Genomic DNA, 57671 nt, shown 5'->3' with positions numbered 1-57671 from the left:
CACGTATGCAAACGCCAGAAACAACAACGGCTCCCGCGGGAGCCGTTGTTGTTTCTGCGCCGAGTGTCAGAGCGGCAGATCGTTTACCGTCACCGCGCCCTTCTCCAGCTTCAGCTCGGAGGTCAGCGCTTGCTTGTCGGCCTTCAGATAACCCATTAGGGTCAGCTGATCGAGCATGGGGGCCAGTTGCGGCACCGCCTTGCCCAACTTGTCGCTGAGGCTGGCATGCAGCACGCCGGAGAGAGCCTGCATCCCCGCGTCGCTGTTGAACAGCTGCTCCAGCGAGGTAGAGGCCAGCTTCACGTCCCCCTTCATGGCCACCGCCTCACCGTTGAGCTTGGCGCTGAGATCGGCCAGCTCCAGGGTCGCACCACGTTTGAGCATCTTGTCCAGCGCCTGCTGGATGGCGGCATCTTCAACTCCCTTGCCACCGGCTGCCTGCAGCCCCTGATACCCTTCCAGATCCAGACCGTTGAGGTTGAGCGCCAACTTGCTGTCGGTCACCGCCAGGGTGTCAGTCTCGTTCTCCAGATCCAGCTTGGCAATTTTCATCTGATAGCTGCTGGAGAGGGTCTGGGCATCATCACCGGTCAGCTGAGTCTCGGTGGTCATCCCCTGCAGGGCGACCTTGACGCTGTCAGGCAGTTGTACCGTGAGGGCCGAGAGGGTCATCTCGCTCTGGGGCGAGAGGAGCACACCGCTGATCTCGGCAATGTCGGCACTCCCTTTCAGATCGGCCAGCACCAAGTCCATCTTGCTCTGCTCTTCATGGACCGTCATCCCCTGCCAGGTCATAGTGAGGTGACCATTCCCCTCCAGATTGCCGTGGAACTCGCCGCTCAGGGGCAGGAAGCTGAACTCGTCCAACCCCTGTTTGATCTTGAATTCATTGGCCCAAAAACGGCTGCTGTTACCCTGGGTCCAGAGACTGGTGACCGACTCCAGACCGAGTTCCCACTGCTCCATGCCCAGTGCGGTGAAAACCGGCGCTAGCGTGCCATTATGGGTATCGAGCAGGAAGTGGCTCTTGATGTAGAGCGGCAGGATCTGGCTCTTGACCACCAGTTGCAACTCGATGGGCTGACTGCCCTCCAGCTCGCTGTCGATGGCAGCCAGCTCCTCCGGTGTCACCACGACCTTCAGGATCCCGTCACGGGTGAAGAGGTTGCTGCTGCCCGGCTGCCACTGCATGTCGAGCCCGCTCTCTTTCTCCACCTTGGCGATCTGTTCCGCCATGATGTTGTCGAAGCTGTTGCCCGTGTACCAGCACGCAGCCAGACCACCACCTACCAGTGCCGCACCCACGGCGAGGGCCACTATCTTTTTCATATATCCATGTGTCTCCAGAGAGTTGTCACTGCACTCTACGGGGCGGACTCGGGGCTAGGCAAGTCCAATCAGATGGCGAGTCCACTTTCTTGCGGCTCGCCACAACATCACAGCAAGGGGCTGAAGAGATAGAAGATGTTCTCCATCGCCTTCTTGTACCAGGGGCGGGCCTGCCATTGGGCCAGGGTCATCGGGGTGGCTTCCGCCATATAGCCCTGTACCAGCCGGGTCATCTGGGCCACGAACGAGGGGTTGTCCACCAGCAGGGTCACCTCGAAGTTGAGCCAGAGGCTGCGCCGATCCAGATTGACCGTCCCCACCAGCGCGAAGTCATCATCCACCAGCACGCTCTTGGTATGGAGCAGACCGGCATCGTAGCGGTAGATCTCCACCCCGGCCGCCAGCAGCTCCTCCATAAAGGCGTTGCAGGCGTAATTGGCCATGATGGAGTCATTGCGTGCCGGCAACACCAGCTGCACCTGCACTCCGCGCGCCGCTGCCGAACTGAGTGCGGCCGCCAGCGGATCGTCGGGCACAAAGTAAGGGGTCGTAAGCACCAGATGGCTGCGCGCCTGATAGATGGCCAGCAGCAGGCTCTGCTGGATGCAGTCGCCGCCGACGAAGGGGCCGGACGGGATCAGCTGGGCGCGGTAGTTGGTCTGGGGCCAGGCTTCCGGCTCATGCTGCAGACTGTCGAGCAGCCGCTCGCCGGTCTCCATCTCCCAGTCCCAGACGAAGATCGACCACATCAGCGGCACCATGGGCCCCTGCACCCGGATCATGATGTCGACCCACTGGCCGACCCCGGCATCCTGTTTGAAGAAACGGGGATCCACCATGTTCATGGAGCCGGTGTAACCCACCCTGTCATCAATCACCACCAGCTTGCGGTGCATCCGCAGATCCTGACGCTGGAACAGAATGCGCCAGGCGCCGACCGGCAGCACCTCCACCAGCTTGACCCCCGCCTTGCGCAGCTTTTTGGGCCAATGGGAGCGGAAGAACTGCTTACTGCCCACCGAATCGAGCAGCAAGCGACAATCCACGCCGCGTTGCGCCACTTCAATCAGCGCCTCGCACACCTCGTCGGCATCGCCGCCCGGATGCCAGATATAGAACTCCAGATAGCAGGAGAGCGTCGAGCGACGGATATCCTGGGCAATCTCGCGCAAGATCCAGTCCGGCTTGTTGAGCAAGGTCATGCGGTTGCCGGAGAGCATCGGCATGGCGAGCCTTCCCTGGATCAGATCGTGCAGCGGCTGTGCCTTGGCGCCCACTTCGCAGCAGTGCTGCGGGAACAGACGGGCCAGTTGCCGGATCCAGATGGCATAAGGGCGATACATGGCCTGGGCGCGCTCGGCACGGCGCCGCCCCAGCTTTATTTCACCAAACAGCACATAGAAGCCCACCCCGGCAAACGGAATGGCATAAATCAGCGCCAGCCAGGCCAGCGACACTCCGATGGGACGGCGTTTCATCACAACCCGAAACGACACACCGGTGACAATCACGGTATGAAAAAGCAGTAGCAGCCAACCCAGAAAACGGGAAAACAGCAGTTGAAGATCGTGTTCCAGACCGTTAAACAACGGGGACTCCTTCTAATCGACAAACAGCGCGGTGGGCAGACCCCAACCGGCCGGGATGGTATGCTGTAAGGCAAATCCATTCTATCAGGTCGCACGCATGATCCTGCAATCTATGCTGCTCAGCCTGGCCATGCTAGGCCAAGGCTCATATGACATCAATGAGCAACAGATAAACCAGTACCTGCAATCTCAGGTGCAAGTCGACAAACAGCTGGAGCTGCCGGGCATCATCAAGGCCCATGTGACGCTTGAGCAGAGCGACGTCCAGATCGGTCGCCAACGCCCCGATACCGCCCGGGTCTATGGCAAGGGCAAGCTCAAAATCGCCCTGCCAGACAATACTGAATATGACGCACGCCTGCAGATGACCTATGAGGCGAGACCCCGCTATGACAAGAGCCAGAGCGCGCTGTTTCTCGATAACATGAAGCTGGTGGAGTACAAGCTGGAGCCGGATGCGGCCGAGAAGAAGTTCGGGCTGATGCTCAACATGCTACTGCAGAGCACGGAGAAGCGGCTCGAGACCAAACCGGTCTACAAACTCAATGACAAGGATCCGGATCAGGCCTGGCTGAAAGAGAATCTGCTGGGGCTGGAGCTGTCACCGGGCAAGATCCACCTGCTGACCAAACCCCGCTAAACCGCTCAATTCAGGAGGGGCTGGGTGGTATCCCGTACCAGCAGCTCCACCTGATAACCCTGCTGCTGCTGCCGCTCGTAGAGGGAGAAAAGCGACCCGCTCAATTGATTGAGGGGCATATCGGCAAACCCGGCTTTGAGATAGAAAGGCTTCTCGAAGGGCAGCGCCTGACAGACCACAGGTTTGTCCAACAGACCGTGACAGGCGTGCTGCAGCAGCCGTGACCCCAATCCCAGCGACTGGTAGTGGGGCAACAGGCGAAAGCCACACAGATGGTAAAACTCCTCCTCGTCCCGCAACCGTACCGCCCCCACCAGCCAGTGAGCATCACGCACGACAAAGATCCGCTCGGCCAGATCCGGCACATAGTGGGAAAACGTCGTCTCGTAATAGTCCCTGATAAGGGAGAGGTCGGCGTCGCAGTACTCTTCGAAAGTGAGTTCCATCGCCAGCTTGCTTGTCACAGACAAATCCTTTGATAATCAGTTATTAGTGCCAGATACGGTGCGCTAATCCGACCACATGACGCCAGCACGATAGCATGCCTTTCGTCAACAAAAAAGCGGACGTCGTGGGCAGCTTGCTTACCCGGTGGAAGAGGCCATGACCCACCGCCCGACTGCCAAAACTGTGCTTTATGATGACAATCCTTTATTGCGGCGGATACTTTGATCCCGGTCACCGAATCGGATCATTTGCCCCCTGTTGGCCGCTTGTTCTGCCCTCGTCATGATGCTTTACTCAACATGGTCATCACAAGAAGGAGTATCAGGGTTGAAAGCATGGATGCTGGCAGGCCATATGTTGTTGATCCCCCTGAGCGGATGGAGTCAGACTCCCCCTCCCGCGGAGGTGATCTTCCTGACCGCAGCTCCCTCCCCCTTGCGTCCGAGCAAAGATGCCACACCAGTCCCACAACCCGACACCGCTCAAACGACAGCAGTCGCCACCAACGGCAAGAAGCAGATCCAGGTCTATAAATCGGTGCAACAGAACGGGGTGGTTCGCTACTCCGACATGGCGCCCGAACAGGGCCATTACGAGCTGCTGCTGTTCAACGACTGCTTCGCCTGCGATCCCAAATCCAGCGTCAACTGGCAAACCACAGGGCTGTTTCTCTATGACTATGCCAGCACCATCAAGGCGGCCGCCAAAACCTATCAAGTTGAGCCGGCGCTGATCCGGGCGCTGATCCATGCGGAATCGGCTTTCAATCCGCTGGCGGTCTCCCGCAAGGGGGCGATGGGGCTGACCCAGCTGATGCCCGCCACGGCGCGGGAGTTGGGGGTCGGCAATGCCTTGCTGGCGGAGCAGAATATCTTCGGCGGGGTGAAATACCTGGCGGGACTGCTCAAGCAGTATGATGGCAACGTGGCGCTGGCGACCGCGGCCTACAACGCCGGCGCGGGCGCCGTACAAAAACATGGCGGCATCCCGCCCTATGCGGAAACCCGTGCCTATGTGGAGCGCGTCCAGCTCCTCCACCTGCGCTACAAAGAGATGCTGCAGGCCAAAGGGCTCTGAGGTTAGCCTCGGTTAATGCTCTTTTCTCGCCCCTCCAGAAACAAAAAACACGCCCGCAGGCGTGTCGATACCACACTTTGTTTCGCAAATGATTACTTCTGCTCAGTCGCCACCAGGCGATAAGCCAGCGCACCCAGAATGGCACCGACAATCGGGGCAACCCAGAACAGCCACAGCTGGCTGATAGCCCAGTCACCGACAAACAGCGCAACACCGGTACTGCGAGCCGGGTTGACCGAGGTATTGGTCACCGGAATGCTGACGAGGTGGATCAGGGTCAGGCACAGACCGATGGCGATCGGCGCGAAACCGACAGGCGCACGGCTATCGGTGGCGCCCATGATGACGAACAGGAAGAAACCGGTCATCACCATTTCGCATACGAGTGCGGCAGTCAGACTGTAACCACCCGGAGAGTGCTCACCGTAGCCGTTGGAAGCAAAACCGGCAGAGAGATCAAACCCGGCCTGACCGCTGGCAATCACGTAAAGCACGGCAGCAGCGGCAATGCCACCCAACACTTGCGCCACGATATAAGGCAGTACACCGGATGCCGGAAAACGACCACCCGCCCACAGACCGACGGTCACGGCCGGATTGAGGTGGCAACCGGAGATATGGCCGATGGCAAACGCCATGGTCAGCACGGTCAGACCGAAAGCCAGCGAGACCCCCAGCAGACCAATCCCGACGTGAGGGAAGGCAGCAGCCAGCACGGCACTGCCGCACCCGCCCAATACCAGCCAGAAAGTGCCCATAAACTCAGCAGCAACAGGTTTCACATTATTTCTCCCATTTGAGATAACACCGAACAAGACCCGAGAAGGGCCCATGCTTGAACAAGCGCAGCATTATGGGAGTGTGAGTCCAGATTGCGAACCCGGCAGGCAGAGCTCACTGAATGTGATGTTCGTCACAATTAGTTGATTAGATAAGGGATTTATCATTAAGACAGCTGGCTGCACATCTCATACCCAAGGGCGTCATGCGACAACTTGTGACACCGTTTAGCTCGAGTGCTCATCCCTTGAACGATATAAACGGAGGCGTGGTCAGTCTCCTGCTGGGGCAAAACGGCTGACAACCTGCCCCTGATGCTCAATCCATTCCATAAACATGGCGACGGGGCGGGCATAGACCTGACCATCCTGCTCGGATTGATAAATGACCAGCTGCTCCTGGGTTTCAGTGTGCAGAGCCAGGGCAAGCACTTGATAGTAACCCCCCTTGAAGTGGCGATAGCGGCCAGGAACGGGTGCTTGCATGGGAAAACCTCGCAGAAGTGAACGCCGATGAGCGAACCACATAAAGATGACACCATGAGTGTCATTCAACTCATCGAAAAGGGGGATGAAGACGATTTTTTGCACAAGCCAATCGTGCCACAGGATCCGGATATTGCAACACAGTCAGGCAGCTTTGTTAATTGGTTCCCCATGTTTCACTAGTTAACCTTGGTTAGCACCAAAGATCGTGCTGAATTTAACGTTCTAGCAACCCTGTTTTAGGGCTAAAAATCAGGGAATTCTTCTAAAAAGAGGATTGTTCTAGCATTCAATTCTGTGAAGAATAGGGGAAAAGAAATTTGATACTAAAAATCGCCTTTTTCGCCAACGCGTCCCTGTGGGGAAGGAATCACACTCACCATGTTCACAATCGACAAGTCGCACAAGCTCGACGATGTCTGCTATGACATCCGCGGCCCGGTGCATAAAGAGGCTCGCCGTCTCGAAGACGAAGGCCACCGCATTCTCAAGCTCAACATCGGCAACCCGGCCCCGTTCGGCTTTGATGCGCCGGAAGAGATCATCAAGGATGTGATCCTCAACATGCCGCTGAGCCAGGGCTACTGCGACTCCAAGGGGCTCTTCTCTGCCCGTAAAGCGGTGATGCAGTACTACCAGCAAAAAGGGATGCGCAAGGTCGATATCGACGACATCTACATTGGCAATGGCGCCAGCGAGCTGATCGTGATGGCGATGCAGGCGCTGCTCAACAATGGCGACGAGATGCTGGTACCCTCCCCCGACTACCCGCTCTGGACCGCCGCCGTCACTCTCTCCGGTGGCCATGCGGTGCACTACCGCTGCGATGAAGGAGCTGACTGGTATCCGGATCTCGACGACATCCGCGCTCGCATCACCCCGCGCACTCGCGGCCTGGTGCTGATCAACCCCAACAATCCGACCGGAGCCGTCTACGGCAGCGAGTTCCTGCTGGAGGTGATCGAGATTGCCCGCCAGCACAACCTCATCATCTTCGCCGACGAGATCTACGACAAGATCCTCTACGACGATATCTCCCACACCAGCGTCTGCACCCTGTGTGACGATGTGATGGTGGTGACCTTCAACGGCCTCTCCAAGGCCTACCGTGCCTGCGGCTTCCGTCAGGGCTGGATGGTCATCACCGGTCCAAAAGGCCGTGCCCGCGGTTACATTGAAGGGCTGGAGATGCTGGCCTCCATGCGACTGTGCGCCAACGTGCCGATGCAGCACGCCATCCAGACTGCGCTTGGCGGCTACCAGAGCATCAACGAGCTGATCCTGCCGGGCGGCCGCCTGCGCAAGCAGCGGGATAAGGCGTGGGAGCTCTTGAACGAGATCCCCGGGGTTTACTGCGTCAAACCCAAGGGAGCGCTCTACATGTTCCCGCGCCTCGACCCCAAGGTGTATGACATCCGCGACGATCAGAAGATGGTGTTCGACCTGCTGCAGCAGGAGAAGCTGCTGCTGGTGCAAGGCACCGGTTTCAACTGGCCGGCGCCGGATCACTTCCGGCTGGTGTTCCTGCCCCGCGAAGAGGAGCTGGAAGATGCCATCGGCCGCCTCGCCCGCTTCCTCAAGGGCTACAAGCAGTAAGCAAAGCTCATGAAAAAGGCTCCCGCGGGAGCCTTTTTGTTATCTGTGGTTTTATCCGTGCCATCAGCCGTGCAGCAGGGCACCGGCTACCAGCACCGCCATGGTGATGAGGGCTACGCCGATGATAAAGGGCAGCACCCAGCGCACGAAGCGATCGTAGGGGATCTTGGCGAGGGCCAGACCTGCCACCAGATGGGCGGCGGTAGGGGCGAACAGGTTGATCCAGCCGGAGGCGGACTGATAGGCGGTGATCACCAGATCCCGGGAGATGCCGGAGAAGTCCGCCAGCGGCCCCATCAGCGGCATGGAGACGGTCGCCAGCCCCGAGGTGGAGGGGATGAAGAAGCTCAGGATGATGTGCACCAGATAGGCCATCAGGATGAAGACCGACGAGGAGAGTCCGCTCACCAGCCCTTCAGCCCAGTGCAAAATGGTGTCGATGATGACGCCCTGCTCCATCACCACATAGATGCCGCGCGCCACCGCCACCACCAGCGCCACCCCGATAAGATCCCGAGCGCCGCTCAGGAAGGTGGCCACATAGTTGGATTCCGGCATCCGGTTGATTAGCGCGATCAGAATGGAGGCGCTGAAGAACAGGGTGGATAGCTCGTCAAACCACCAGCCAAAGGTGGGCAGCACGTTGATCCCCAAATCGGACCAGGGCACCACCGCATAGATCATCAGCAGGAAGGTGCCGAAGAAGACCAGCATGGTGAGCTTCTGCTTGCCGGTGAAGGCGAGGTTGCCGCTCTTCATCTGGGAGAACTCGTCGTCATAGACGATATCGGCCAGCACGGAGCGAGACTTGTCCTGTTGCACCTGCTTGGCGTAGCGCATCACGAACCAGGAGGCAAAGATCACCAGCAGCAGCCACTGGATGACCCTAAGGCCAATCCCCTCACCGATGGGAATGCCGGCAAAACCGGAGGCGATACCGGTAGCAAACGGGTTGACGGTTGAGGCGAGCACCCCGACCCCGGAGCCGAGCAGGATGATCCCCGCCGCCACCATGCGATCGAAGCCGGCCGCCATCATCACCGGCACGATCAGCGCCCAGAAGGCCACCGTCTCCTCCGCCATGCCGAAAGTGGAGCCGCCGAGGGCAAACAGGGCGATCAACACAGGAATTAGCAGCCGCTCACGGCCGGCAAAGCCGCGCACAATGGCCCCCACCCCGGCATCGAGCGCACCGCTTTGCATGGTCACCGCGAGAAAACCACCGATGATGAGCACGAATAGCGCCACGTCGGCCGCCTTGTGAAAGCCCTGAATGGGGGCCTTGAGCACCTCGAATACCCCTTGCGGGTGGGCGGGTAACTCGGTGTAGCTGCCGGGTACAGGCAACAGCCGCTCGTCGCCGCTGTAATCGGCCACGGCCGCTGCCGCAACCGGCTGCTGGGTCTTGGCGGTGACATAGTCATATTTGCCCGCTGGCAGCACCCAGGTCAGGGCGGCCATCAGGGCGATGATAATAAAAAGCAGGGTATAGACAGTGGGAAGTTGGCGCTTCTTGGGCGCCTCGTTTGGAGTGGTCATAGCTTCCGTTCCTCGGCAATGCCGTCTGTGATCCGATCAGCGCAAGACTAGCGGGTTTGATATGGGGAAAAGGTGATCGCTGATAATAAAATTCCGCAAATTAGCGGGATTTTTGCCAAAAAAACAGGGCCCCGCGGGGCCCTGTTTTCACTTGAGTCAGACTCAGAGCTCGACCACGTCGAATTTCACATCCGGATTCACATCCGCATCGTAATCGACCTCGTCCAGACCAAAACCGAACAGGCGCAGGAACTCCTGCTTGTAACCGGTGTAATCAGTCAATTCGGAGAGGTTTTCGCTGGTGATGGATGGCCACAGGTCGCGGCAGGTCTGCTGCACATCTTCACGCAGTTCCCAGTCATCCATGCGGATGCGAGCCTGCTCGTCCAGCGCCATGTCAGACGCGTAGAGACGGGTGCGCATCATGCGATCTACCTGCTCCATGCAGCCCTCGTGAATGCCCTTCTCCTTCATGATCTTGAAAGCCATGGAGATATAGAGCGGCATCACCGGAATGGCGGAAGAGGCCTGGGTCACCACGGATTTGAGCACGGCCACGTGAGCGGTGCCGCCGTTGGCAGCCAGATCGCTACGGATGGCGGCGGCGGCGCGGTCCAGATCTTCCTTGGCGCGGCCCAGAGTGCCATGCCAGTAGATTGGCCAGGTCAGATCGGTACCGATGTAGGAGTAGGCCACGGACTTGGCGCCGTCAGCCAGCACACCGGCATCACGCAGGGCAGCCATCCACAGCTCCCAATCCTGACCGCCCATCACTGTGATGGTGTTCTGGATCTCTTCCTCGTTCGCCGGCTCGACGGTGGCGGTGATGATCTGGTCCTTATTGGTATCGATGGCGGTGGTGGTGTAGACCTCGCCGATCGGTTTGAGGGCAGAGCGCACAACTTCGCCGGTTTCCGGCATCTTGCGCACCGGAGAGGCCAGGGAGTAGACAACCAGATCAATCTGACCCAGATCCTGCTTGATAAGCTCGATCACCTTGGCGCGGCACTCGTTGGAGAAGGCATCGCCGTTGACGCTCTTGGCGTAGAGACCCGCCTCTTTGGCGGCCTTGTCGAAGGCGGCAGAGTTGTACCAGCCAGCGGTACCGGTCTTGGACTCGGTGCCCGCTTTTTCAAAGAAGACGCCGAGGGTGGCGGCGCCGCTACCGAAGGCAGCCGCAATCCGGGAGGCCAGGCCATAACCGGTGGAAGCGCCGATCACCAGCACCTTCTTGGGACCATTCTCGATGGTGCCCTTGGCCTTGGTATAAGCGATCTGGCGACGAACATTGGCTTCACAACCGACCGGATGAGTGGTGGTGCAGATAAAGCCGCGAACCTTGGGTTTGATGATCATATGGGGTCTCGGATCCGTTTAATGGATGAAATCGGGGCATAAGATACCTCATCTTGCCGCGATAAGGTGCTCTGATGTGTTGAACTGCGGCAAAAATGGGCATCCGAAGGTGGCAATCATGGTCCATGCCATGGTGCCACCTCACGGCAATTAGCAGGCAATGCGGGTGATGTGGCCATCCTGCAGCTTATAGAAGGCATCTTGGGGCAACTCCTGTGACCAGGTCGCCTCATAGTCGAGATCGGCATAGACGCCACGCAGCATGGCACCGAGCAGGCCGTGGGAGATAACGATGGCCCGCTCGGCGATGGCTGGATCCTGCAACCACTGGTGTGCCCGGCGCTGAATGCTCTCGAAGCTCTCGGCCCCCGGTGCCTGCAGATACCAGTCCCCTTTGCCGGTATCGAGTTCGGGGTGGGCAAGACGCAGCGCCGGGATCTGGCAGCTCTCCCACTCCCCCATCCCCAGCTCCATTAACCGGTCGTCCCAGACGATGCGCTCTGCCGCCAACCCCAGTTGCTCGCACACCAGCAGTGCAGTCTGACGGGCACGGCCAAGCGGGCTGGCATAGACGATCCAGCGGGCGGGATCCGCCAGTTCGCCAGCAAGCCGCCGCCCCATGGCGATGGCTTGCGCCTCACCCTTGTCGGTCAGCTCGGAGTTGCAACGCCCCTGCAGACGCTGCTCGGCATTGAAGCGGGTCTGGCCGTGGCGCAGCAGATAGATGAGTCGGGACATGGTTTCTCCAGCACGTTCAGAGAGATAGAAAAATGAAGGGGACGATGATAGCAGATGAGCCTGGGGGATGGCCCAAACAGAGAGGCCAAAACGGGCGTAAAAAACGGGTCAGGGCTGACCCGTTTGCTGCCAATTTGGCCAGATTAAACCGGCTCAGCCCTTCTTGATCTCCCGCAGATAGCGGTAGATGGAGTGGACCGAGATGCCGAGCTGGCGCGCGGCGATCTGGGCACTGTCCTTTAACTCGAAGATCCCCATGTCGTGCAGCTGGTTGACGATGACCCGGGTCTTCTGGGACGGGGGCACCGCCTCGTTGCCACGCACCTCGGCACTGACGGTGTCGATGGTGCTGTTGAGCGCTTCGTCGATGTTGCGGGCGAACACCTCCGGGGTGGCATGACTCTCGTGGGGATGCATGCACTCCGGCATCATGGTGCGCAGCACGGATTGCAACGGGGCATCCATGTCGCTGTTGATACAGAGCAACCCGATGGCTCTGTGCTCCCCGTTGCGGATCACGGTAGTGATGGAGCGCAGGGTCTTGCCGGTGGCACACTTGGTCATGTAGGGGCTGGAGATATCCTGCCCGCTCTTGAGCTTCATCATCGCCAGGTTGGTGATGGGGGCGCCGACACTGCGGCCGGTGATATGGCCGTTGGCAATCTTGACGATCGAGGGATTGCGCGCATCCAGACTGTGGAGCAGCACTTCAGTGTGCTGACCATACATGGCGGCGATGCCATCCACTATGTTCTCCATCGACTTGAGGATCTCAAAATCGCTCGGACTCAACTCTTGCAGCTTCACAATGGGACCTTCTTGCAAGGGTTGCTGCCGGACAATGGGCGCCGGGCAGCAACCGACAGGGACATCAGGCGGACATGATATCAATAATGGTGCTGTCTGTGGCAGACATGCCCTCCTTCACCATCTGACCGACGTTGCGGATGGTCTGATCCACGTCGCCGGCGACAATCCCCTGCCCCGACACCGAGTGGCTGTTGAGGGCCATCAGGAAACCGCGCACCGCCGCGCCGGAGGAGGTACTCACCTTCATGGCGCAGGAGGCTTTCGCCCCGTCACACACCATACCGGCACTGTCGCTCAGCACGTTCTGGATGGCGAAGCAGGATTGCTCGAAGCTGCCGCCCGCCAGATAGACCATGGCCATAGAGGCGGCCGCGCTGGTCACGGTATTGCCACAGAAGGCCGACAGCGGCGGATAGTGGGACTTGATATAGATGGCGCCCAGATGGCTCATGATGAGGGCGCGAGCCAGCTGCTCTTCGCTGGCCGCAAAGCGCTCGGCAATCACCATCACCGGAATGGTGGCGGCAATGCCCTGGTTGCCGCTGCCAAAGTTGCTCATGGCTGGCAGGGTCGCGCCCCCCATACGGGCATCGGAGGCAGCCGCCGTCATCATCACGATGCGGTTCATCACATCCTCACCGATGAGACCGGCATTGATGTTCTGCTGCATGGTGCGGCCGATCTCGAGACCGTAGGGGTTGTTCATCCCCTCGGCAGAGAGCTTGCCGTTGAGCTCCGAGGCTTTGAGAATGAACCTGATCTGCTCGAACTCCACCTGGGTGGCGAACTCGTAGATGGCGGCGATGCTGATATCGACGCCGTCGCAGATGGAACCGGTGGCACCGCCCTGGCTCTGATCGGCGGTGAAGGTCACCTCGCCATCGCGGCGCTGCTCGACGATGCGGGTATGACCGCCGCAGAGGGTCACTTCGGCGCTGTGTTCTTCACCCTTGTCATCAGTGCCATAAACGGTCACGCGGCAGAAGATAAACTCGGGGGCGGCGGTGCGGCTCACCTGCACCTTGCCGGCATCGATCAGCTGCTGGGCACGATCCACCTGTGCTGGCTGGATCGCGGCCAGCACCTCCAGCCCGGCATCGGCGTTGCCGCCGATGGCACCGGCCGCGGCCGCAATGGCCAGACCGATCTTGCCGGTGCCCGGCACATAAACACCCATCGAGTTTTTATAGAGGTTGTCCGACACCGCAACCTCGAGGCGACCGGGCTCACAGCCCAGTTGCCGGGTGGCGACAGCCGCGGCATAGGCGGCGGCGATTGGCTCGGTACAACCCAGCGCTGGTTTGACAACCTGTTGAATAATTTGCAGATACTGCTGCCACGCTTGTTTCATCACTTGAACCTTTTTATCAGCATTAACGAGCGATATGGGCGATCGCTTCCACTTCAACCTTGACGCCCATCGGCAGATCCTTCACTGCGAAGCAGCTGCGCGCCGGACAATCTTTCTGGAAATAGGCTTTATAGACCTCGTTGAACGCGGCAAAATCGCTGATCTCGGCGAGGTAGCAGGTGGTTTTGAGCACGGTATCCAGCGAGCCGCCAGCGGCTTCCAGCACGGATTTCAGGTTTTCCAGTGACTGGCGGGTCTGGGCGGCAATGCCCCCTTCCACCACACCACCCTGCTGCTTGCAGACAGGCAACTGACCGGAGGTAAAGATAAGGTCGCCATAGGCAGTGCCATGGCTGTAGGGACCGATAGCGTCAGGTGCCGCTGCTGCCGTGATGATGCGTTTCATATAGCCACTCCTGTTTGTGCAATTTTTTTTGCAATCATGAATCTCATTTCGTTCAACATTATTTGCTTTTTATTTTATCCATTCAACAAAAAGATACAAAAATGGCGTTTAAAGGCACCTTTTGGCCTCAATATAAACCGTGATCACCATCCTGATTTGAACAAAAGTACTCTTATGGGCATTGTTTATGACAGTTTCATTCAACTATATTTGCGCCATTTTCCCACATCCCTACAAAAAAGAAGGTTTTAATGGACGCGCATAGCACTACACTCGCCAGCCCCGTGATGGGCACGCTGGAATGGAAAGAAGCGGTTCGCTTCGACAGCACCGATTGGGGCTGGATCATCATGAGCATCGGCATGGCCATCGGCGCGGGGATCGTCTTCCTGCCGGTACAGGTGGGTCTGATGGGTTTGTGGGTCTTTCTGCTCTCGGCAGTGATCGGCTACCCCGCCATGTACATGTTCCAGCGCCTCTTTATCAACACCCTGGCCACTTCGCCGGAGTGCAAGGATTACCCCAGCGTCATCACCGGCTACCTTGGCAAGAACTGGGGTGTGCTGCTCGGCGCGCTCTACTTCGTGATGCTGGTGATCTGGGTCTTCGTCTACTCCACCGCCATCACCAATGACAGCGCCTCCTTCCTGCAGAGCTTCGGCGTCACCGACGGCCTGCTCTCCGAAAACCCGCTCTACGGTCTGGTGCTGATCTGCGGTCTGGTGGCACTGGCCTCGCGCGGCGAAAACCTGCTGTTCAAGATCTCCACCTTTATGGTGCTGACCAAGATCAGCGTGGTGGCAGTGCTCGGCCTAATGATGGTGGACAAGTGGGATGCGGCCAACATCACCGCCATGCCAGCTGCCGGTGACTGGATGAAGGATGCCATCATCATGCTGCCCTTTACCCTCACCTCCATCCTCTTTATCCAGAGCCTGAGCCCCATGGTGATCTCCTACCGCTCGCGGGAAAAGTCGCTGGAAGTGGCCCGCTTCAAGGCGATGCGCGCCATGAATATCGCCTTCGGCATCCTGTTCGTGGTGGTGTTCTTCTACGCCGTCTCCTTCACTCTTGCCATGGGTCACGATCAGGCGGTCAAAGCCTCCGAGGAGAACATCTCCGCGCTGGCCATGGTAGCCCAGGGGATGCCCGGCCAGACCCTCAAGCTCCTGAGCCTGACCCTCAACATCTTTGCGGTAATGACCGCCTATTTCGGCGTCTATCTGGGCTTTCGTGAAGCCTGTCAGGGTCTGGCGATGAACCTGTTGCGCCGGGTGCTGCCGGAAAACCGCATCAACAAGGGATTGGTGGGTAAGGGCATCATGGTGTTTACCGTCATGCTCTCCTGGGGGGCCATCGTGCTCAACGCACCGGTACTGAGTTTCACCTCCATCTGCAGCCCCATCTTCGGCATGGTGGGTTGCCTCATCCCGGCTTATCTGGTCTATCAGGTACCGGCGCTGCACAAGTACAAGGGCACCTCCCTCTACATCATCATCGTCACTGGCCTGCTGCTCTGTGTCTCGCCCTTCCTGGCGTTCAACTAAGTAGCCAGATAACCAGATAGCCAACAGACGGGTCACCTTCGGGTGGCCCGTTTTCTATTGGTGCGGCTGACGGCGCCCCCGCCCGGAAGTAAAAAGCCAAGGGGATCACAACTTGCAACCGGCCATCACCCAAGGGAGGCCGCTCGGAGTACTATTCAGGCAACACGACTCACGCCCGCACTCAGGTATCGAGGCTTAACATGAAATGGATTTTCAACCCCGCCATCCGGCTGGGCAATCAGCTCTCCTTCAAATACAAATTCCTGCTCTGGTCCTGTCTGATGCTGCTGCCACTGGCCTACAGCATGACCAATCTGCTGGGGCGGCTGCAGGATGACAACGTCCAGGCCAACCGCGAGCTGGCGGGAGTGGTCAATCTCGCCCCCGTGCCCTCTATCGAGCAGGCCCTGCTCACCCATCGCAATCTGGTAACCCGTCACGCCCATGAGGTGGATCCGGTCGGTGATGATCAGGTCAAGGCAGCCGCACAAGCCGTCGATCAGAGCCTGCAAGCCTTTGCCGACACCCGCCAGAACAACCCCTCCTTTGAGGTGATCCAGCAGGGCTGGGCCGCCCTGCAGAGTGAAGCGGGCAAGCTGGAAGTGGAGCAGAGCAACCTGCGCCACGACAAGCTGCTGACCGAGGTGCGCCACCTCTACAAGCACATTACCGCCAGTAGCAGCCTGATCCAGGATCCGGCGCTCGGTACCTACTACATGGTGATCCTCGCCAGCGAGCGGTTGCCGCAGCTGCGCGACCTGCTGGCTCAGGTGCGGGATCGCGCCGCCACCATCGCCGATTTCGGCCTGTTTCAGGCCGAGGGCTACAGCGGCCTCCGTTTTCGTCTCGACCTGATCAACGCCACTCTGCAGGAGCTGGAGGCCGATCTGACCCTGCTCTACCAGATTGAACCGGCCTACCGCGCCGAGCTGGGTCAGCAGACCGATGCTCTGATACAGCTGGTGCGTCAGGGGGTCGAGACCATTGAAAACAAGATGATGAAGGATCAGCTGGTGCAGCTCTCCACCAAGGAGGTGCAAGCACTGGGGGATAAGATGGACGAGGCCATCACCGCACTGGCAGGCCAGGTACGCCAGCGGCTGGAGGCCGACCTGCATCAGCGGCTGACCGCCAACCAACGCCACTTCTGGTGGGTCACAGCGCCGCTGACCGCCAGCTTGCTGCTCTACCTCTACCTGATGATCGGTGCCTATCTCTCCCTGCGCGAAACCGTGGGGCGGGTGCGTGATATTGCCGCCCGGGTCAACGCCCAGGATCTCAGCCAGCATATCGAGATCGTTGGTCAGGACGAGCTGGCCGCCATCAGCCGGGATTACAACGTGACCCTGGAGACCCTGCGCACCCTGATGCTGCGAGTGCGGGAAAATGGCGTCACCGTGGTGGAGAGCGCTACCGAGATCGAAGCGCGCACCTGCCGCTCGCAGGAGGTCATTGCCGATCAGCAAGGGGAGACCCATCAGGTCGCTACCGCCATCAAGGAGCTGGCCGCCACCTCACAAGACATGGCGGGCAACGCCCTGCAAGCCGCCCGCATGACCCAGGAGGCGCAGAATGTAGTCGGTCAGGGCGAGGATGTGGTGGAACGAACCATCAAGGCAATCGACCATATCAACCGCGAGGTGCTGCGTACCGCCGACACCATAGGCCAGCTGGAGCAGCAGTGCAGTCAGATTGGCGGCGTCATCAGCGTGATCCGCGGCATCGCCGAACAGACCAACCTGCTGGCTCTCAACGCTGCCATCGAAGCGGCCCGGGCCGGTGAGCAGGGTCGCGGCTTTGCGGTGGTGGCCGACGAGGTGCGGTCTCTTGCCAACCGCACCCAGGGGGCCACCGTCGAGATCCAGCAGATGATTGAACAGCTGCAATCCGGTGCCCGCGCCTCGGTCACCGCCATGTCGGCGGTCAGCCATGAAGCGCAGGAGGGGGTCGGGCTGGCGCAGGAGGCAAAACAGGCTTTTGGCGCCATCACCGAGAAGGTGGATCGGATGGTCGATACCAACGCCATCATCGCCAGCGCCATCGAGCAGCAGGGCGCCGTGGTCAACGAGATCGAACGCAACGTGGTGCGCATCTCCGATGGCAGCGACGAGGCGTTGCAAGTGGCCAACGCCGCCCGCGATGCCGCCCGCCAGATCCACCAGCTCACCGAACAGCTGCGCGCCATGGTACAGAGCTTCGTGCTGTAACAGAGCGCTGACAAGCCGGGCTCAACGTGAGCCCGGCATTATCCCGGTCTCGCCCCTGCCCACAACATCTCGGTTGCTCGGATCATCCAGAAAATCTCTGCGGCCCACTTGCCGGGCAAACGCCAACAAAGTAGTCTCGAACGAAAACAAAATGCGGCATTCCCGACACGCACGGTCTGCGACGTCGAGGCAAGCAAGCCGCCTGCGAGCCACAGATTAAAACCAGCGTCACGTCATTTATCACCCGCTTCAAGCGAGGATTTACCCATGGCCAGATACCAGTTTTTTACCATTCCGGCGTCCAATCGGCAGCAATACACCTTTATCGACATGGCATCTCCGACTTTTCTGAGTGAAAAGGCGGCACTGCTGACCCAAGGATTCGAGGTGGAGGAGGACTTTATTGACGCAACCAGCCCGCGAGAGGCCGTCGAGAAGTACCAATCCAATTTTCTCTATGTGGCGGATGAGATAGGCAAGTCCGATAGCAGCTACGCCGCGGCCGTCGCCATGCTGGAGATTGGCAAGGGGATATTGGGCAATAAAACCCGCCGAGATTAGGTGCAGCGGTAAAGAGTGGTGGCCATCGTGACAACGCGCCCGATGGCCATATGGCAAGACATCAATTCGGTAAGTCAGAAGCGCCCCAGCTGCTGGAGCATCTCGATCAGCTCCTCTTCGCTGCTCGGCTCATAGGCCAGCTGAAGGCTCGGCGCAGCGCCCCCCATCAGCATGTAGACGTTGGTGCTGCAGTGGTCGTAGTGATACCACTTACCGTTGATACAGACATCGGTATAGCATCTCGGGTCCCTTTTCAGTTCCATATGCACATCCTTTTGTTACATTCCATCAACATCACTCCTGACCGTAAGACAACCCGCTGCGACCTATCTTGATACAGATCAAGATGTGCAACGGCAGTGCTCCTGCGGGCGCAATTCCTGCGGTTTTCCTCCCGGATGGCGTTGTGTAGCGCAAGTCCCCCTTTCTTCTCTTCCCTGACTTGAGCCTGACTACACTTAGCCCTGTCGACCCACACCACCATCTGGAGTCATACCGATAAAACCGAGGCTTTCCACCCCCACGATTTTCTCGCTCTTGCTCTGTGGCGCACTGCTTGTGCAGCCTGCTCTTGTGCAGTCGGCCAAGGCCGCCATCGACCCCAAGCCTGCCAGCGAATTTACCATCAAGGCAAACCAGCAGGTGCTCAATACCCTGCCCTTCAATGACAAGCAGGATTTCGAGGATGCCCAGCGTGGCTTTATCGCCAAACCGGAGACCCTGACCATCAAGGATGACAAGGGCAACGTGGTGTGGGATCTGGAGCAGTACAAGAGCTACATCGGCCTCGACAAGGCCGCGCCGGACAGCGTCAACCCCAGCCTGTGGCGCAATGCCCAGCTCAACATGCAGTACGGCTTGTTCAAGGTCACCGACAAGATTTACCAAATTCGCGGCTTTGATCTCTCCAACATCACCTTTATCGAAGGCAACAAGGGATGGGTGGTGTTCGATCCGCTGATCTCCCCGCAAACCGCCAAGGCGGCGCTGGCCTTCATCAACAAGACCCAAGGGGAGCGCCCGGTCACCGCGGTGGTCTACAGCCACTCCCACGTGGATCACTACGGCGGTGCCGCCGGTCTGTTCAACTCGCTGGACGAAGTGAAAAAGAACGGCGTCGAGATCATCGCGCCGGAAGGATTTACCGAACACGCGGTGTCGGAGAACGTCATCGCTGGCAATGCCATGGCTCGCCGCGCCGTCTACATGTACGGCGCCCTGCTGCCGCGCAACCCGCAGGGGGGCGTCAACGGCGGTCTGGGGCAAACCACCTCCACCGGCGTGCCCTCGCTGCTGCTGCCAACCCGCTTTATCACCAAAACCGGTGAGACGCTGACGGTCGATGGCGTCAAAATGGTCTTCCAGATGACCCCGGGCACCGAAGCCCCGGCCGAGATGAACACCTGGTTCCCGGACAGCAAAGCATTGTGGATGGCCGAAAACACCACCAACACCATGCACAACATCCTCACCCTGCGCGGCGCCCAGGTGCGCGATGCGCTGAAGTGGGCCAGCTTTCTCAACGAGACCATCGAAACTTGGGGTGATCAGGCCGAGGTCAAGTTCCAGAGCCACCACTGGCCACGCTGGGGCAATGCCAATATCGTCGACTACTTCAAAAAGCAGCGGGATCTCTACAAATACATCCACGATCAGTCGGTGCGCCTGATGAACATGGGCTACACCGGCGAGGAGATCTCAGAGCAGATCACCCTCCCCCCCGAGCTCAACGACTTCTGGCCGAACCGCGGTTACTACGGCACCCTGCGCCACAACAGCCGCGCCATCTATCAGCGCTACATGGGCTGGTACTCCGGCAACCCCTCCGATCTCGACAACCTGCCCCCAGAAATGGTCGGCCCCAAATATATCGAGTTCATGGGGGGCGAGCAGGAGGTATTGAAAAAGGCCAAGGCCTCGTTAGACAAGGGGGAGTATCGCTGGGTAGCAGAAGTGCTCAAGCATCTGGTGTTTGCCAACCCGAACAACACAGAGGGCAAGCTGCTGCTGGCAGATGCACTGGAGCAGCTGGGCTATCAGGCTGAATCCGGCCCGTGGCGCTCCGTCTATCTGCAAGGCGCCTATGAGCTGCGCAATGGCGTTCCTAATGTTGGCGGAACAGTCACCGCCTCACCGGATACCATCCGGGCCATGAGCCCCAGCATGCTGTTTGACTATCTCTCGGTGCGCATTAATCCCGAGAAAGCGGCGGGCAAGAAGATGGTCATCAACATGGCGTTCACCGACATAGAGGAGAAACATACCCTGAGTCTGGAGAACTCGGTGCTCAACCACACAACCCGCTATGCCGCCAAGCCTGATGTGACCATTACCCTGAGCAAGAAGACGCTGGATGATATCCAGCTCGGTCAGGGCACCATGGAGCAGAAGATCGCCAACGGCGAGATCAAGATCGAGGGTGATCATCAGACGTTCAGCGACTTCGTCACGCTGCTCGACAAGTTCAACTTCTGGTTCAACATAGTGACGCCATGATACAACGCACCTTGCGCGCATGCATGGTCCTGCTCTGCCTCATCCCCGGGATGGGGCAGAGCTGTGGTTATGATGCCCTTTATCCCAATCCGTTCGAACAGAGCTGGCCGGGGACGGTCAATATTGCCATGGCGACGGCGACTGCGGTGAGCCGTGAGCAGTTACCCCCCTTGGCAGCCCTGACAGGCGAAGCCGGCTTCTCCCGTAGCCAGGCATGGCTCCAAACCCTCAAAAGTCGACTCCAGCAGGCAGGGGTAGGCGGCGGGATCTCCATCCTGCTTATCGACTCAGGACTCTGGTCCAGAGTACGAGGCAAGGAGTCCCTACTGCTCCAGCTGCACACCAACGGCCCAAACCCAAAAGACCGGGTGATGGTGCTGAGTGAAGCCGCCATCAACGCCATGTTGAATGGGTCGCTCACCATCGAGCAGGGACTGCAATTGGGTATTGTGGAGCTGCAAAGAGACGACAATCTGCAGCTGCAGCGGGATCTGCACAAGGCGCTGAGCTCGCAGACCTGACCACCACAGGAGAAACAGATAGGACAAAGGGAGGCAAATGCCTCCCTTTTTTATGCCTTCACGGCGAACGTCAAGCGCGGGCGCTTATTCGTCTTCCAGATAGGCGTAGCCTTGCAGGCCCAGCTCCAGCTCGTCGAGCAGGGCTTTGCGAGTGGCATCGTCCAGCGCCGGGTGGGCAGCGATCCGCTGGTAGTTCTCGCGGATCACGGACGGGTCGATGTTGACGTAACGCAGCAGCTGGTCGACGGTGTCGCCACGCACCACGTTGCGAATGTCCATCTTGCCCTCTTCGTCCAACCACACTTCCGCGCAGTGGGTGTCACCGAACAGGTTGTGCAGGTCGCCGAGGATCTCCTGATAGGCACCGACCAGGAAGAAGCCGACGTGGCACTCTTCGTTCTCGCCGTAGACCGGCATTGGCAGGGTGCTCTCGACCCCCAGACCGTCGACATAGTGCTCGACCTGACCGTCGGAGTCACAGGTGATATCCATCAGGATACCGCGACGGCTAAGCGGACGATCGAGACCAGCCAGCGGCATCACCGGGAATACCTGACCGATACCCCAGGCATCCGGCAGGGACTGGAACAGGGAGAAGTTGGCAAAGCACTTGTCCGCCAGCTTTTCACTCAGTTCGTCAGCCAGCGCACGGTGGTTGCGATTGACCGGGTTGAGCATCTCTTTGAGCGCCAGACAGGTGTTCTGGTGCAGCATCTCGGCCCAGGCTCGCTGTTCAAGGTTCAAGAGGCCCATGGTGTACTGGGTATTCACGTCACCCAGATCGGCCACCGAGTCATGGAAGATCTCCAGCAGGGAGGGATCTTCGCTGCGCAGATCCAGCCAGCCTTTCCACATGTTCTGCAGAATGGTCGGTGCATCTTCGTCCGGCGCGCTGATGTCGTTCATCTCCACCCCTTCGGCACCAATGATATTGGTGACCAGCACGGCGTGGTGGGCGGTCAGGGCACGGCCAGACTCGCTGATGATGGTCGGGTGCGGCAGATCGAACTCGCGGCAGACATCGCCGATGCCCCATACCACGTTATTGGCGTACTCGGAGAGGCTGTAGTTGGCGGAGCAGTGGCTCTGGGAACGGGTTCCCTCGTAGTCCACGCCCAGGCCACCACCGACGTCCACGACTTCGATGTTGGCACCGAGGCGACGCAGTTCAGCGTAGAAACGGCCGCACTCGCGGATGCCGCCCTGAATGTCGCGGATATTGGCGATCTGGGAGCCCAGATGGAAGTGCAGCAACTGCAGGCAATCCAGCTTGCCCAGCCCGCGCAGACGTTCGATCAGCGCCAGGATCTGGGAGGCGGAGAGACCAAATTTGGACATGGAGCCGCCACTCGATTCCCACATGCCGGAGCCGGTGGAAGCGAGCTTGGCACGCACCCCGATGTTGGGCTTGATGTTGAGACGAGCTGACTCGTCCAGCACCATTTCCAGTTCGGAGGGCTTCTCCACCACGATGTAGACCTTGTGGCCCATCAGGTTGCCCAAGAGGGCGTGGCGGATATATTCGCGGTCTTTGTAACCGTTGCAGACGATCACCGAGCCTTGCTCATGGTGATGGGACAGCACGGCCAGCAGTTCCGGTTTGGAACCAGCTTCCAGGCCAAGCCGGGGCTTGTCGCTGTAGGACTGGCTGATGGTCTCGATGACACGACGCTGCTGGTTTACCTTGATCGGGTAAACGCAGAGGTAGTCCCCTTCATAGCCTGACTTCTCGATGGCCTGACCAAAGGCGTTGAACAGCGCATCGACCCGACTCTTGAGAATGTCGGGGAAGCGCAGCAACACGGGGGTGGTCAGCCCGGACTGACGCAACTGTTCGATGGCGTCAGAGAGCACGATATGCGCGTCAGGGCGTGATTTGTCGGGGGCGACGGTCACATGACCGGCGTCATTGATATTGAAAAAACCCGCCCCCCAGTAGGGAACGTTGTAGACCTTCAAGGAGTCCTTGCTGGACCAGTTAGTCATGGGCTATGCCTCGCAAATGAGCGACCCAAAGTCGCCTTCGTTACCCTCAATCACATCCAGACCATCTAGTGCAGAGTACGGCGAGCGCTGCCATCACGAGACGCAGCCACCCAAACCAATGCTTTGCACATCGCGGCAAGCCAGAGGCTGCCTGGTGGATCTTGGGGAAGTAACGAGTCTTGATGTGGGGCTGGTGGCTTTACATCAAGCTCAACGGTATGCGGTGCCACTATGCCGTAGCGCCGCGGTACTTTGATGACAGACGACATCAGCCACGCCGTCAGTTCATCATTCGGCAGCGATCCCGACAGAAGGAGAGGGTTCCAAGGAAGAGAAGCGAAGGCGCCAGCACGCATGCGTGTTGATAGACGACAACAACCACAGCCCACCTCACCGTCAGTGACCGCCCATGACAAGGGAAGATGATGAGCCGGTGGCCCACTCGGTCAAATGAAGGATGAGAGTCTGTTGTTCTCCCTGATACCGGAGCCTAACCGGTATTAAAGAAACCATTCCCCAGCAGTGTCTGTCGTTTCTGCGTGCCTCGCCCTATAGGCGTATGATCGGTCGGGTTTCTGGCGGCTCTGCCTGCTTCAGGGTTACCCTTGGATCGGCGCGGAGTGTACACACTTACCGCGGGCAGTGACAATAAAAAATAGTGTTCAAAATCCCCTTTTAATAAGTCGATCAAATCTTGCTGGCGGGCAGGCGGGCTCTGGGATGGCGCAGGTTATGCGACAGCCCGGTTTCCCCTTGAAAAGTGTGTGAAAACGCCATGATTGGGCTGACGCCTTGCTGTGCGGTCGCTGAAGGGAATTTGGCCGCCACCGCCAGCGCCTAAATATCGCAATAAATGCCACATTTATGCGATCTCCCTCCCGGACGTTGCCCCGCGCGCCGCACATTCGCCACTCTTCCCTTGCGTCAAAAAATGGGAAAAACCTGCGCTGACGCAATGAGTGCCCCGCACGGATTGGCCACAATGACCGCTCACAATCGGTTAGAGGCTGACTAATGGATACCCTGCTTGAGCGTTTTCTGCGTTACGTAACTTTTCATACCCGCTCCGATGAGACCAATCCAGCCTGCCCCAGCAGCGAAGGCCAGCTGATCTTTGCCCGTGCCCTGCAAGAAGAGATGAAGGCGCTGGGGCTAACCCGGGTCACCCTGGATGAACACGGCTACCTCACCGGCTGCCTGCCGGGCAACCAGCCGGACGCCCCCGCCATCGGCCTGATTGCCCACATGGACACCGCCGACTACGAGGCGGAGCACGTAGTACCGCAAATCATCGAAAACTATCAGGGCGGCGACATCTGCCTTGGCAAGGGTGACGAGGTGCTCGCCATTCGTGACTACCGCTTCCTGAAAAACTACCTGGGTCAGGATCTCATCACCACCGACGGCACTACCTTGCTTGGTGCCGACGACAAGGCGGGCATCGCCGAGATCCTCACCACCATCGACCACCTGCAGGCCCACCCCGAGATCCCCCGCGGCGATATTTGGGTCGGCTTTACTCCGGATGAAGAGATTGGCCGCGGCGCCAACCTGTTCCCGCTGGAGAGATTCCCGGCCAAGTGGGCCTATACCGTGGATGGCGGCGAACTGGGCGATCTGGAGTATGAAAATTTCAACGCCGCCAGCGCCACGGTGCGTTTTATCGGCAATAACGTCCACCCCGGCACCGCCAAGGGGAGCATGATCAACAGCCAAACCCTGGCCGCCCGCTTCCACGCCGCCATGCCTGCCGAGCAGACCCCGGAGTGCACCGACGGGTATGAGGGCTTCTTCCATCTGGCCCAGATGAGCGGCACCGTGGAGGAGAGCACCCTGCACTACATCATCCGTGACTTCGACGACGAGCACTTTGCCGCACGCAAAGCCGAGATGCAGAACCGGGTGGCCGCCCTGCAGGCCGAGTATCCCAAGGCCCGCATCGAGCTGACCCTGACCGACAGCTATCGCAACATGCGCAGCCAGATTGAGCCGCACATGCATATCGTCGAGCTGGCCAAGGCCGCCATGGAGGCCGCCGACGTGGTGCCGAAAATCAAGCCCATTCGCGGCGGTACCGATGGCGCCCGCCTCTCCTTTATGGGTCTGCCCTGCCCCAACCTCTTCACCGGTGGCCACAACTTCCACGGCAAGCACGAGTTCATCCCGCTGCAATCCATGGAGAAATCGGTCGCCACCCTGGTGGAGCTGGTGCGCCTCACCGCAGCCTGGCGCGGTTAATCGGGTCGCTATCATTACCAGGGCAAAAGGGGGGAGCCGGTCAACCGCCCCCCCCTTGCTATCTGGCCATCCCCATCAGGAAAGGGAAACAGGGAGAGTCGCCTCAGGAGCAACTGGCTGCCGCTGCCATCAAACTGTCATCCCGCTGACATGTCGCGGGAACAGTGTCACATCATGCTGGGAGCAACGGATCGCCGGAGCCCTCCAGATGTTCACTATCGATTCCCTGCTGACCCAGCACTTCCCCCGCCTACTTGGCTACCCCCTGCTCACCCCGCTGTTAAAGCGGCTGCTGGGCTGGCTGCTCAACGAACAGGCCTTTGCCGACTTTGCCGCCCGCTACCCGCACCTGCGCGGCCTCGACTTTGTCGAGCAGGCGCTGACCCAGCTCGATTTCGACTATCGGGTCAGCGAGGCGCAGCTGGAGCATATTCCCGCCAGCGGCCGGGTCATTCTTGTCGCCAACCATCCCATCGGCTCGCTGGACGGACTGGCGCTGCTGCAACTGCTAGGTCGCATCCGCCCCGATGTGAAGATCGTCGCCAACCAGCTGCTGGCCCAGCTCGCGCCGCTGCGCCCTCTGCTATTGCCGGTAGACAATATGGAGGGCAAGACCGATCGACAGGCCATCCTCGCTATGAATGAACACCTCGCCCATGAAGGTGCGCTGGTGATCTTCCCCGCAGGCGAAGTCTCGCGGCTTGGCCTCAAGGGGGTGAAAGATGGCCCCTGGCAGGCAGGCTTTATCAAGCTGGCCCAGCGCACCCGCACCCCGCTGGTGCCCATCCATCTGGGAGGGCGCAACAGCCTCTGGTTCTATCTCGCCTCCTGGCTCAACAAGCCCGCCTCCGCCCTGTTGCTGGTACGCCAGCTGTTTCGCCAGCAGGGGCAGACCCTGCCGGTGACCATAGGAGCGCGCATTCCGCTCGACAGTTTTCAGGAGCTGCCCGCCAAGACGGCGGCGCGGCTGGTGCGCAACCACCTCTACCGGATTGGCCGGGGCAAGGCAGGGCGCCTGCAGACCGAGGCCCCCATCGCCCTGCCGGAGGATCGCCGCCAGCTCAAACAGGCCATCGAAAGCTGCGAACAGCTCGGCACCACCCCGGATGGTCAGGGGATCTACCTCTACCGCCGCCATGAACTGAGTCACTCGGTGATCCTGCGCGAGCTGGGGCGACTGCGGGAGATCGCCTTTCGTGCTGTGGGGGAAGGATCCGGCAAGCGGCGGGATCTCGATGGCTTTGACAACGACTATCACCACCTGATCCTCTGGGATCCGGCCCGACTCGACATTATCGGCGCCTACCGCTTTGCCCCGGTGGCCGAGCTGCTGGCCAGCAAGGGGAAGGATGGTCTCTACAGCCATACCCTGTTCGGCTTTGAGGATAAGCTGCTGCCCCGACTGGAGCAGGCCATCGAGCTTGGCCGCAGCTTTATCCAGCCCGCCTACTGGGGCAAGCGGGGGCTCGATTATCTCTGGTTCGGCATCGGTGCCTATCTGGCCCGCTATCCCCGCTACCGCTACCTGTTTGGCCCGGTGTCGCTCTCCGGCAGCCTGCCGCCGGCGGCCAAGGATCTGCTGGTGAGCTTCTACCGCCAGCACTTTGCCCCCGAGCTGGCGCTGGCCCCCTCCCGCCGTCCCTACCCCGAGACGCAACCTCTGTTCGAGGGGTTGGATTACGGTGCCGATCTCAAAGCACTCAAGGCCCGCCTCGACAATTTAGGCTGCGCCATCCCTACCCTCTACAAGCAGTATTCCGAGCTGTGCGAGCCGGGCGGCGTCCAGTTTATGGATTTTGGCATCGACCCCGACTTCAACCACTGCATCGACGGGCTGGTGTGGGTCGATGTGAGCCGCATCAAGTCCCACAAGCGGGCCCGCTATATCGGCAGTCATCTGGCAGAGCCGCGCTCATAACCCTGCTGAAGCCAGGCAAACAGCCAAATGCAAAAAAAGAGAGAGAGGCCATCGCCTCCCTCTCCTTTCGCTCTCATGCTCAGCACCTTTTCGAGGCGCTCGGCCCATCTGGCGTTACTCGGCCGCCTTGCGATCCGAGTGGCCGAGATCCCGCTCAGGGGCGATGACGTCACGCACCCGCTGCTTGATCTCCTTGGCCTCGGGGAAGCCGTCATCCACCACCCGATCCCACACCTGCACCCCGTTCACCAGAATGCGGAACTCCCCCTTGCTGGCCGGCACCAGCGCCACCTCCCCCAGATCGCTGTCGAAGGTGGATAGCAGCTCCTGCGCCAGCCAGGCGGCGCGCAGCATCCAGCGACAGAGGGTGCAGTAGCGGATTTCGATGCGGGGTTTGCTGATCAGGGTTTCAGACTCGGTCATGAGTGACTCCATAAAAAAGCGACAATGGCGGGAAGTGGCGTACTGCCGCCCAATGGCCGATCCCGGTTTGGTCAAATCAGTGCTGATCAACCCCATGAAAATCGGCCAGCCAATGGCGGGCAATGGTACGCATCGCCGATTCTGGCAGCTCGAACAGGCCGGGAGCAAGAGGGCCTGCCGCCAGCATCCGGATCCCTTCCATGATCTCCGCCAGCACCAGATAGACATATTCGCCAATCACGGCGCCATGGACGAAGTTGACCGCCTCGCCCCGGTTGAGCAGGTAGATCTGGGTACCATCCGGCCGGTTGAGGGCCAGCACATGGGGGCACACCTCTTCGCTCGGCCACGGCAACTGGGCCAGCGAGAAGGCAAACTCGTCGTCGGCCGAGGTGACCGAGGCCACCATGGTGCCGGGGCGCAGCGCCTGCAGATCCGCCAAATCCAGCGAGCCGTTGCCGGTAGAGCAGATCACCAGCTCGGCGCGGCTCAAGGCTTCAGCCTTGGTGATCAAGCGAAAACCGTGAGAGAGCGCTTCGACCTGTCGCAGCACATCGGTCTCCACCAGCCCGAGATGGAGGTTGCGACAACGCAGGTCACGGGCGATGCTGCGCCCCACCTTGCCATAGCCAAACAGCACGGCTTCGCAGACGTTGAAGGTACGGTTGAGGTTGCGGGCCAACGACTCCGCGGAGTAGACCACGCTCAAACCAATCTGGATATCCTCGGCCTGCTTGAGGGGGCTGCGCGCCACCGACACCACAGGGGTCGCCAGCACCTCCTGCTCATAGCGTTGATGGCCGTTCTCGGTCATCTCCACCACCCCTAGGAAACGGGGGCCGAAGTATTCGCTCAAGATCACCTGGGTTTTGGCGAAGTAACCGCCTATATCGAGGATCAGCAACCGCTCGTGGGGGGCCACCAGCGGCGCAATCTGCTGGATGATGCTGTCGGGTTCATTGGTCCAGCGCCGGTTGAGGGGCAGCACCGGATAGTGCTGGGATACCCACTCCAGGGTCGGGCCGTGTACCGATTTCGGTTTGGGTAAAATGGCGCCAATCCGTCCAATCTGACCGAGAGCGTCGATAAAACGGGGGCGATCGGGAAGCAGGTGAGTGACCAGCAGAATGCAGAGACCATCGATACGTCCCTGTCCGGTGAAATGGCGAAAAAACAGATGCTCAGATCCTTGACTGCGCAACTGTGGCCTCCTTATGTGCCGCAAAGCAGGCAAACAGAACCCGGCGCGGCCGGGTTCTGTGTGTGTCCAAATAAAATGAAAATCCTTTTTATCTGAAACACATATGGGGCTCAATCATTATCTGCCAAGAGTATGAGCGAGTATGCAAAAATGACTGTAATTGCCTGTTTTTCATGCAAAAATCAGTACAAAGAAGCAGCAGGCCACACCCACCATAGGCTGAGCCCGGTTCCCGCGGCAGCAAGCAGGATCAGCCCACCCCAACGCACTGGCCAGGGTTTGTCACGTAACGCCCACTCCAGCAGCGGCAGCAACCAGACCGGCAGCAACACCACTAGCGGCACCTCCACATATTGCCAGGCCAGCATCTGGACGAAGGCGAGGGCCAGCGCCAGACCGGCGGGTGCTACCTTGATGCCAACAAAGGTGGCAAGCAGGGCGCGAAAACCGGCAAAAGCGGCCAGCGCACCGGCCAGTTGGGCAATCAGCAGACTGCCATCGATGCCGATCACCAGCGCCAGCCAGATAAAGCCGAGGGCAAACCCGAGCCCCTCGCGGCTGTCACAGCGCAAGGTGCTCCAGCCAAACCAGAGGATGGCGGGCAGTAGCGCCAGCCAGATCCCGGGTTCGCTCGCCAGTACCGAGGCCAATCCCTGCCACCACACCAGCGCACTGAACACCGCAAAGAGCAGCAGCGAACCGCGCTGATCGTTCACCTGAGCCGCAATGGCGGGGACCAGCAGGGTCAGCGGCAGCCACTGCCACGCCTTGGCCGGAATACCATAGAGACCGCCGAGCAATGAGCCCACCAGCCAGAGCGCCAGCGCGCCCCACAGATAACCCAGTCGCGGCCAGCGCCACGATAGCAAAGCGGCTCCCAGAGGAGCCGCCAGGGTTTGCAGCAGAAGTTCCGCGCCCATTACTTGCGCACGCCTTCGACAAACAGGTTGATGTTCATCTCGTCCGGGATGCCGGGCAGCATGTAGCTCACGCCAAAGTCACTGCGCTTGATGGTGGTGGAAGCGTTGAAGCCGCTGCGGTAGCCGCCCCAGGGATCCTTGCCTTCGCCAATTTTGACCAGATCGAAGGCCACTTCCTTGGAGACACCGTGCAAGGTCAGGGTCCCTTTCAGTACGCCTTTATCCTTGGTGCCCTCGTAAGCGGAGCTGACGAAGGTCATCTTGGGATACTGCTTCACGTCGAGGAAGTCCGGGCTGCGCAGGTGCTTGTCGCGGGCCTCGTGATTGGAGTCGACGCTGGCGGCATCCACTTCGAAGCTCGCCTTGGCGGCCGCCGGGTTGGCGTCATCCATGCTGAAGGTACCGCTGAAGGTGTTGAAGCGACCCACCAGCTCGGAGAAGCCCAGGTGACCCACCTTGAACTGCACTGTGGTGTGCGCCGCATCCACGTCGTAATCCGCCGCCATCAGGGGGGTAGCCATAAACAGGCAGGAGGCCAGCAGAGCCTTGGTCATTTTCATCCGTTCGTTCCTTCATCTTGGGGTTCACATCAGTGGTTAAAATGCTAACCTCGTTCTGAAGATGAATAATCAGTGATTTATTAAATTCATTATTTACTGAGGATGGAAAATGGACCAGATCGCCGCCATGCGTACCTTTATCAAGGTGGTGGAGTGCCAGAGCTTTACCAAGGCCGCCAACCAGCTCGGCATCTCGGTCGCCATGGCCTCCAAACTGATGCAGCAGCTGGAGGAGTCCCTCGCCACCCGGCTGCTGTCGCGCACCACCCGTCAGGTCAATCCCACCGAAGCGGGCCAGTTCTACTACCAGCGCTCCCTCGCCCTGCTGGCGGAGCTGGAAGAGACCCACAGCCAGCTGACCCACCACAACCAGCAGCCGAACGGCACCCTCAAGCTCTCGGTGCCGATGGATTTTGGCTATCTGCACCTCTCCCCCGCCCTGCCGCTGTTTCGCCAGCGCTTTCCCGATCTCAAGCTCGATATCGAGTACAGCGACCGGCGGGTAGCGCTGGTGGAAGAGGGGTTCGATCTGGCGCTGCGCATCGGCCACCTCAGCGACTCCTCGCTGGTGGCGCGCCAGCTTGCCACCATTCGGGTCGATCTTTGCGCCAGCCCCGCCTATCTGGCACGCAAGGGCAGACCGGAAAAACCCGAGGATCTCAAACAGCACGACTGTCTGATCTACACCCTGACCCAGCCGGAGTGGCACTTCAAACGGGGAAACGAGCAGCAGAGCATCCGGCCACAGGGGCCGCTGCGGGCCAACAACGGGGTGGCGCTGACCCGCGCCGCTTGTGATGATCAGGGCATCATATTGCAGCCCACCTTTATCGTGGGGGAGGCGCTGCGGTCAGGACAGCTGGTCAGCCTGCTGCCAGAGTGGGACAAGGGAGATGTGGGACTTTATGCGGTCTATCCGCACCGCCGCTTCGTCTCGGCCAAGGTGCGCTGCTTTATCGAGTTCGTGCAGGAGCGCTATCTCGCCCCGCAGCAGTGGGATGCGCCGACCTGATTGCCAGAGCAGAGGGTACGGCCTGCTGGTCCGGCTTGTAACCTAACGCTGGTCGGGTGCGGTGGTGGATGCAGCAACAGGGGTGAGCTTGGCTAGCAGACGCTCCTGCTCGGGGTGCAACTGCCAGCGTGGCAGTCGGGTGCGGACAACCGACAACTGCTGCTCACTGAGGGCATAGGGGAGCGCCACTTCAATCTCGGGGCAGTCAAACATGGCGGCCAGCTGCAGGATCAAAATAAGGTTTGCCTCGTCGGTCTTGTGCTTGTTGACCCGTTTGCGGATCTCGTGGCGCAGCTGGGTTTCGGGGTCCTGGGTCATCGCCTGCCAGCCGAAACCGAACAACGGCACCAGCGCGCTGACAATCCCCAGCGCCGTCATCGGCTGCTTGGGGGGATGATAGAGTGCGTTGAGATCCAGCCGAACAGGATTCTGACGAACCTCACCCTCACCAAATAAAATCGTTTTCGTCATTGGATTACCCGTTATATTCCACTAGACTGCGCCGCATATTTTACCCCGATATGCCAACGAGGTGCTGATGCTAAGCGATATCGAGATCTCCCGCCAGTCCCCCCGTCTCTCCATTCACGCGCTGGCCGAACGCCTCGCCATCCCCCAGCACCTGCTCAGCCCTCATGGCCACTACAAAGGCAAGCTCAGCCTCGACCTGCTCAAGTCTCTGCCCAAACAGAGCGGCAAGCTGGTACTGGTGAGCGCCATCACCCCGACCCCGCTCGGTGAAGGGAAAACGGTGACCACCCTTGGCCTCTCCATGGGGCTCAACCATATTGGCCAGCCCAGCATCGCCACTATCCGCCAGCCGAGCCTCGGCCCGGTATTCGGGGTCAAGGGGGGCGCAGCCGGTGGCGGCCACGCCCAGGTGGTGCCGATGGAGGAGATGAACCTCCACCTCACCGGCGATTTTCACGCCCTGACGGCGGCCCACAATCTGGCGGCGGCAGCCCTCGATGCCCGCCTGTTCCATGAGCGCAAACTCGGCGACCAGTTCACCGCCAAAACCGGCCTGCCGCGGCTTGATATCGATGCCGATAACATCCTCTGGCCGCGCACCCTCGACATGAATGACCGCGCCCTGCGTCACCTCACCATAGGTCAGGGCGGCGTAAGTGATGGGGTGGAGCGCAGCGATCGTTTCGTCATCACCGCCGCTTCCGAGCTGATGGCCATTCTGGCGCTGGCGAGCGATCTGAAAGACCTGCGTCAGCGCATCGGCCGCATCCAGCTGGCCCGCGATATCCACGGCAAGCCCATCACTGCCGAGCAGCTGGAAGTGGCGGGCGCCATGACGGTGCTGCTGAAAGACGCGCTGCAGCCGACCCTGATGCAGACCACCGAGCAGACGCCGGTGCTGGTGCACGCCGGCCCCTTTGCCAATATTGCCCACGGCAACTCCTCGGTGATCGCCGATCGCATCGCCCTTGGCCTGACCGACTATGTGGTGACCGAGGCGGGTTTTGGCTCCGACATGGGGCTGGAGAAGTTCTTCAACATCAAGAGCCGCCAATCCGGCATTACCCCCGCCTGCGTGGTGCTGGTGGCCACGGTGCGCGGCCTCAAGGCCAACAGCGGCCTGCTCGATATCCGCCCGGGCCAGCCGCTGCCAGCCAGCCTGCAGGGGGAAGATCTGCCGACCCTCAAGCAGGGCTGCGCCAACCTCGCCTGGCATATCCGGAACGCCCGTCGCTACGGGGTGCCGGTGGTGGTCGCCATCAACCGCTTCCCCACCGACAGCGAGGCCGAGCTGGCGCTGTTGGCCCATGAAGCGCAGCAAGCCGGTGCCTGTGGCGCAGCCATCTCCAACGCCTTCACCCAGGGTGGTGCCGGTGCCAGCGAGCTGGCCCGCGCCGTGGTCGCCGCCTGCGAGCAACCCGGCAAGGTGAAACTGCTCTACCCCGACGAGGCGAGCCTCGACGCCAAACTGGCGACCCTGGTGGAGTGCGGCTACGGCGGTCGCGGAGTGCAGCTCTCCGACAGAGCGCGCCAGCAGCTGGCCCAGCTCTCCGCCGAAGGGTGGGATCACTTGCCTATCTGCGTGGCCAAGACGCCGCTCTCCATCAGCCACGACCCAGCCCTCAAAGGGGTGCCGACCGATTTCGAGGTGCCCATCGACGAGGTGAAGCTCTGCGCCGGTGCCGGGTTCGTCTATGCGCTGGCGGGCCCCATCATGACCATGCCGGGGCTGGGCAGTCTGCCTGCCTATCGCCATATCGATATCGATGAGAACGGCGAGATAGTCGGCCTGAGCTGAGCCCTTCCACAACGCCAGAAACAACAAGGCCCCGCCAATTGGCGGGGCCTTCTGTTATCCATGCATCAACCCTTAGAGGGTGAAGCGCTGGGTCATATGGTGCAGGGTGTTGGCCAGCTTGCTCAGCTCGACGCAAGCCTGGGCGATCTGATGAGCGCCCTGGGCATTCTCGTCAGCGGCATTGTGAATGTTGACGATACTGCGGTTGAGCTCTTCGGTCACCGCGTTCTGCTCTTCGGTGGCGGTGGCGATCAGGGTGTTCATGTCAGTGATGCGCACCACGGCACCGTTGATGGTCTCGATACTGGTACCGGCATCCCGCGCCAGACCAACGCTCTCCTGCATCTGGTGACGGCTCAGTTGCATGGCGTTGCCCGCCTCGGCGGCGCGGCTCTGCAGCAGCTCGATCATCTTGCTGATCTCGGCGGTGGAGTCCTGGGTACGCTGGGCCAATGAACGCACTTCATCCGCAACGACCGCAAAACCACGGCCCTGCTCACCGGCACGGGCCGCTTCGATGGCAGCGTTAAGGGCCAGCAGGTTGGTCTGACCGGCGATATCGCGGATCACATCCAGCACCACGCTGATATTGGCGCTATCGGCCTCCAGCTGCTGCACCACTGTGCCCGCCTGTTCAATCTTGACCGACACCTCTTCGATGCTGGCAATGGAGCTGCGTACCACTTCGCTGCCGGCAGCAGAGGTGCGGGAGGCATCCTTGGCGGCGCTCATGGCATCCGTGGTGTTGCGGGCCACTTCGTTGACGGTGGACTGCATCTCGTTCATGGCGGTCGCCACCTGGGAGACTTCGTTCTGCTGGATGGCCATGCCGCTGGCAGACTGGCTGGAGATGGCGCTCACCTCCTCCACTGCGCTGCTGAGTTGGCTCACGGAGCCGGCGATCTCGCTCACCAGATCGGAGAGGGAGCCCTGCATCCGGTTGATGGCGGAGCCCAGCTGACCCAGTTCATCGCGGTTGAAGCGGCTGTCACGGATCCACTGCTGCAGTTCGCCCTGACCCAGATCGCCATTGGCAATACGCTGGGCCTGACGGGCCAGCATGATCAGCGGGTCGCGGATCTGGCGGGTCAGTACCACGGAGAGCACCACCACAAGAATCAGACCGAGCACCAGCGCGATGGTGACGCTCAGGTTGGCGGATTGATAAGAGTCGACAATATCGCTGCGGGATTCAGACGCATAACCATGGTTAATCTGGATAAGGGAGGCCACTGACTTGCTCAGCGCGGTGTAAAGGGGAACCCCCTCCTCAAGGAAGATGCGTTGGGCTTCGGCAAGCTGATCGCTGTCTTGCAGCTGTTTGACTCGCTGGTGCAGGGCGACGTAACGATCCCAGTCAGATTTCACCGTATCGAAGGTACGGCGCTCCGCCACATCCTCAGGCCAGATCGTCTTGTCATGGGCAATCAGCTGCTGCGCGATCGAGTTAAGCTGCTGACTGGCAATATTCCGATATTCAGCCCTTTTCAGCGGCTCGCCGGCCACCACGAAATAACCCAGCTCATAACGACGCAACTCACCGAGAGAATCCCCGATCGCGCTGGTGCGATTGACCGCTGGCAAGATGCTGTCGGTAAACCGGATGGCAACATCATTCATGTTGCCAAACTGGACAAGGGCAAAACCGCCGATAAAGGCGACCATCAAACCGAGCACGGCAAAGCCGGCGGTGAGTTTTTTACCTATGGTCATGGTACTGGTATTCATGGGATATCCTGGTGGTCGTTAAATTCGTAGCACTCGTCCGGTTCACGCCCTCCTGGCATGAACTATCTGGCCACCTGTTCAGTGGCGCACCATCCAACCTTGATGAATATCTCTGAATTCCATGAGCGGCAGCGAGAGCCGTGAGGGGGCGCTAGAGTAACCGGATTGTGATGGTTCGGAAAGAGTCTGTCCGGTTACTTTTTGTAAGGTGAAAACGAGGAATTTATCGTGCTCGATTAAATATACCGCTCAGATGAATAAATCGAAAAAATACATAACGTTTGCATAGTGCAAGCCGCACGGGCCAAACCGTTGCAGGCCGCCACTCTCATCCGGAACCAATGAAAAACGCCAGCAATGGCTGCTGGCGTCTCGTTTATTCAGCAAGGCGGTTACAAAATAACCGCCATCTTATCCGCGCAGGCCGCCCAGAAATTCGGCCCGGGTATCGGGTTGGGTCTTGAACACCCCACCGAGGGAGGTGGTGGTGGTGTAAGAAGTCGAATCCATCACCCCGCGCGCCTTGACGCAGTAGTGGGTCGCCTTGATGCTGATGGCCACATCCTTGGTGCCGAGCAGGGTCTGCAGCGCCAGCAGGATCTGCTGGGTGAGCCGCTCCTGCACCTGGGGACGGCGGGCAAAGAACTGCACGATGCGGTTGATCTTCGACAGGCCAATCACCTTGCCTCGAGGGATATAGGCCACATGAGCCATGCCGTCGATGGTGACGAAGTGGTGCTCGCAGGTGCTGGTGAGGCTGATGTCCCGCACCATGATCATCTCGTCCACCTGCATCTTGTTCTCGATCACTGTCACCTTGGGGAAGGTGGAATAATCGAGGCCGGAGAAGATCTCATTGACGTACATCTTGGCGATGCGATGCGGCGTCTCGGCCAGACTGTCATCGGCCAGATCCAGCCCCAGCGTCTCCATGATGGAGCGCATATGGCCTTCGATCTTCTCCCGCTTCTGCTGGCTGTTAAGCTCGTTGGTGACCAGGGGGGTTTCCAGTCCCTGGGCTTCGAGGGCAGCCCTGACCAGCAAGGCTTCCGGACTTAAGGTTGTCATTATCTTCTCTCCCACGCTCAGGGACTGTGAGGGCAGCTCATCGAGCAACCCCTTATGTTATGGCGGCGTACAGGGCCGACGGTATCGCTGTAATGGTCGCCACTCGGGATGTAACGGCCATCTGTTATGGCGGCATAGTAAACGGCCATTGCCGCCAAGATTCAAGTCAACTTGTGCGTCACCTCATACTTTATGGCCATCTAACCCCGTTTCAGCGCCGATTACCCCGAGAATCCTTGAGATAACCTGCCCATCCCCGGGGATTTTTGTGATAATCCCGCCTTCAATCATAGAAAGAGGTCATGACGATGGGATTTGATACCAGCGGACTACTCCCCTTAAGCGATGCCCTGCAAGGGATGCTGGAACAACTCGCCTGCTGCTGCGACAGCGAGCAGTTGCCCCTGCCAGAGGCCCTTGGCCGGGTTCTTGCCAGCGACATCGCCTCTCCCCTCGCCGTGCCCCCCTTCGACAACTCCGCCATGGACGGTTACGCCGTGCGCCTTGAGGATCTCGCCAGCGGCACCCCGCTCATCATGGCGGGCAAAGCGTTTGCCGGTCAGCCCTACCAGGGCGAATGGCCCGCTGGCCACTGCGTGCGGATCATGACAGGCGCCCCGGTACCCGCAGGCACCGATGCGGTGGTGATGCAGGAAGAAACGCAGGCCGACGGCGATCGGATCACTTTTCTGGCACAACCCGAACCGGGCCAGAATATCCGCCGCGCCGGCAGCGATATCGGCAAAGGCGCCTGCGTGCTGCCTGCCGGTACTCGCCTCACCCCAAGAGAGATGCCACTGCTGGCCTCCCTCGGCGTGGCTACCGTCGCGGTGCGCCGACCGCTGAAAGTGGCCATCTTCAGCACTGGCGATGAGCTCAAACCGGTCGGTACCCCGCTTGCCCACGGCGATATCTATGACTCCAACCGCTACGGCGTGCGGGCCATGCTGGCGCGCATGGGCTGCGACTGCCTCGACCTTGGCATCATCCCCGACGATCCCGCCCAGCTACGCGCCGCCTTTATCCGCGCCGACGAAGACGCCGATGTACTCATCACCACCGGCGGCGTCTCGGTGGGGGAAGCGGACTTCACCAAACAACTGCTGGACGAGCTCGGCGAGATTGGCTTCTGGAAGCTGGCCATCAAGCCGGGCAAGCCGTTTGCTTTTGGCCGTCTGCCCCGCGCCTGGTTCTTCGGCCTGCCGGGAAACCCCGTCTCCGCCATGGTCACCTTCGATCAGCTGGTGCAACCGGCGCTGGCCAAGCTGGCGGGCCAGCACTTCGAGCGCCCGCTCCAGCTGCAAGCCATTGCGGCCGAGCCACTCAAAAAGAGCCCGGGCCGACTCGACTTCCAGCGCGGCATTCTGAGTCAGGGACCGAACGGCCTCGAGGTGCGCAGCACCGGCTCGCAGGACTCCGCAGTGTTCAGCTCCCTGTCGCGAGCCAACTGCTACATCGTTCTTGAACGGGAACGGGGCCGCGTCGCCGCGGGCGAGACGGTGACCGTGGAGCCATTCGGGGGATTGCTGCTGTGAGCGAGATCCTGAGCGACGCCGAACTGCTGCGCTACAACCGCCAGATCATCCTCAAATCCTTCGATTTCGAGGGGCAGGAGGCGCTCAAACAAGCCCGTGTGCTGGTGATCGGTGCCGGTGGCCTTGGCTGCGCCGCCAGCCAGTATCTGGCGGTGGCCGGGGTTGGCCGACTCACCCTGGTCGATTTCGACAAGGTGGAGCTCTCCAACCTGCAGCGTCAGGTGCTGCACAACGATGAGCGCATCGGTCACTACAAAGTAGACTCTGCCGCCCAGTCGCTGCGCGCGCTCAATCCCTGGCTCAACGTCGAGACCCACGCGGCCGTGGCCGACGAGGCGCTGCTCGATACCCTGTTGCCCCAACACCAGCTGGTATTGGATTGCACTGACAACCTGGCCATTCGCAACCTGCTCAACCAAAAGGCACGCCAGCATGGCGTGCCACTGGTCAGCGGCGCCGCCATCCGGCTGGAGGGTCAGCTCTGCAGCTTCACCTGGCAGGAAGATGAGCCCTGCTACGCCTGCCTCAGCGCCCTGTTTGGCGAGCAGGCACTCACCTGCGTCGAGGCGGGCGTGCTCGCCCCTGTGGTGGGTCTGGTGGGCAGCCTGCAGGCACTGGAAGCCATCAAGCTGCTGGCGGGCACAGGAAAAAACTACAGCGGCCGCCTGCTGATGATCGACGGCCTGAGCGGCACCTTCCGCGAGATGAAGCTGCCCAAGCGCCCCGACTGCCCCGTCTGTTCCCATCCTTGACACAAACGGGATCAAAAAAGCCGAACCCTGTGGTTCGGCTTTTTGGTATCTGCACCTAACAACCCCTTCTTTAATGGGTCGTGAGGATCCGTTGCAACAGGTGATTAAAGCCCGAGGGGTCTTCCGCGGGCCAGGCGTGGTGGCCGTTGGGGGTGTGGATGGTGGCGTTGGGCAGGGCGGCAAACTGCTCTACCCGTTTGGCCAGCGGCAGGTAGTCGTGACTGGTGGAGATGATGGCCACCGGCTGCCAGATGGAGCCGAGCCGGGCGCGTACCGACCAGCCGGGTAGTGCCTCCAGCAGCGCCTTGTAGGTTTTCTTTTTATTGCGCACGAAACGCAGTCGGAAGGTGTGGCGCACCTGTGCCAGATCCGGGCCCGGGAAGAGCTCGCGTCCCAGCCACCAGGCGAGCGGGCGCATGCCAAACCAGCGCAGCCACTTGAAGCGCTGGGCGTAACGCTCCTGCTCTTTGGGGGTCTCCAGCAGAAACTCGCTAAAACCGTTGACCAGCACCAGCCCCTGCACCTTGTGGGGCAGTTGCAGCGCCAGCTCCAGCGCGACCATGGCCCCCAGCGACAATCCCACCACCCAGGCGGGTTCTGGCTGTGCATCGAGCCAGTTCACCACATCGGCTGCCAGGGTCGCCACATCGAACGGCCCTTCCTGCATGCTCTGCCCGTGGCCGCGCAAGTCCAGCGCTACCACCCGGTAGTGTTCGGAAAACCGTTCGATCTGCGCCTGCCAGTCGAGGCTGGAGGAGCCCAGCCCATGCAGCAGCAACAGCAAAGGGCCCTCCCCCGCACAGCGCAGGGCAAGACCGTTGAATTTCATCACCTGATTGCGGCGCATCAGTGTATTGCCTCTCGACTCATCACCTGAACCATCTCTTGTTGTTATGTTGCCCGTGGCCATCCTGCCACGTTATCAGCACGGCGCCCAATCAGCCTTCGCTGACCAGACTCACCGCCTTGATATAAGCGTAGATCTGCTGCTCCGGCGCCAGCGCCAGCCGCCTGGCGGAGCGGCTGGTGATCCGGGCCAGCAGTATCTGCTCACCCAGCGCCAACTGCAACAGGGTCTGGCCGGGGCGCACCTCGCGCACCGCCAGCAGACGGGTAACGAGACAGTTGGAAAGGCTGGAGTGCTCGATGGGGGCGGTGGCGATCACCACATCGCGCCCGGCCACCTTGATCTGCAATGGGCCACTCTCATCCGGCACATGGGTCATGGTGACCCGCAGTTGCTGCTCACCAAGCTGCAGGGTCGCCATCTGTTCATCGTCATCGTAGTGGGCCAAGGTGGCATCCAGCATCACCCCGGCATCGTCACGGCTGGCGAGCGAGAGATCGGTTCGGGCGAAGATCTCGCTCGGCCAGCCTTGCGCCTCGACCCTGCCACTTTCCAGCAGCACCAGCTGATCGCAGAGCAGGCTCACCTCCTCCATGGCGTGGCTGACGAAGATCATCGGGATGCTGCTCTCCTGCTGCAACCCCTTGAGCATATGGGCCTGATGGATGCGGCTGCGCCGATCGAGCGCAGAAAAAGGCTCATCGAGCAGCAGCAGATCAGGCTCGGCCAGCAGCGCCCGCCCCAATGCCACCCGCTGGCGTTGACCGCCAGAGAGGGCATGGGCAGGCTGCCCCAGCAGATCGGCAAAACCGAGCCGAGCCGCCAGCGCTTCGGGCTGCCAGCGCCCTCGCCCCTTGCGGGCCGCCAGTTGCAGATTGCCAAGCACCGTCAGATGAGGAAAGAGGCGCGAGTCCTGAAACACCAGTCCGATCCGGCGCGCTTCGGGCAGCAGTTGAGCATACTCCCGATCGCACCACCGCAAGCGATCCCCGTTTTGGCGATCGAGCCCGGCAATGATGCGCAGCAGGGTGCTCTTGCCACAGCCCGAGGGGCCGAACAGGCCGAGGATCCCCCCCAGCTCGAGGGTCAGTGCGCAGTCGAGGGTAAAAGGGCCAAACTCGCGCCGGACATGGAGGTTCAAGGCATGGCGGTGCGGCACATTCACAGGCGGCATAGTGGCGGGCTGGTTCATCCAAACACTCTCCGCTGTCGGCGCTGCAACACACCATAGACCAGCACCAGCATCACCAGCGAGAAGGCCATCAGGCCGCCCGCCAGAATATGGGCGTTCTGGTAATCCATCGCCTCCACATGATCAAACAGGGCTATCGAAAGCACCTGGGTCTCGCCGGGTATATTGCCGCCAATCATCAGCACCACGCCAAACTCCCCCAGGGTGTGGGCAAAGCCCAGCGCCGCCGCCATCACAAAGCTGGGCAGGGTCATCGGCAAAATGATGTGGAAGAAGCGCTCTAGTGGGCCAAGCCCCAGGGTCGCAGCAGCTTCCAGCTCCTTGTTGCCCATGTTGACGAAAGCGGAGGTGAGCGGCTGCACCACGAACGGCAGCGAATAGAGGATGGAGGCAAACAGCAGGCCGAGAAAACTGAAGGCGAGCGGGGCGCCAAAGGTGTCGCGCCACCAGGCGCCGAAACCATATTCGGGGGAGAAGGCGAGCAGCAGATAAAAACCCAGTACCGTGGGAGGCAGCACCAACGGCAGCGCCACCAGCGCCTCCACCAGCGGCCGCAGGCGGTTCTGACTGCGCGACAACCACCAGGCCAGCGGCGGAGCCAGCAACAGCAAAATCGCTGTGGTACTGGCTGCAAGCTTCAGGGTGAGCCAGACCGCCAGCAGATCCCCTTCACTCATTGCCGACCTCCCGGTTGATAAATGCCCCCAACGGCATGGTATCCATCCTTATTGCAAAGAGTGGCCGACCCGAAGGCCGACCACTCAGGGTATCGCATCAGGCCCATCCCCTTATTGGGGCAAGGCATAACCCGCTGCCTTGATCTGCGCCTGACCCGGCCCCTTGAGCCAGGCGACCAGCGCCTCGACCGCGGCACCTTTCTTCAATACCAGCCCCTGCTGCTCGATGGGAGGATAGAAGCTCGCTGGCACTGCCCAGGCTTCACCAGTCTTGCCCGCCTCAACCAGATTGGCCCAGGCGACAAAGCCCAGCTCGGCATTGCCGGTGTCGACAAATTGCCAGGTCTGGCCGATGTTGGCGCCGGTCAGCAACCGGTACTGCTTGGGAGCGATCTTGAGATGGGTGAGGGTCGCCATGGCGGCAGCACCATAGGGAGCAGTGCGGGCATTGGCGATGGCAAGGTTGCCTTTCCAGCTACGCAGGGTCGCCTCGTCAGGGGCCGGCCCCCCCTTCTTCCACAACCCCAGCTGGCCGATGGCGTAGGTGAAGCGATCGCTCCCCATGCCCTCTTTTTCCAGCTTCTCGGGGGTCGCCGCATCGGCGGAGAGGAAGAGATCGAACGGTGCGCCGTGACTGATCTGGGTGTAGAGCACGCCGGTGGCGGCAGACGAGATTGCCAGAGTGTGGCCGGTCTTGGCGGTGAACTCCTTGCCGATACGCTCTATGGTGCCCTTGAAGTTGGCCGCCACGGCCACTTTTACTTCATCGGCCTGCACGGCACCGGTATGCAAGGTGGCGGCGCAGACGCCGGCGATGACAACAGATAACAGCGGTTTCATTCCCTTTCTCCTGATGGGGCCCGCACATCCGCGCCCCTTGGCGGGGCCGTGGTTCCCGTTGAACCTGTGCCCCTCGTGATGAACAGGTCAGGCTTGCCAGCGGGCAGCGGCGGCGTTGTCGCTCTCCTTGGCCTCGACCCAGCGTTGCACACCCTCGGCGGTCAGCTCTTTTTTCCAGAACGGCGCCCGGGTTTTCAAGAAATCCATGATGAAGTGACAGGCGTCAAAGGCGGCGTCGCGGTGGGCACTGCTCACCGCCACCAGCACGATCTGATCGCCAAGCCACAGCTCGCCGATACGATGAATGAGGGTACACTCCTGCAGCGGCCAGCGGCGGCGGGCCTCCTGCACGATATCGGCCAGCGCCTTCTCGGTCATACCGGGGTAGTGCTCGAGGGCCAGCCCCTTCACCTCCTCCCCCTGATTGAAGTCGCGAACCTTGCCAACGAAGGTGACGATAGCGCCACTGTCGGGGCGGGTGGCGAGGCGGGCATATTCGTCCGCCAGCGAGAAATCCTCCCGCTGCACCAGAATGCGATCTGTGATGGCTACGACGTTCATGGCTCAGCCTCCGGTCGTTACTGGAGAGAAAGTGAAGAAGGCCACTTCGTCACCACCGCACAGCTCAGTGGTGCGATCCACGGTCATTATCTCGCTCATCATCAACCTCCGGTCACCGGCGGGAAGAAGGCCACCTCATCGCCATCATTGATGGGGGTATCGAGGGGCACCAAGGTCTGATTGACCGCGACCAAGAGCTTGCCTGCTTCCAGCGCCAGCGCCCACTTGTCGCCGCGTTTACAGAGCGCCGCGCGCAGTTGTTCGGCGGTGGCGTAGTCGCACGGCAGGCTCAACTCGTCGCAGGCCACCAGCTCTCTTACTTGCGCAAAAAACAGTACCTTGATCATGCTTGCTCCCCGCTATTTGACCCCAGCTGAAAATGGCCGGACTTGCCGCCCTTTTTCTCTACCAGCCGCACCTGTTCGATCACCATGTCCTTTTGTACCGCCTTACACATGTCGTAGATGGTCAACGCCGCTACCGACGCGGCGGTCAGCGCCTCCATCTCCACCCCGGTCTTGCCTGATAGCTTGCAGAGGGTGCGAATATGCACCCGATTCTGCTCGGCCAGCGGCACTATCTCCACCTCGACTTTGGTCAAGGCCAGCGGATGACAGAGGGGGATGAGATCGGAGGTCTTCTTGGCGGCCATGATGCCGGCGATGCGGGCGGTGGCGAATACATCCCCCTTGTGGTGCTGGCCGCTCAGGATCAGCGCCAGGGTCTCGGGGGCCATGGCAACAAACGCCTCGGCACGGGCTTCACGCTCGGTTACCTGCTTGTCGGTCACATCCACCATATGGGCTTCGCCGCTCTGGTTCAGATGCGTCAGGTTGGGCTGGGTCTGCTTGGTATCTGTCTGGTTCATCGTTTGCTCTCAGAGGTGGGAGACAAAGTTGCACGGCTTGGTGCGGGCATCGAGCTGATCGCGGATCAGTTGCTCCCAACCCAGCCGACAGGCGCCGGTGGAGCCCGGCAGACAGCAGATCAGGGTGCGATTGGCGAGTCCCGCCAGTGCACGGCTCTGCATGGCGGAGCCTTTAATCTCGGCAAAAGAGAGCTGACGGAACATCTCGCCAAAACCCTGTACGGTGCGCTCGAACAGCACACCGACCGCTTCCGGTACCCGGTTCTGTTCATTGAAGCCGGTACCGCCGTTAATCAGTACCACCTGCACCCCCTCATCGGCGATCCACTCGCTCACCCGCGCGCGGATGCGAAACAGGTTGTCCGGGCAGAGCGCCCGGTCGGCCAGCTGATGGCCTGCGTCGGTAAGGGCCGAGACAAGATAGTCGCCCGAGCTGTCATCGGCGGCGGTGCGGCTGTCGGAGACCGTCAGCACGGCGATCTTGAGGGGAATAAATGCGTTGTGTTTCTGTCCCATCGGGCAGCTCCTTGTGGCTATGGGCCGTCAACGAGGCAGGAAGAGAAGGGGTATGAAAGGCCAGCTGTCAGAGCGCAAAAACGGACGCAGACAGGGGTGACCAACTTGCTCAAGCGTGTGACGGCGGGCTGATTCTATCAAAGGTTTCACGAGATATGGGATTTAAAAGACACACAAATCTGATGCTTGTCCCATATATGAACAAAACGCAGGCCGGGGAAACCCGGCCTGTCGTCGCAGGATCAGAACCCTTTCACCCCGGTCATGTCGGGCAGCTGGTGAGCTATCCCCTTGTGACAGTCGATGCAGGTATTTTCACCACTGGCCAGATTGGTAGAGTGCATCTTGGCGGCACGCTGCCCCTGCAGGGAGAAGTCCATATACTCGAAGTTGTGGCAGTTGCGGCACTCGCGCGAATCGGTCTCTTTCATCCGCTGCCACTCCCGCTCCGCCATCTCGCGTCGGTGCGACTCGAACTTCTCGCGGGTATCCACCTTGCCGGTGATCATGCCCCACAGCTCCTTGGAAGCCTGCACCTTGCGGATGATCTTGTAGGTCCACTCGTGCGGTACGTGACAATCTGGGCAGCTGGCCCGCACACCGGAGCGGTTGGCGTAGTGGATGGTATCGCGATACTCCTCGTACACGTTGTCCTTCATCTCGTGACAGCTGGTGCAGAAGGCCTCGGTGTTGGATGCTTCCATGGCGGTGTTGAAACCACCCCAGAAAATCACGCCACCGAAGAAGCCCATCAGCAGGATGACCCAGAGTGCCGCCTTCGACGGTGACTTGAAGGTGGTCCACAGACGCTGGATAAAGCCGGGTAATTTCATCTATGGATTCCTCAGTTCAGCGCTTCAACCGGTTTAAAGGTATTTTCCACCAGCGGCTTGGCATCTGCTTGCGGCACATGGCACTGCAGGCAGAAGTAGCGACGCGGCGACACTTCACCCAGGGTAAGGCCGTCGCGGGTCTCGAAGTGAGTCGGACTGATCTTGGGGGCCTTCATGGCACTGGCATTCTTGAAGCTGTGGCAAGCCAGGCACTTGTTGACCTTGGTATCCACCTCATAGTTGCGGATATCGTGGGGGATCAGCGGCGGCTGATGCATGTACTGGCGATCATAGGGCTCGCCATCCTTGCGGAAATTCTTCATGGGTGCGGCATTGGCATCGGTCACCAGATCGGTGGCGCCCCGCTCGGACTTGAGCCCGCCGGTGCTGTTGGTGATCTCGGGGACAGCCGCCATCAGGGAACCCGCCATCAGACAGGCCAGCATTGCTCCAATCAGCTTTTTCATTATGTGTTCTCCGACGTTTTTTCTGCCTTGATGGCAAAACCTACAGTGATTTCAAAAACTTGTTCCGCGCAAACATCGATGCAGCGGCCACAGTTGGTACACTCCTGAGCCGCAATCAAGGGCCCGTGACCGCGCTTGGCACCGTGAACGGGGCCGCGCAGGATGGGACGCTCCGGGCAGACCGCATAACAATCCATGCAGTTGTTGCACCGCTCGCGCCCTTTGGCAGAAATCTTGATGAATCCGACCCGGTTGAGCAGGGCATAGAAGGCCCCCACCGGACAGAGATGACCACACCAGCCCCGCTCAACCACGAAGAGATCGAACAGGAACAGCACCGCCAGCAAAGCCCAGCCCGCCCCCATGCCAAACAGCAGACCGCGCATGGCGAGCGACACCGGGTTGACCAGTTCCCACACCAGCACGCCTGTCGCCGCCGGTGCCACCAGCGCCATAGCCAGCAGCCAGTAACGGGTAGCACGGCTGAACTGACCGTTGCCCTTGAGGCCAAGCCGCCCCCTGAGCCAGGCCGCCGCATCCGTGATGAGGTTGACCGGACAGACCCAGGAGCAGAAGACCCGCCCCCCGACCAGCCAGTAACCGACCAGCACAATGGCAGCACCCAGCCAGAGTGAGGTGATGGGCCAGTGGCCCGCCGCTACTGACTGCAACAACGTGAGGGGATCGGTGAGCGGCACCGTCTCCAGCAACAGCGAGCTGGAGAGGTTGCCCTTGAGGATCCAGACACCCACCAGCGGCCCCAGCAGGAACAATGCGAGCACACCGAACTGGCTGAGCCTGCGCAGCAGCAGGAATCGGTGGGAACGCCACCATCCCAGCTTGATGCGCGCCTCGGCCCCCGGATAACGACTCATAGTCCCTCCGGTTTACGGGTTGGCAGAGTGAGCCTGTCGCCAATGAGCGACTTGCCCGCCTTCGCCTTCTCTTCCCAGCCAAGCCGATAGTGATGACCCAGCTCCCCCTTGGCGAGCTGGCGCGGAACCACCTTGATGGCCGCCTCCTCCAGCACGCAGGCATGCTCGCACTTGCCACAGCCGGTACAGATATCGCTGTGCACCGTGGGCAGGAACATGGCGTGCTTGCCAGTGCGCTGGTTGTGCTGCAGCTCAAGAGTGATCGCCTTGTCTATCAGCGGGCAGACCCGATAACAGACATCGCAACGTAAACCCAGATAGTTGAGGCAGGTCTCGTGATCGATGAGTACTGCCACCCCCATCCGCGCCTGATCGATATCGGTCATCTGCTGATCCAGCGCCCCGCTCGGGCAGGCCTCTACGCAAGGGATGTCATCACACATCTCGCACGGGACGGCGCGCGCCTTGAAATAAGGGGTGCCGGTGGTCACAGGGTCAAATAGCCGGGCGAGCTTGAGGGTGTCGTAGGGGCACGCCTCGACGCAGAGCCCGCAACGCACGCAGGCGCTGAGGAACTCTGTTTCATCGAGGGCGGCGGGCGGACGCAGCGCCTGAGCCGGCACTGCATGCACCTGCTGGCGGGCCATGCCGCCGAGCCCCACGCCAAGCAGGCTCACACCGCAAGCCCCCTTGGCCATGTCGGCCAGAAACTGGCGACGACTACGACTCATCTCGACTCCCCGCCTCAGGCCTTCATCACCTTGACGGCGCACTTCTTGTAATCCGTCTCTTTGGAGAGCGGATCGGTGGCGTCCAGGGTCAGCTTGTTGACCAGCTGGCTCGCATCAAAGAAGGGCATGAAGACCAGTCCTTTCGGCGGACGGTTGCGACCACGGGTCTCGACCCGGGTCTTCACCTCGCCACGGCGGGAGGAGACGATCACCTCTTCACCACGACGCACGCCGCGAGCCTTGGCATCGTCCGGGTGCATGAAGAGCACCGCATCCGGGAAGGCGCGATAGAGTTCGGGCACCCGACGGGTCATGGTGCCGGTGTGCCAATGCTCCAGCACGCGACCGGTGGAGAGCCACAGATCGTACTCTTTATCCGGCGACTCGGCGGCGGGCTCGAACGGCAGGGCGAAGATGACCGCCTTGCCATCGGGCTTGCCATAGAAGCGCACTCCCTCGCCCGCTTTCACATAGGGGTCGAACCCTTCGCGATAGCGCCACAGGGTCTCTTTGCCCTCTACTACCGGCCAGCGCAGACCGCGCGCTTCGTGGTACTGATCGAACGGCGCCAGATCGTGGCCGTGGCCACGACCGAAGGTGGCGTACTCCTCAAACAGCCCCTTCTGGACGTAGAACCCGAAGTGCTCGGCTTCGTCGTTCAGCAGCCCTTTGCTCTGCTCTTTCGGGAACTGGTTGACCTGACCGTTGGCATAGAGCACGTCGAACAGGGTTTTGCCCTTCACTTCCGGCATCTTGGCAATCAGCTCAGCTGGCCACACTTCCTCGACCTTGAAGCGCTTGGAGAACTCCATCAGCTGCCACAGGTCGGACTTGGCCCCTTCCGGCGCTTTCACCTGCTGGTGCCAGAACTGGGTGCGGCGCTCGGCGTTGCCGTAGGCCCCCTCTTTCTCCACCCACATGGCGGTGGGCAGGATGAGGTCCGCAGCCTGGGCAGTGACGGTCGGGTACGGATCGGAGACCACGATGAAGTTGCGCGGGTCGCGATAGCCAGGCAGGCGATCGGTATTCATGTTGGGGCCGGCCTGCATGTTGTTGTTGCACATCACCCAGTAGGCGTTGAGCTTGCCATCTTTGAGCATGCGATCCTGCAGCACGGCGTGGAAACCCACCTTGTCGGGAATGGTCCCTTCCGGCAGTTTCCAGATCTGCTCGGCAATGGCGCGGTGCTTGGGCTCGGTCACCACCATGTCGGCAGGCAGACGGTGGGCAAAGGTACCCACTTCACGCGCGGTGCCACAGGCAGAGGGCTGGCCGGTCAGTGAGAAAGGACCATTACCCGGCTCGGAGATCTTGCCGGTCAGCAGGTGGATGTTGTAGCAGAGGTTGTTGGCCCAGACGCCACGGGTATGCTGGTTGAAGCCCATGGTCCAGTAAGAGACCACCTTCTTGCCCGGATCGGCATAGAGCTTGGCCAGCTTTTCCAGCTTCTCTTTGGAGACGCCGGAGAGCTTGGAGACCGACTCCACATCGTAATCCGCCACGAACTTGGCAAACTCCTCGAAGGTCATCGGCGTGGCATCGCCGCTGTCCGGGTTCTTCGCTTTCTGCTGCAGCGGATCGGTCGGGCGTAGGCCGTAACCGATGTCGGTGGCCCCCTTCTTGAACACTGTGTGCTTGTTGACGAAGTCCCAGTTCACCTTGTCGTTCTGGATGATGTAGTTGGCGACATAGTTGAGGATCGCAAGGTCGGTCTGCGGGGTGAACACCATGCCGTTGTCCGCCAGCTCGAAGCTGCGGTGTTCGAAGGTCGAGAGCACGTGCACCTGCACATCCGGGTTGGAGAGACGGCGATCGGACATCCGCGACCAGAGGATGGGGTGCATCTCGGCCATGTTGGATCCCCACAGCACGAACGCATCGGCCTGTTCGATATCGTCGTAGCAGCCCATCGGTTCGTCCATGCCGAAGGTACGCATGAAGCCGACGACCGCAGAGGCCATACAGTGACGAGCATTGGGGTCGATGTTGTTGGAGCGGAAACCGGCCTTCATCAGCTTGGCGGCAGCATAGCCTTCCCAGACGGTCCACTGGCCGGAGCCGAACATGCCGACGGCGGTCGGCCCCTTCTCTTTCAGGGTCGCCTTGAACTTCTCGGCCATGATGTCGAACGCCTGATCCCAGCTGATGGGGGCAAAGTCGCCATCCTTGTCGAACTGGCCGTTCTTCATCCGCAGCATCGGCTGGGTGAGGCGATCCTGGCCATACATGATCTTGGAGAGGAAGTAGCCCTTGATGCAGTTGAGGCCACGGTTGACCGGTGCATCGGGGTCGCCCTGAGTCGCCACGACCCGACCATCCTGAGAGCCCACCAGCACGGAGCAGCCGGTACCGCAGAAGCGGCAGGGAGCCTTATCCCAATGGATGGCCGTCTTGTCGGTACTGGTGATGAGATTGGCTGCCAGCGTGGGGGCACTGACACCGGCCACGGCAGCGGCAGCTGCCACCGCGTTGGCCTTCATAAAGTCGCGTCGACTCAGCTTCATGGCATATCCTCACATTGCTTATCGCGTAATAGTTGTCGAATCTGTCGAACGGGAGCAAGCCATCAGCGGCAGAGGGCACGCCCGGCATCCCATCACTCTTTTCAGTGACCGCCCAGTTCATCGAACTGGTGGTAAATCAGGGCGGCAGAGAGCACACCCGGCATCGCCTGTATCGCATCAATGGCCGCCATGATCGGCCGCTGGCTCGGACCTTCCAGGGTCACGACCAGCTTGCCCTCGTCACTGACGGCGTGGATCTCGGCCCCTTCAAGGGCGCCAATCTGCTCGGCGAGCTGATGGCGCAAAGGGGGCTGGGTCAGCACCACCAGACTCGATACATGGAACTCCTGATCCATTGTGGCTTCTGTGTCACACGGCTTCTGACTCATTCTGACTCCTGCTTGAGGGTGGGCTGGCTCGCACCACCGGATGGGGCGGCTCGCCCGTCGACCTTGATGCTGCCAACCGGACAATCCTGCACACAGGCGCCGCAGCCATTACAGCGATCCGGCTCGACCGTCGGGGTGGGCACACGCCCCAGCACCGGAATAAAACGAATGGCATTGGGCTCGCAGCTGTCCTGACAGCGCTGGCAGAACACCTGACCATTGGCCAGACAGTTGGCCTCGATATGGGCCTTGTAGTGCCAGGGGGACTCGCTGGTCGGGCGAAACACAGGCGCCTTGCAGACCGTGGCGCACTCGGTGCAGAAGGTGCATTCGCCACGCTGGAAATCGACCACCGGAAAACCGCCCTCGCCATTCACCAGGATCTGCTCCGGACAGGCCGCCAGACAGTCCCCGCAGCGGGTGCAGTCGGCGACAAATGTCGACCAGTTGACTGACCAGGGCAACTGCACCGGCGGTTCGGCAGTTTTCAGCCGCCCCCGGAACAGGCCGCGGCGGGCAAGATCGATCTCATCCGGCATGTTGACTCCTGTTCTGGTGAAAAAGGGGACAGTGCGAGTCCATGATTGGCATTCTTGATACCAATTATAAGAGTGGGTGTATATTGCGGCCCTGACAAGGTAAGGGATATACCACCAGGGAGATAAACAGGGGGGATTCTTGCGCCAGATCAAAGCCTTGCAGCGCAATAAAAATGGAGGTATCGGTTAAAATACCTCCATGTGAGGATTGCTATTTAATCGTTGGCGATTTTTTGCGGTTATCCGCCGATCGAGGCGAGATGAGGGGTGATACCGGCATTGCCCTCATGGAGACGATGGGTAGCACTCTTGCCCGCCAGTGCCGCGCGAATGCGCTGTTGCAGCTCATCGGATTGTGCATCTGCGCCGAGCAGATCCCGCAGGTCGATGCCGTTGTCACCAAACAGGCACAGATGCAGCTTCCCCAGCGAGGAGACCCGCAGCCGGTTGCAACCGGCACAGAAATCCTTGCTGTAGGGCATGATGAGCCCCACCCCACCTTGCGAATCGGGGTGCATAAAGACCTGCGCCGGACCGTCATCCGTGCCCCGCAACTGCTGCACCCAGCCGCTCTCCAGCAAGCGCTGTTTGATCTGCTCGCCGCTGACATGGTGGTCACGAAACAGGGTATCCATCTCGCCGGTCTGCATCAGCTCGATAAAGCGCAGCTCGATAGGCTTGTGCCTGATCCAGCCCAGAAAGGCATCGAGCTGGTAGTCGTTGAGCCCCTTGAGCAGCACCGCATTGATCTTCACCGATTTGAAACCGGCGGCCAGTGCTGCTTCGATCCCCTCCATCACCTCGGCCAGCTTGTTCTCGCCGGTGATCTGATGAAACTGGCGCGGGTCGAGACTGTCGACACTGACATTCAGCGCGTTGAGTCCGGCATCAAACCACTCCTGAGCCCGCTCCTTGAGGCGATAGCCGTTGGTAGTCATGGCGACCTTCTCGATACCCGGGGTGGTGGCAATCACCTTGACGATCTCGGTGAAATCGCGGCGCAGGGAGGGCTCGCCCCCCGTGATGCGCACCTTGCGGGTGCCCATGGCGGCAAAACCGCTGACCACGCGGCGGATCTCGTCAATCGAGAGAAAGGGTTGACGCCCCGCTTTGTGACCTTCCGGGGGGCGATAGCCGTCAGGCAGGCAATAGGTGCAACGGAAATTGCACACATCGGTCACTGACAGACGCAAATAGTAAAAACGACGGGAAAAACCATCTTCAAGTGGCAACATAAACACCTTTCCAAATACGGGAGGCCAGGGCATTTCTTTCCTGACCCTTACAGCTCGAACGTCGGCTGACGGCTGGTTTCCCCCTATCGCTAGGACTTAGGCAAAACCGCTCGGAGTTCATCTAGTTTTTCGATGCTAACACAAGTTGGAGTACACTCCCACGCATCTTGCGGGGTCCTTATCACTATTCAGAGGTGCGCATCAGTATGGGAAAACGGTTCAGGGTCCATTCGGTCAGCAGTGCCATTGGCCGCGCCATGGTGTTGATCCTCTTCATGGCCAGCCTGATCGCGCTGGTCGCCATGGTCACCCTCTTCTACTCGGTACCCGATGCCAAGGCGATCAACCTCTCCGGTTCGCTGCGGATGCAGGCCTACCGGATGGCCTACGAAATCGAGCGGGGCGACAGCGTGCTGGGGCGCCTCTCCCAGTTTGAAGAGACCCTGCACGCCGAAGAGCTGCAGGAGACCCAGCGCTGGATCACTCCTGCCTCCCTGCGTCGCACCTATGGCGAGGTGCTCGGCCAGTGGCAGGTGATGCGCCAGCACATCGAGGATCGCACCCCCAGACGGTACACCGATAACACCGAGCAGTTTGTGGCGGCCATCGACAATTTCGTCAATCAGATGCAGTACCACGTGGAATTCAAGGTGCGGATGCTGGCGCTTGCGGAGGGGCTCGGCCTGCTGGCCATCATCACCATCGCCTGGTTCACGGTGCGCTTCACCCGTCAGCAGGTGGTCGCCCCCCTCAACCAGCTGGTCTACTGTGCCCGCCAGATCCAGCGGCAGGATTTCGATCTTAAGCTGCCCGCCCACGGCGAAAACGAACTGGGGGAGCTATCGCGCGCCTTCGTCACCATGGCCGATGAGCTGGGCAAACTCTATCGGGAGCTGGAAAACAAGGTGGAAGAGAAAACCGCCAAGCTGCAACAGGCCAACGACACCCTCTCGTTTCTCTACTCGACCGCCCAGAAGCTGCACGCCGCCCCGCTCAGTACCCGTACCCTCATCAAACTGCTGGACCGCGCCGCCGCCCACCAGCATATCGACCATATCCGGCTGACCCGCTTCGAACACAACGCCATGCCGGTCTACATCTCGGGACGCACCGGCTGGCCCGGCGATCTCGATGCGGTCGCCAGCTTTTATCTGCAGATGGATGAGCAGGAGTTCGGCCGCCTCGACATCATCAGCCAGCACCCCATCGATGAGCGGTTGATTAAAAACTTCACCATGCTGCTGGCTCAGGTGCTGCACAAAGACCAGACCCTGCTGCAACAGCAGCGACTGCTGCTGATGGAGGAGCGGGCGGTGATCGCCCGGGAGCTGCACGACTCGCTGGCGCAGGCCCTCTCCTATCTCAAGATCCAGTCCACCCTGCTCAAGCGCTCTTACGCCAAGGGGCAGCATGACAAGGCGCAGGAGGCGATGCAGCAGATCGACGAGGGACTTAGCAATGCCTATACCCAGTTGCGTGAACTGCTCGGTACCTTCCGTCTCACCATTGGCGATGCCAATCTGGGGGAAGCGATCCGCGTCATGCTCGATCAGCTGCAACCCCAAACCCAGGCCGAAATCCGGTTCCATTACGGACTGGCCGACAACGACCTGGAGGCGGGCCAGCATATCCACATTTTGCAGTTGATCCGTGAGGCAGTGCTCAATGCCATCAAACATGCCAACGCGCAAGTGATTGATGTTAGCTGTGAGACCCTCGCCAGTGGTAACATTGAGGTTCAGATTTCAGATGACGGTGTCGGGATCGGACTCGCCAGCTCGGCGATCAACCATTACGGTTTGAGCATCATGAACGAGCGCGCCAGCAAACTGCACGGTCTGCTGACCATCAACGAGCAGCAACCACAAGGCACCTGCGTGCATCTGACCTTTCCCACCAGTCTAGCGAGAGACGCCTGATGGACGAGATGAAATACACAGTTCTGGTCGTAGATGACCATCCCCTCATGCGCAAAGGGATTGTGCAGTTGCTGGCTCTGGAAGAGAACATGGAGGTGACCGGTGAAGCCTCCAACGGCACAGATGCCGTGGCGCTGGCCAAAGAGTCCGAGCCGGATCTGATCCTGCTCGACCTCAACATGAAGGGGCTCTCCGGCCTCGATACCCTCAAGGCGCTGCGGGCCGAAGAGATCACCTCCCGGGTGGTGATCCTCACCGTCTCCGATGCCCGTCAGGATGTGGTTGCTTTGCTCAAGGCGGGTGCTGATGGCTACCTGCTCAAGGATACCGAGCCTGATCTGCTGCTAGCCCAGCTGGCCGACGTGATGACCGGCAAGCAGATCCTGAGCGAACCGCTGCGCCCCTATCTCGAAAACATCTACGAGCTGGATCACCTGCAGCAGAAGCTGGAAAGCTTAACGCGTCGCGAAATGCAAATCCTGCGCGAAATTGCAAAAGGCCTCTCCAACAAACAGGTCGCCTCGGTACTCCATATCTCCGAGGGAACGGTCAAGGTTCACGTGAAGAGCCTGCTGAAGAAACTCGAGGCGCAAAGCCGCGTGGAAGCGGCTGTCATGTATCTGGAGCAGCGCAACTAAGCGCCCTCAACCGCCCGAAAAGCCACCCTCCGGTGGCTTTTTTCATTCTCTGGCACAGTCGCTGCATTGTCATATTCAGCAACTACTCAATGGAGGATGGAACATGAAACTACAACCTTTGGCACTGTTCCCCTTGCCTTCCCACATACTGCCGGGCGGCAAGCTTCCTCTGCGTCTGTTCGAGCCACGCCACCTGCAGATGCTCAAGGAGTCATTCATCAACGATCAAGGCTTTGGCATCGTGATGGAAGAGTCGACCACCTCGGGACAATCCGGCCGCATTCTGCCGGTGGGCACCCGGGTCAAGGTGACCGACTTCTACACCCTCAATGATGGCCTGCTGGGTGTGACGGTGCTGGGACTGGAGCGCTTCTGTATCCACGAGATGGAAACAGACGAGATGGGCCTGCGCCGGGCCAAGGTGGAGATGCTGCCCAACTGGCCGAGCACCCACTCCGATTTCAACGACAAGCTGCTGGTCAATCGCCTGCGGGAAGTGTTCGAGCAGTATCCGGAGCTTGATGAGCTCTATCCGGACAAGCGCTTTGAAGATGCCGCCTGGCTCTGCCAACGCTGGCTCGAGATATTGCCGATGCCGATTTATGAAAAGCAGATGCTGATTGCCAAACAAAACAGCGAAGCAGCCCGTAAATTCCTGCATCGCCTGATTTCACAATGACAAAAACAGCGTTGCAAAATGCAATTATTCCAACAATGAAAATGTGAAATTCGCATTTTGCGAGTAAGTAGGAACGCAAAACGCCATAACAAGAGAGAGCCGCTGCGCTAAACGGCCAAAATTGAACGCAAAAGAGTCTAAAAAAGTTGGCACAGATTTTTCATATAGATTGATACAACCCGATTTATCCCGTGCTCTCTTCAGTATTTGCTGAAGAACTGGTCAACCCACAAAGTTGACCATTTTTTTTATCCGCGCGTCGGCAACCGCTGACCAAAGTGACGCTGCAAACACTCTCTCAGCCGTGACAAGGTGATAGGCTTGGCGAGAAAGTCATCCATCCCCTGCGCCAGACAGCACGCCTTGTCCTCCGCCATCGCATTGGCCGTCAGGGCGACGATAGGCATAGTACATCCCAACTCACGCAAGCGCCGGGTGGCTTCCAGTCCGTCCATCAGGGGCATCCGCATATCCATCAGGATCAGATCCGGGAGCTGCTCATCCACCTGCGCCAGCGCCTCCAGACCATTGGCTGCCAGCCGTACCTTGCCCACCAGTTTTTGCAGCATCAGCGACACCACCAACTGGTTCACCGGGCTGTCCTCCACCACCAGCACATCCAGTGGCAGCAGTGCCGAAGCCCCCTCCTCCCGCTGCGGCTGGCTATGACAAGGCAGCGCCATGCCGGGCAGTTCGAACCAGAAACAGCTTCCCTTGCCCGGCTCGCTCTTCAGGTGGATCTCTCCCCCCATAAGCGTCACCAGACGCTTGCTGATGGCAAGACCGAGACCGGTACCGGAAAAACGCCGGGTGGCCGAGTTGTCGACCTGGGAGAAGGGCTCAAACAGCAGCGCCTGATCCGCATCAGCGATCCCGATCCCGGTGTCGGAGACCGAGATCAGCAGCTTCTCATCCTGCCAACCCAGGTGCAGAGTCACCTGCCCCTGCTCGGTAAACTTGAGGGCGTTGTCCAGCAGATTGCCCATCACCTGTGACAAACGCATCGGATCCCCCTGCAACTCCCGGGGCACAGACTCATCGACCCGATAAACCAGCGCGATCCCCTTGGCGGCGGCACGGGTTTGCAGCGGCTCGACCAGGGATTGGCAAAGCTGGACTGGCTGCAAGGTTTCGCAGTGCAACACCAGGGTTTGCGACTCGATTTTCGAAAAATCGAGCACGTCGTCAATGATGGTTTGCAGCAATCTGGCCGAGTGGGTGGCATGGCGCAGCAGGCTCTGTTGCTCCGGCGCCAGCTCGGCATGCTGCACCAGATCGAGCATCCCCAACACCGCATTCATGGGCGAACGGATCTCGTGGGTCATCATGGCCAGAAACTGGGACTTGGCACGGTTGGCCGCTTCAGCCTCATCCCGTGCCCGCGCCAGCTCCTCTTCCCTACGGATCTGGTTGCTGATATCCCGGGCAGTGCCGCGATAACCGATAAACAGGCCATCATGGTCAAAACAGGGCTCGGCGCTCACCTCCATCCAGCAGGGGCCGTGTTGCAGTGCAACCTGCATCCGCACCCCTCGCACCGGCTGGCGCAGCGCCAAAAGCTGCAGATATTTCTGGGCATCGCAGCTCTGCTTGTTACAGACGTAGTCATAGAGGGTCGGCCGGGTCGCTTGCGGGGTCATCTCATCCAGATAACCCGGCTCTGAGGCATAACTGAGGCGATGCTCGGCATCTGTCTCCCAGAACCAGTCAGAGGCCATGGCGGCGAAGCTGCGAAAACGGCGTTCGCTGGCCTGCAGCGCCTCGGTTTTTACCGCTACCTGCTCCTGCAAGCGGGCCCGATAGGTGATGTTGACCAGCGCCTGGGCGATAAGCGGACGGCAACGCTCCATAGAGGCCTTGCTGGTGAGATCGAAGGTGCCCGCCCGAGCGTGGCGGCAGATGAGGGTGGCGGTAAAACCGGGGGCCTGCAGCCCAGTCAGCATCACGCTGGCCCAGCCCGGCTCGCTCGCCAGCGGCGCCAGCTCAGGCAGCTGGGCGGGATCGTAAATCACCAGGGTTTCACCCGAGATGGCGCGGGCAAATGCCGGGGTCATGCACCAACTGCGGGCTGATAGCATTGGCTCGGTACTGAGGTGGGTACTTCCCTGCTCCCCTTCCCAGGCCACCACATCAGCGTGCTCAAAGCCGATAAAGGGTTTGAGCACCTGGATAAGGCTCTCCAGCACCTGCTCCAGCGTCTTGGCATCGGCGAGGGTGGCAACCCCACCCAGCAGGGTCTGGGACTCGTGACGATACTTGGCCTCGCGCTCGCGGCA

54 protein-coding genes and 1 riboswitch (1 of these 55 running past the window's edge) are annotated in these 57671 nt (G+C 60.2%); of the genes, 17 read left to right on the top strand and 37 right to left on the bottom strand.

Translation table 11 applies throughout. The features are described from left to right. Positions 1–66 precede the first annotated feature (66 nt). Positions 67–1329, bottom strand: coding sequence for a DUF945 family protein (locus tag I6L49_RS01535; protein WP_158109400.1), 1263 nt, complete (start codon positions 1327–1329; stop codon positions 67–69). Positions 1330–1436: 107 nt separating this feature from the next. Next, a complete protein-coding gene (gene cls, locus I6L49_RS01530) occupies positions 1437–2918 on the bottom strand; it encodes a cardiolipin synthase (RefSeq protein ID WP_005361740.1) in 1482 nt (493 codons plus the stop codon). Positions 2919–3015: 97 nt separating this feature from the next. On the opposite strand from cls, the gene I6L49_RS01525 reads away from it, so the two are divergent. Further along, positions 3016–3558, top strand: coding sequence for a DUF1439 domain-containing protein (locus I6L49_RS01525; protein ID WP_216950443.1), 543 nt, complete (start codon positions 3016–3018; stop codon positions 3556–3558). 5 nt (positions 3559–3563) lie between these two features. Here the strand turns inward: I6L49_RS01525 and I6L49_RS01520 are convergent, their stop codons facing one another. After that, positions 3564–4004: a GNAT family N-acetyltransferase gene (locus I6L49_RS01520; protein WP_041980377.1), complete on the bottom strand. Its 441-nt coding sequence runs from the start codon at positions 4002–4004 to the stop codon at positions 3564–3566. 340 nt (positions 4005–4344) lie between these two features. Between I6L49_RS01520 and I6L49_RS01515 the strand changes: the two genes are divergently transcribed. After that, positions 4345–5082 carry a lytic transglycosylase domain-containing protein gene (locus tag I6L49_RS01515; protein WP_184233402.1) on the top strand — a complete coding sequence of 246 codons (738 nt, stop codon included), beginning with the start codon at positions 4345–4347 and terminating at the stop codon, positions 5080–5082. A gap of 92 nt (positions 5083–5174) precedes the next feature. Here the strand turns inward: I6L49_RS01515 and aqpZ are convergent, their stop codons facing one another. Both aqpZ and I6L49_RS01505 read right to left on the bottom strand, forming a co-directional pair. Next, positions 5175–5864: an aquaporin Z gene (gene aqpZ / locus I6L49_RS01510; protein WP_216950442.1), complete on the bottom strand. Its 690-nt coding sequence runs from the start codon at positions 5862–5864 to the stop codon at positions 5175–5177. 270 nt (positions 5865–6134) lie between these two features. Beyond that, on the bottom strand, positions 6135–6347 hold the full coding sequence (locus tag I6L49_RS01505; protein ID WP_005334366.1) for a DUF1653 domain-containing protein: 213 nt from the start codon (positions 6345–6347) through the stop codon (positions 6135–6137). Positions 6348–6728: 381 nt separating this feature from the next. Between I6L49_RS01505 and I6L49_RS01500 the strand changes: the two genes are divergently transcribed. Then, on the top strand, positions 6729–7943 hold the full coding sequence (locus I6L49_RS01500; protein WP_216950441.1) for a pyridoxal phosphate-dependent aminotransferase: 1215 nt from the start codon (positions 6729–6731) through the stop codon (positions 7941–7943). Between the two features lie 63 nt (positions 7944–8006). On the opposite strand, the gene I6L49_RS01495 is transcribed toward I6L49_RS01500, so the two are convergent. From I6L49_RS01495 to I6L49_RS01470, 6 genes are all read right to left on the bottom strand, one after another. Further along, positions 8007–9482 (bottom strand): YfcC family protein, encoded by a 1476-nt coding sequence (locus I6L49_RS01495; protein WP_216950440.1) that lies wholly within the window; start codon positions 9480–9482, stop codon positions 8007–8009. Between the two features lie 162 nt (positions 9483–9644). Continuing rightward, positions 9645–10838 (bottom strand): enoyl-ACP reductase FabV, encoded by a 1194-nt coding sequence (gene fabV, locus I6L49_RS01490; protein ID WP_216950439.1) that lies wholly within the window; start codon positions 10836–10838, stop codon positions 9645–9647. Between the two features lie 150 nt (positions 10839–10988). Next, positions 10989–11576, bottom strand: coding sequence for a histidine phosphatase family protein (locus tag I6L49_RS01485; protein WP_216950438.1), 588 nt, complete (start codon positions 11574–11576; stop codon positions 10989–10991). Between the two features lie 153 nt (positions 11577–11729). Further along, complete coding sequence (locus tag I6L49_RS01480; protein WP_005334376.1) at positions 11730–12383, bottom strand: transcriptional regulator; 654 nt, start codon at positions 12381–12383, stop codon at positions 11730–11732. A 64-nt stretch (positions 12384–12447) separates the two neighbouring features. Next, positions 12448–13737: a serine dehydratase subunit alpha family protein gene (locus I6L49_RS01475; RefSeq protein WP_216950437.1), complete on the bottom strand. Its 1290-nt coding sequence runs from the start codon at positions 13735–13737 to the stop codon at positions 12448–12450. A gap of 22 nt (positions 13738–13759) precedes the next feature. Next, positions 13760–14143: a Rid family detoxifying hydrolase gene (locus I6L49_RS01470; protein ID WP_005344164.1), complete on the bottom strand. Its 384-nt coding sequence runs from the start codon at positions 14141–14143 to the stop codon at positions 13760–13762. A 251-nt stretch (positions 14144–14394) separates the two neighbouring features. On the opposite strand from I6L49_RS01470, the gene I6L49_RS01465 reads away from it, so the two are divergent. The 3 genes from I6L49_RS01465 (at position 14395) to I6L49_RS01455 (ending at position 18458) form a co-directional block, all read left to right on the top strand. Next, a complete protein-coding gene (locus I6L49_RS01465) occupies positions 14395–15690 on the top strand; it encodes an amino acid permease (protein WP_021229327.1) in 1296 nt (431 codons plus the stop codon). Between the two features lie 200 nt (positions 15691–15890). Next, a complete protein-coding gene (locus I6L49_RS01460) occupies positions 15891–17897 on the top strand; it encodes a methyl-accepting chemotaxis protein (protein ID WP_216950436.1) in 2007 nt (668 codons plus the stop codon). A 267-nt stretch (positions 17898–18164) separates the two neighbouring features. Continuing rightward, the gene (locus I6L49_RS01455) at positions 18165–18458 is read left to right on the top strand and encodes a hypothetical protein (protein WP_216950435.1); all 294 of its coding nucleotides are present in this window, start codon (positions 18165–18167) and stop codon (positions 18456–18458) included. A gap of 74 nt (positions 18459–18532) precedes the next feature. Here I6L49_RS01455 and I6L49_RS01450 read toward each other — a convergent pair whose 3' ends face one another. Then, positions 18533–18721, bottom strand: coding sequence for a hypothetical protein (locus tag I6L49_RS01450; RefSeq protein ID WP_216950434.1), 189 nt, complete (start codon positions 18719–18721; stop codon positions 18533–18535). Positions 18722–18956: 235 nt separating this feature from the next. On the opposite strand from I6L49_RS01450, the gene I6L49_RS01445 reads away from it, so the two are divergent. Both I6L49_RS01445 and I6L49_RS01440 read left to right on the top strand, forming a co-directional pair. After that, a complete protein-coding gene (locus I6L49_RS01445; protein ID WP_216951564.1) occupies positions 18957–20954 on the top strand; it encodes an alkyl/aryl-sulfatase in 1998 nt (665 codons plus the stop codon). After that, entirely contained in the window at positions 20951–21475 is a 525-nt protein-coding gene (locus I6L49_RS01440) for a hypothetical protein (RefSeq protein ID WP_216950433.1), read from the top strand. The genes I6L49_RS01445 and I6L49_RS01440 overlap by 4 nt, the downstream gene beginning before the upstream one ends. A gap of 84 nt (positions 21476–21559) precedes the next feature. Here the strand turns inward: I6L49_RS01440 and speA are convergent, their stop codons facing one another. Further along, on the bottom strand, positions 21560–23461 hold the full coding sequence (gene speA / locus I6L49_RS01435) for a biosynthetic arginine decarboxylase (protein WP_005344160.1): 1902 nt from the start codon (positions 23459–23461) through the stop codon (positions 21560–21562). Between the two features lie 1014 nt (positions 23462–24475). Here speA and pepT point away from each other — a divergent pair. Next, a complete protein-coding gene (gene pepT, locus I6L49_RS01430; RefSeq protein WP_216950432.1) occupies positions 24476–25699 on the top strand; it encodes a peptidase T in 1224 nt (407 codons plus the stop codon). A gap of 208 nt (positions 25700–25907) precedes the next feature. Then, positions 25908–27617, top strand: a complete 1710-nt coding sequence (locus tag I6L49_RS01425) for a lysophospholipid acyltransferase family protein (protein ID WP_216950431.1) — start codon at positions 25908–25910, stop codon at positions 27615–27617. Positions 27618–27731: 114 nt separating this feature from the next. Here the strand turns inward: I6L49_RS01425 and I6L49_RS01420 are convergent, their stop codons facing one another. The 4 genes from I6L49_RS01420 to I6L49_RS01405 form a co-directional block, all read right to left on the bottom strand. Beyond that, entirely contained in the window at positions 27732–28040 is a 309-nt protein-coding gene (locus tag I6L49_RS01420) for a SelT/SelW/SelH family protein (protein WP_005344153.1), read from the bottom strand. A gap of 76 nt (positions 28041–28116) precedes the next feature. Then, positions 28117–29241: an adenosylhomocysteinase gene (locus tag I6L49_RS01415; RefSeq protein WP_005361782.1), complete on the bottom strand. Its 1125-nt coding sequence runs from the start codon at positions 29239–29241 to the stop codon at positions 28117–28119. Positions 29242–29423: 182 nt separating this feature from the next. Further along, a complete protein-coding gene (locus I6L49_RS01410; RefSeq protein ID WP_216950430.1) occupies positions 29424–30161 on the bottom strand; it encodes a hypothetical protein in 738 nt (245 codons plus the stop codon). Further along, positions 30161–30721, bottom strand: coding sequence for a YceI family protein (locus I6L49_RS01405; protein ID WP_005334411.1), 561 nt, complete (start codon positions 30719–30721; stop codon positions 30161–30163). Before I6L49_RS01405 ends, I6L49_RS01410 begins: the two co-directional genes overlap by 1 nt. 109 nt (positions 30722–30830) lie before the next feature. Between I6L49_RS01405 and I6L49_RS01400 the strand changes: the two genes are divergently transcribed. Further along, complete coding sequence (locus tag I6L49_RS01400) at positions 30831–31733, top strand: LysR family transcriptional regulator (protein WP_216950429.1); 903 nt, start codon at positions 30831–30833, stop codon at positions 31731–31733. A 42-nt stretch (positions 31734–31775) separates the two neighbouring features. On the opposite strand, the gene I6L49_RS01395 is transcribed toward I6L49_RS01400, so the two are convergent. Beyond that, on the bottom strand, positions 31776–32204 hold the full coding sequence (locus I6L49_RS01395; RefSeq protein WP_042054625.1) for a hypothetical protein: 429 nt from the start codon (positions 32202–32204) through the stop codon (positions 31776–31778). A 67-nt stretch (positions 32205–32271) separates the two neighbouring features. Between I6L49_RS01395 and I6L49_RS01390 the strand changes: the two genes are divergently transcribed. Further along, on the top strand, positions 32272–34002 hold the full coding sequence (locus tag I6L49_RS01390) for a formate--tetrahydrofolate ligase (RefSeq protein ID WP_216950428.1): 1731 nt from the start codon (positions 32272–32274) through the stop codon (positions 34000–34002). A 72-nt stretch (positions 34003–34074) separates the two neighbouring features. On the opposite strand, the gene I6L49_RS01385 is transcribed toward I6L49_RS01390, so the two are convergent. Continuing rightward, the gene (locus I6L49_RS01385) at positions 34075–35730 is read right to left on the bottom strand and encodes a methyl-accepting chemotaxis protein (RefSeq protein WP_216950427.1); all 1656 of its coding nucleotides are present in this window, start codon (positions 35728–35730) and stop codon (positions 34075–34077) included. A gap of 411 nt (positions 35731–36141) precedes the next feature. After that, on the bottom strand, positions 36142–36798 hold the full coding sequence (gene folE, locus I6L49_RS01380) for a GTP cyclohydrolase I FolE (RefSeq protein WP_042054628.1): 657 nt from the start codon (positions 36796–36798) through the stop codon (positions 36142–36144). Positions 36799–37106: 308 nt separating this feature from the next. Between folE and moeA the strand changes: the two genes are divergently transcribed. Then, positions 37107–38333: a molybdopterin molybdotransferase MoeA gene (gene moeA / locus I6L49_RS01375; RefSeq protein ID WP_302054418.1), complete on the top strand. Its 1227-nt coding sequence runs from the start codon at positions 37107–37109 to the stop codon at positions 38331–38333. After that, positions 38330–39085: a molybdopterin-synthase adenylyltransferase MoeB gene (gene moeB / locus I6L49_RS01370; protein WP_139407105.1), complete on the top strand. Its 756-nt coding sequence runs from the start codon at positions 38330–38332 to the stop codon at positions 39083–39085. The genes moeA and moeB overlap by 4 nt, the downstream gene beginning before the upstream one ends. Before the next feature lie 70 nt (positions 39086–39155). Here the strand turns inward: moeB and I6L49_RS01365 are convergent, their stop codons facing one another. From I6L49_RS01365 to moaA, 16 genes are all read right to left on the bottom strand, one after another. Then, on the bottom strand, positions 39156–39932 hold the full coding sequence (locus tag I6L49_RS01365) for an alpha/beta fold hydrolase (RefSeq protein ID WP_216950425.1): 777 nt from the start codon (positions 39930–39932) through the stop codon (positions 39156–39158). Positions 39933–40023: 91 nt separating this feature from the next. Next, positions 40024–41106, bottom strand: coding sequence for a molybdenum ABC transporter ATP-binding protein (gene modC / locus I6L49_RS01360; RefSeq protein WP_206525816.1), 1083 nt, complete (start codon positions 41104–41106; stop codon positions 40024–40026). Positions 41107–41120: 14 nt separating this feature from the next. Then, positions 41121–41801 (bottom strand): molybdate ABC transporter permease subunit, encoded by a 681-nt coding sequence (gene modB / locus I6L49_RS01355; protein WP_005353447.1) that lies wholly within the window; start codon positions 41799–41801, stop codon positions 41121–41123. A 111-nt stretch (positions 41802–41912) separates the two neighbouring features. Then, positions 41913–42641, bottom strand: coding sequence for a molybdate ABC transporter substrate-binding protein (gene modA / locus I6L49_RS01350; protein WP_164537236.1), 729 nt, complete (start codon positions 42639–42641; stop codon positions 41913–41915). A gap of 87 nt (positions 42642–42728) precedes the next feature. Beyond that, positions 42729–43202 carry a molybdopterin synthase catalytic subunit MoaE gene (moaE, locus tag I6L49_RS01345; protein WP_021229349.1) on the bottom strand — a complete coding sequence of 158 codons (474 nt, stop codon included), beginning with the start codon at positions 43200–43202 and terminating at the stop codon, positions 42729–42731. A gap of 101 nt (positions 43203–43303) precedes the next feature. Next, positions 43304–43549 (bottom strand): molybdopterin synthase sulfur carrier subunit, encoded by a 246-nt coding sequence (moaD, locus tag I6L49_RS01340; RefSeq protein WP_216950424.1) that lies wholly within the window; start codon positions 43547–43549, stop codon positions 43304–43306. After that, complete coding sequence (gene moaC / locus I6L49_RS01335; protein ID WP_005334445.1) at positions 43546–44070, bottom strand: cyclic pyranopterin monophosphate synthase MoaC; 525 nt, start codon at positions 44068–44070, stop codon at positions 43546–43548. Before moaC ends, moaD begins: the two co-directional genes overlap by 4 nt. Positions 44071–44079: 9 nt before the next feature. Beyond that, on the bottom strand, positions 44080–44586 hold the full coding sequence (moaB, locus tag I6L49_RS01330; RefSeq protein WP_120415734.1) for a molybdenum cofactor biosynthesis protein B: 507 nt from the start codon (positions 44584–44586) through the stop codon (positions 44080–44082). Between the two features lie 242 nt (positions 44587–44828). After that, positions 44829–45419 carry a cytochrome c3 family protein gene (locus I6L49_RS01325; RefSeq protein ID WP_216950423.1) on the bottom strand — a complete coding sequence of 197 codons (591 nt, stop codon included), beginning with the start codon at positions 45417–45419 and terminating at the stop codon, positions 44829–44831. Positions 45420–45430: 11 nt separating this feature from the next. Next, positions 45431–45886 carry a nitrate reductase cytochrome c-type subunit gene (locus tag I6L49_RS01320; protein ID WP_216950422.1) on the bottom strand — a complete coding sequence of 152 codons (456 nt, stop codon included), beginning with the start codon at positions 45884–45886 and terminating at the stop codon, positions 45431–45433. Next, the gene (gene napH, locus I6L49_RS01315; RefSeq protein ID WP_216950421.1) at positions 45886–46761 is read right to left on the bottom strand and encodes a quinol dehydrogenase ferredoxin subunit NapH; all 876 of its coding nucleotides are present in this window, start codon (positions 46759–46761) and stop codon (positions 45886–45888) included. The genes I6L49_RS01320 and napH overlap by 1 nt, the downstream gene beginning before the upstream one ends. After that, positions 46758–47492 (bottom strand): ferredoxin-type protein NapG, encoded by a 735-nt coding sequence (gene napG / locus I6L49_RS01310; RefSeq protein WP_216950420.1) that lies wholly within the window; start codon positions 47490–47492, stop codon positions 46758–46760. Before napG ends, napH begins: the two co-directional genes overlap by 4 nt. A gap of 14 nt (positions 47493–47506) precedes the next feature. Then, the gene (napA, locus tag I6L49_RS01305; protein WP_216950419.1) at positions 47507–49996 is read right to left on the bottom strand and encodes a nitrate reductase catalytic subunit NapA; all 2490 of its coding nucleotides are present in this window, start codon (positions 49994–49996) and stop codon (positions 47507–47509) included. Between the two features lie 101 nt (positions 49997–50097). Further along, positions 50098–50352: a chaperone NapD gene (locus I6L49_RS01300; RefSeq protein ID WP_031227438.1), complete on the bottom strand. Its 255-nt coding sequence runs from the start codon at positions 50350–50352 to the stop codon at positions 50098–50100. Positions 50353–50381: 29 nt separating this feature from the next. Continuing rightward, positions 50382–50924 carry a ferredoxin-type protein NapF gene (napF, locus tag I6L49_RS01295; protein WP_216950418.1) on the bottom strand — a complete coding sequence of 181 codons (543 nt, stop codon included), beginning with the start codon at positions 50922–50924 and terminating at the stop codon, positions 50382–50384. A gap of 239 nt (positions 50925–51163) precedes the next feature. After that, on the bottom strand, positions 51164–52159 hold the full coding sequence (gene moaA, locus I6L49_RS01290; RefSeq protein WP_041202018.1) for a GTP 3',8-cyclase MoaA: 996 nt from the start codon (positions 52157–52159) through the stop codon (positions 51164–51166). Then, a riboswitch (molybdenum cofactor riboswitch) is annotated at positions 52147–52287 on the bottom strand. It overlaps the preceding gene by 13 nt. Positions 52288–52365: 78 nt before the next feature. Between moaA and narQ the strand changes: the two genes are divergently transcribed. The 3 genes from narQ (at position 52366) to I6L49_RS01275 (ending at position 55395) form a co-directional block, all read left to right on the top strand. Further along, positions 52366–54078, top strand: a complete 1713-nt coding sequence (gene narQ, locus I6L49_RS01285) for a nitrate/nitrite two-component system sensor histidine kinase NarQ (protein WP_005334468.1) — start codon at positions 52366–52368, stop codon at positions 54076–54078. Then, positions 54078–54716: a two-component system response regulator NarL gene (gene narL, locus I6L49_RS01280; protein WP_005334471.1), complete on the top strand. Its 639-nt coding sequence runs from the start codon at positions 54078–54080 to the stop codon at positions 54714–54716. Before narQ ends, narL begins: the two co-directional genes overlap by 1 nt. A 103-nt stretch (positions 54717–54819) precedes the next feature. Further along, the gene (locus I6L49_RS01275; RefSeq protein WP_005334473.1) at positions 54820–55395 is read left to right on the top strand and encodes an LON peptidase substrate-binding domain-containing protein; all 576 of its coding nucleotides are present in this window, start codon (positions 54820–54822) and stop codon (positions 55393–55395) included. Positions 55396–55643: 248 nt separating this feature from the next. On the opposite strand, the gene I6L49_RS01270 is transcribed toward I6L49_RS01275, so the two are convergent. Continuing rightward, positions 55644–57671: the 3' portion of an ATP-binding protein gene (locus I6L49_RS01270; RefSeq protein WP_216950417.1), read on the bottom strand. It continues 69 nt past the right edge of the window; 2028 of the gene's 2097 nt are visible here — the last part of the coding sequence; its start codon lies off the right edge, out of view; the stop codon is at positions 55644–55646.

It is taken from the genome of Aeromonas sp. FDAARGOS 1419, assembly GCF_019047045.1.
GTDB lineage: Bacteria > Pseudomonadota > Gammaproteobacteria > Enterobacterales > Aeromonadaceae > Aeromonas > Aeromonas veronii.
This window is presented reverse-complemented; position numbering and strand designations above follow the sequence as displayed.

Coding starts and splice junctions, on each gene's coding strand:
- I6L49_RS01385 (WP_216950427.1), bottom strand. CDS start 35,730: ATGAATACCAGTACCATGACCATAGGTAAAAAACTCACCGCCGGCTTT.
- modA (WP_164537236.1), bottom strand. CDS start 42,641: ATGAAACCGCTGTTATCTGTTGTCATCGCCGGCGTCTGCGCCGCCACC.
- modB (WP_005353447.1), bottom strand. CDS start 41,801: ATGAGTGAAGGGGATCTGCTGGCGGTCTGGCTCACCCTGAAGCTTGCA.
- I6L49_RS01475 (WP_216950437.1), bottom strand. CDS start 13,737: ATGAAACAAGCGTGGCAGCAGTATCTGCAAATTATTCAACAGGTTGTC.
- I6L49_RS01500 (WP_216950441.1), top strand. CDS start 6,729: ATGTTCACAATCGACAAGTCGCACAAGCTCGACGATGTCTGCTATGAC.
- I6L49_RS01455 (WP_216950435.1), top strand. CDS start 18,165: ATGGCCAGATACCAGTTTTTTACCATTCCGGCGTCCAATCGGCAGCAA.
- I6L49_RS01405 (WP_005334411.1), bottom strand. CDS start 30,721: ATGAAAATGACCAAGGCTCTGCTGGCCTCCTGCCTGTTTATGGCTACC.
- I6L49_RS01390 (WP_216950428.1), top strand. CDS start 32,272: ATGCTAAGCGATATCGAGATCTCCCGCCAGTCCCCCCGTCTCTCCATT.
- I6L49_RS01470 (WP_005344164.1), bottom strand. CDS start 14,143: ATGAAACGCATCATCACGGCAGCAGCGGCACCTGACGCTATCGGTCCC.
- napF (WP_216950418.1), bottom strand. CDS start 50,924: ATGCCGGATGAGATCGATCTTGCCCGCCGCGGCCTGTTCCGGGGGCGG.
- I6L49_RS01320 (WP_216950422.1), bottom strand. CDS start 45,886: ATGAAAAAGCTGATTGGAGCAATGCTGGCCTGTCTGATGGCGGGTTCC.
- I6L49_RS01485 (WP_216950438.1), bottom strand. CDS start 11,576: ATGTCCCGACTCATCTATCTGCTGCGCCACGGCCAGACCCGCTTCAAT.
- napA (WP_216950419.1), bottom strand. CDS start 49,996: ATGAAGCTGAGTCGACGCGACTTTATGAAGGCCAACGCGGTGGCAGCT.
- I6L49_RS01325 (WP_216950423.1), bottom strand. CDS start 45,419: ATGAAATTACCCGGCTTTATCCAGCGTCTGTGGACCACCTTCAAGTCA.
- I6L49_RS01495 (WP_216950440.1), bottom strand. CDS start 9,482: ATGACCACTCCAAACGAGGCGCCCAAGAAGCGCCAACTTCCCACTGTC.
- I6L49_RS01515 (WP_184233402.1), top strand. CDS start 4,345: ATGCTGGCAGGCCATATGTTGTTGATCCCCCTGAGCGGATGGAGTCAG.
- I6L49_RS01420 (WP_005344153.1), bottom strand. CDS start 28,040: ATGACCGAGTCTGAAACCCTGATCAGCAAACCCCGCATCGAAATCCGC.
- narQ (WP_005334468.1), top strand. CDS start 52,366: ATGGGAAAACGGTTCAGGGTCCATTCGGTCAGCAGTGCCATTGGCCGC.
- I6L49_RS01525 (WP_216950443.1), top strand. CDS start 3,016: ATGATCCTGCAATCTATGCTGCTCAGCCTGGCCATGCTAGGCCAAGGC.
- moaD (WP_216950424.1), bottom strand. CDS start 43,549: ATGATCAAGGTACTGTTTTTTGCGCAAGTAAGAGAGCTGGTGGCCTGC.
- I6L49_RS01520 (WP_041980377.1), bottom strand. CDS start 4,004: ATGGAACTCACTTTCGAAGAGTACTGCGACGCCGACCTCTCCCTTATC.
- napG (WP_216950420.1), bottom strand. CDS start 47,492: ATGAGTCGTAGTCGTCGCCAGTTTCTGGCCGACATGGCCAAGGGGGCT.
- napH (WP_216950421.1), bottom strand. CDS start 46,761: ATGAGTCGTTATCCGGGGGCCGAGGCGCGCATCAAGCTGGGATGGTGG.
- I6L49_RS01505 (WP_005334366.1), bottom strand. CDS start 6,347: ATGCAAGCACCCGTTCCTGGCCGCTATCGCCACTTCAAGGGGGGTTAC.
- narL (WP_005334471.1), top strand. CDS start 54,078: ATGGACGAGATGAAATACACAGTTCTGGTCGTAGATGACCATCCCCTC.
- speA (WP_005344160.1), bottom strand. CDS start 23,461: ATGACTAACTGGTCCAGCAAGGACTCCTTGAAGGTCTACAACGTTCCC.
- I6L49_RS01365 (WP_216950425.1), bottom strand. CDS start 39,932: ATGCGCCGCAATCAGGTGATGAAATTCAACGGTCTTGCCCTGCGCTGT.
- moaC (WP_005334445.1), bottom strand. CDS start 44,070: ATGAACCAGACAGATACCAAGCAGACCCAGCCCAACCTGACGCATCTG.
- I6L49_RS01400 (WP_216950429.1), top strand. CDS start 30,831: ATGGACCAGATCGCCGCCATGCGTACCTTTATCAAGGTGGTGGAGTGC.
- I6L49_RS01425 (WP_216950431.1), top strand. CDS start 25,908: ATGTTCACTATCGATTCCCTGCTGACCCAGCACTTCCCCCGCCTACTT.
- I6L49_RS01275 (WP_005334473.1), top strand. CDS start 54,820: ATGAAACTACAACCTTTGGCACTGTTCCCCTTGCCTTCCCACATACTG.
- I6L49_RS01440 (WP_216950433.1), top strand. CDS start 20,951: ATGATACAACGCACCTTGCGCGCATGCATGGTCCTGCTCTGCCTCATC.
- moaE (WP_021229349.1), bottom strand. CDS start 43,202: ATGAACGTCGTAGCCATCACAGATCGCATTCTGGTGCAGCGGGAGGAT.
- folE (WP_042054628.1), bottom strand. CDS start 36,798: ATGACAACCTTAAGTCCGGAAGCCTTGCTGGTCAGGGCTGCCCTCGAA.
- modC (WP_206525816.1), bottom strand. CDS start 41,106: ATGCCGCCTGTGAATGTGCCGCACCGCCATGCCTTGAACCTCCATGTC.
- I6L49_RS01395 (WP_042054625.1), bottom strand. CDS start 32,204: ATGACGAAAACGATTTTATTTGGTGAGGGTGAGGTTCGTCAGAATCCT.
- I6L49_RS01410 (WP_216950430.1), bottom strand. CDS start 30,161: ATGGGCGCGGAACTTCTGCTGCAAACCCTGGCGGCTCCTCTGGGAGCC.
- moaA (WP_041202018.1), bottom strand. CDS start 52,159: ATGTTGCCACTTGAAGATGGTTTTTCCCGTCGTTTTTACTATTTGCGT.
- pepT (WP_216950432.1), top strand. CDS start 24,476: ATGGATACCCTGCTTGAGCGTTTTCTGCGTTACGTAACTTTTCATACC.
- moeA (WP_302054418.1), top strand. CDS start 37,107: ATGGGATTTGATACCAGCGGACTACTCCCCTTAAGCGATGCCCTGCAA.
- I6L49_RS01535 (WP_158109400.1), bottom strand. CDS start 1,329: ATGAAAAAGATAGTGGCCCTCGCCGTGGGTGCGGCACTGGTAGGTGGT.
- I6L49_RS01450 (WP_216950434.1), bottom strand. CDS start 18,721: ATGGAACTGAAAAGGGACCCGAGATGCTATACCGATGTCTGTATCAAC.
- I6L49_RS01465 (WP_021229327.1), top strand. CDS start 14,395: ATGGACGCGCATAGCACTACACTCGCCAGCCCCGTGATGGGCACGCTG.
- I6L49_RS01300 (WP_031227438.1), bottom strand. CDS start 50,352: ATGGATCAGGAGTTCCATGTATCGAGTCTGGTGGTGCTGACCCAGCCC.
- fabV (WP_216950439.1), bottom strand. CDS start 10,838: ATGATCATCAAACCCAAGGTTCGCGGCTTTATCTGCACCACCACTCAT.
- moaB (WP_120415734.1), bottom strand. CDS start 44,586: ATGGGACAGAAACACAACGCATTTATTCCCCTCAAGATCGCCGTGCTG.
- I6L49_RS01460 (WP_216950436.1), top strand. CDS start 15,891: ATGAAATGGATTTTCAACCCCGCCATCCGGCTGGGCAATCAGCTCTCC.